The organism is Bacillus sp. FSL K6-3458 (assembly GCF_038005045.1).
GTDB classification, from domain to species: domain Bacteria; phylum Bacillota; class Bacilli; order Bacillales; family Bacillaceae; genus Bacillus; species Bacillus altitudinis.
On record NZ_JBBOSI010000001.1, the window covers coordinates 574767 to 632299 of the forward strand.

The window sequence follows — 57533 nt, forward strand, 5'->3', positions numbered from 1 at the left end:
ACCTCCGTCTGCTGTGACGACACTTCCAGTCATATAGCTGGATAGATCAGAGGCGAGAAAGAGCATCACGCCAGCAATTTCTTCAGGTTTTCCAAGCCGCAGCATAGGATTCACCTTTGCTTTTTCCTTTTTGACGATCTCGAGACTTTCTGTGTGGTTGTCTAAAAAGGACTTCTCGTTTAATGGTGTATCAATGATGCCAGGGGCAATACAATTCACCCTGATTTGATGAGCGGCATAGTCAATGGCCATTGATTTGGTGAGCTGAATGACACCGCCTTTTGTTGCATTGTATGCCGGAATGTCAGGCCAGCCCACAAGACCTCCGACAGATCCGGTATTGATAATACTTCCACTCTTCTTTTCAAGCATATGCGGCAAAGTATGCTTACTCATGAGAAAGACGCCGGTCAGGTTGACCTGAAGAATACGATGCCAATCCTCCAGTGCCATCTCATGAATAGGTGAGACAATTTCGATGCCTGCATTGTTAATGAGGACATCAATGGCACCGAATCGGCTCAGCACGCTCTGAACGGTTTGGTGACAGTCAGACTCCTTCGTAATATCTGTTTTAAAAAATGAAAGGTGCTCATGCGGCAATGATTCAATTAGTTGGTTGCCGCTGCTTTCATTGATGTCAGCGACAGCTACTTTTGCTCCATGCTCGAGGAAGAGCTTGACAGCAGCAAGCCCAATCCCCGACGCACCCCCTGTAATGAGGACAACTTTTCCATCCAGCTTCATTTCTTCACCTTAGATGCCTTTGGTTTTAAGCGATTATAGCGAGGAGGGAAGAAGAGATTAATAGACTTTGATGCTTCTGGCTTTGGGTTGATGGCCCCATGATCTTCCCGTGGATCACAGAAATAGGTGGTGCCAAATTCCATCTTTTCTGTAAAGCCTTCGATTGTCATATCATACCCTCCACTGATGCAAATGCCGATTTGTTCATTTCTATGTTTATGAAAAGGCATTTCTCCACCGTTTCCAGGGATATTGGCAATCATCAGCTCCATCCAATCCTCCACAAAAAAAGTCACTTCCATGCCAGGGAGTAAATCCCGTGTTTTGAAAATGTCTAAGAAATAAGTGGGGGGAGCTGTATATTCTTCGTCATCCTTTAATCTCTTAATATCAATGGCGATCACTTCTTCATCTGTCAGATTTGAAGCGCCGTGAGGGACAAACGGTGGTGCGATATAGGCTGATTCTAATGGGGTGAGCAGTTGAGTCGATTGGCCGACAGTCATTTGAAGCTCGCCCTTTAACACAATACCGATTTGTGCTTCGGGATGTTCGTGAGGTTCAATAATCGTGCGGGGAGGGACGTATGAAATTAACACTTCCGTACCGCCTCTTACAGTGGAATATTGGATAACGCCATTATCCCATTCTAATTTTTTCGCTTGAGGAAAATACCGTTCTTGCGTCTTTTGTTCAGTTTGCATCTTATATCTCTCCTTTTCCGAATATGGACCAGCTCATGGGTATACTTTTAAACGTTCGAATGAAGATGAGGCCATATGTGGCTCTTGCCACCTCATTCGTTAAAGCAAAATCAAATTCGCCGTCCCTTACTTTCTGCGCGGCAGTACTTGTAGAATTAACAAGTTCAAATTCAGCATTTTGGTGAATGAAATATTGAATTAAATTGACAGGTGCAGGATGTGAGACAATTTTTAAATGGTGGAGCATTTGTTCATTGAATGGGAAATCAGGTCTGACAGCCAAACCATACATGGGCGTGTCACATCTGAAAATTTGTAAAAGCTGTAGATCTGGTCTCATGTAGAAGTGTTTGATGCCTTCATATGCGTGTGGGACGAGAGTAAATTGAAGTGGTTGAGAGAGAGTATGTTCAATGCAAGTTTCGAATGTGTCATAAAGGGATAGTTTCGTATGAGTACCGAGTGTAGTGGTGGATTGAGAGATGAAATGTTTTGCTGCGTATTCACTGCTTGTCCCCTTAGGGCCTAGAGTGTTGACTGTAAACATCTTAGGTGAAGGGCTTGGCTCTTCTTTGAAATGAAACACATCATCATTCTTTAGGATCATGTTTACCATCCAATCTTTTTCAAAATTTTACTAGATTATAAAATTTAAAATTGGTAATTGTCAACAAATTTTATAAAAAATGTAATATATGATGATATCAAAAATTGATCTAAAAAACTGCACATATCGAGATGTGCAGTGAAATGTGCTTACGTTTCAAGTGTAGTTGGCTGTTTTTTCTGTAAGGTGCGTTCTCGTTTATAGCTGACGAAGCTGATGATAAAACCAACAAGTGTGATCAATGCACAGACAAGACCTACCGTATGATATCCGAAATGGACATAAACGGGTCCCATCAGTGCGGAACCGAGCATAACAGCAAAGTTGGAGGCCAGGCTGTAAAAAGCCATCACTTTCCCGCGATGGGTTTGAGAGCAGTCGCTTAGAACGGTGCTTAGAAGCGTGACAGATAAGCTTTGCATAGCACCCCAAATAAATAGGGCGAAAATCAGCAACATCCACGAGAATGGCGCATAAGGAAGCAAGGCTAGAACAAGCGCAATTCCACCCAGCACGAGGACAAGGGAACGGGTTTTACCGAACCAGTCTGCTAATTTTCCAGTAAACATACTCATAGAAAAGCCGACGCCATAAGCCATAATAAGAAGTCCAGCTGTTGATTGTCCGCCATCAAACAGACTTTGCAGATAAGCACCTAAAAACGAGTACATGCCGTAAAATCCAAGCATATTGCAAAACGTCACAGTCAAATAGGCAGGCACACGATCAATTTTCAAAGCTCCCCATAAAGCGCCTGTTTTCTCTCTAGCTTGAGGTGCCTTCGAATCAGCTGCTCTGACTTGTTTTCTTGATTCAAGGATGACGAGCAGCAGGACAATGAGACTCATCATAGCGAAGATCCAAAACGTCCAGCGCCAGTTTAAACTCTGGCCGATAAAGGCGCCAATGGGCACACCAAGGACAAGAGAAAGAGACCAGCTCGATACAATGAGTCCCATCACTTTGCCGCGATATTCGTATGGAACCCGGTCGCCCACAAGAGCATAGGCTGTTGGCACAAATACACCAGTTGCCAGCCCAGAAATAGCACGACCTGCAAAAAACACGGCCAAATTTGGGGCAGCAGCACACATCACTGTTCCAATCAAAAAGAAAGACAGCCCAATCATCAAACACAGCTCTCTTGAATATCGGTCCCCTAAAGGAACGAGCAGCGGAGCTCCAACCAACACAGCTAACCCATAAATGCTGATGGAAAGAGCGAGAACATCAAGAGAGTGCTGAAAGGAGTTTGATAAATCAGGCAGCAGTGGTGAAATCACCAGTTCCTCCGATCCCGCCGCAAAAACGCCAAGTGTGAGTGCAATGGCAAGTGTGATGGGAAATGTTTTAGAAGCCTGGCTGTCTAAAGATTCTTTCATCAAGTGATCCCTCCATACTTGCTTTTTCATTCAATTCCGTTAAAATAAATTCTACCATTATTTAGTGTTATTTTACATTTCGTATCATAAGTATCATCATAAAATACTTTTCAAATGGAACGATTTTGGGATAGGAGCGTAACGAATGAAAATCACCGATGTGGATGTGCATATTTTAAACGAATTGAGAGAAGATGCCCGCTTATCAATGAGGGAATTGTCCAAACGAGTGAATTTATCAGCACCTGCGGTAGCAGAAAGAGTGCGAAAACTAGAGGATGCAGGGATTATCGAAGGGTATTCTGTTCAAGTCAATTATAAAAAGCTGGGTCTGATGATAGACTGTTTACTGGAAGTCACCGTATTAAATGGGGAGTATCAGCGTTTTGTGACATTTATGAACCAGCATCCACGTGCGTTCTTTGCTTATCGAGTGGCAGGACAGTCCTGTTTTTTCATTAAACTGTCTGTTTCTTCTCTTGAAGAAATTGAAGCGTTTATTCAAGATGTGTCTGGCTTTACAAAAACGGTCTCTCATATTGTTTTATCAGAGCATTCCTTTACCCATCCGGTACAGGAACGTGTGAAACAAATAGAAGAGCCAGAAATGACCGTGGTGAAATAGAAAAAGGACCTGCCCTCAGGTCCTTTTGATTCGTTTATCTGACTGATAGCTCATGATCGTAATGATCAATCCAATGAATGTTACACCTGCCGCAAAGAGCGGGACAAGCTGTAAATGTGTGATTTCGATAGCAAGACCGCCAAGCGCTGCACCGCCGGCATTTCCAATATTAAAGGCAGAATGACTGAGCGTTGATGCGAGTGTCGGGGCTTCATGTGCCATGTTCATCGTGCGGTATTGCAAGGTAGGAACGAGAATAAATGAAATAATTCCCCAAACAAAAATCGTCAGCACGGCAGGCACTTTAAAGGCAGATGTATATGTGAATAACAACAGGACAACCATCAGCAAGATCAATGTGACGATAATACTCGGCATCAGCTTCCAGTCCGCAAGTTTTCCACCGACTAAATTCCCAATGGTGACCCCAAGCCCAAAGAGGACAAGAATGAGGGTGACCCCGTTTTCCTGAAAGCCAGTCACTTGCAGCAGGATCGGGCTGATATACGTAAAGGCGGTAAACACACCCGCAAAACCGAATATCGTCATCGCAAAGGAGACGAGAACCTGCGGCTTTTTCAACACCGATATTTCATTTCGAATATCTAATACTTCTTCTTTCGATTGATTGGGTACTAAACTGATAATACCGATTAAGGAAATGAGACCAATGACGGCAATGACGAGAAATGACATGCGCCAGCCGAATTGATTTCCGATAAAGGTGCCAAATGGCACACCCAGTACATTGGCTACTGTCAGTCCTGTAAACATGAAGCTGATCGCACTTGCGCTTCGCTCCTTAGGAACAAGCCGTGCAGCCATAATGGCGCCGACACCAAAGAAGGTACCATGAGCAAATGACGTTAAAATACGTGCAGCCATCAAGAGACCATAAGAAGACGATACAGCTGCGACAGCATTTCCTGCTACGAAAAGAATCATTAATAGAATGAGGAGACGTTTTCTCGACATTTTTCCAGTTGATAACGTTAAAATAGGGCCGCCAACTGCGACACCGAGTGCATATCCGGTAATCAGCTGACCTGAAGCCGAAATAGATACATGAAGATCATTTGCGACATTTGGCAAAAGTCCCATGATCACAAATTCAGTCATGCCAATCGAAAACGCACCGAGCGTTAACGCAAAAATAGCGATGGGGAAGTTTTTCATGATGAGATCACCTTTCTAAACAAATACATAAAAAGGCTCCGGAGAGATCCGAAGCCTTAAGAGTTTATCATACATGGAAATAAGACGCTAGCTGCTCGTTTGCTAATCGGTTTCCAACAAAGAAGGAACCAAATTCGCCGTAACGTGCACTCACTTCATCAAATCGCATTTCGTAAACCAATTTTTTAAATTGAAGCACATCATCAGAGAAAAGAGTGACGCCCCACTCATAATCATCAAAGCCAACAGAACCTGTAATGATCTGTTTTACTTTCCCAGCATAGCTTCTGCCAATTAAGCCATGGCTTCTCATAAGGGATTTGCGCTCATCCATTGAAAGCATGTACCAGTTGTCATTGCCAGAACGCCTTTTATCCATTGGATAGAAACAGACATATTGAGAAGAAGGAAGCTCTGGATAGAGGCGCGCACGTACATGCGGGTTCTCGTAAGGGTCTCCGCCATCTCCGCCTCCTGCCAAGTAGTTGCTGAGTTCAACAACTGACACGTAAGAATAAGCTGGAATCGTAAACTCTGCTAGTCGTGTCTTGTTGAATTCAAGTTCAATTTCACCCAGTTCTTCCATGGTCGGACGTAAAATCATGAGCATAATATCTGCTTTTTGGCCGACAATACTATAGATTGTTTGGCTTCCAGCCTGATTGTGCTCGGCTGTTTTCCATTTTTCTAATAGACCTGTGAACTCATGAATGATGGCTTGACGCTCATCGCTTGTCAGCAGCTTCCAAGCTGTCCAGTCGATCGTTCTAAAATCATGCAGTGCATACCAGCCATCTAGTGTTTGAGCTGCTTCATTGGTTGTATGTTGTTCGCTCATTTCTTTCACTCCTATTTACAGTTTTCCATCTGTTCCAACTATAACATAGTTTGTCCAAATGAAGATGTGATCAAAACTTGAACGACGAAAACGCTTTTCTAGAAATTGATTTAATTAGTTTGAAAAATAAGAATTTAAATTGTAAGCGCTATAATGTAAGTTGGTAGTTTGAATTTATGTAGAAGAAGAGTATGCTTAAAAGAGAACGCTTTTTTTGTAAAATCAAGGAGGGTATTGAAGTGGCAGATATTTTTTCAACAGTTCAGGAAAAGGTTGCAGGTAAAGGAGTTAAGATCGTTTTTCCTGAGGGAATGGACGAACGCATTCTAACAGCCGTTCAAAAACTAGCAGATGGCAAAGTATTGCAGCCAATTGTTGTAGGTAAGAAAGAAGAAGTAGAAGCAAAAGCAAAAGAATTAGGTCTTACACTTGATGGTGTTGACGTGTATGATCCTCATACATATGAAGGTTTTGAAGATCTTGTACAAGCTTTCGTCGAAAGACGTAAAGGCAAAGCGACAGAAGAGCAAGCGAGAAAAGCATTACTGGATGAAAACTACTTCGGTACAATGCTTGTGTATAAAGGTCTTGCAGACGGCCTTGTAAGCGGAGCAGCACACTCAACTGCTGATACAGTGCGCCCAGCACTTCAAATCATTAAAACAAAAGAAGGCGTAAAGAAAACTTCTGGCGTCTTCATTATGGCTCGCGGCGAAGAGCAATATGTGTTTGCTGATTGTGCGATCAATATTGCACCAGACAGCCAAGATCTTGCTGAAATTGCGATCGAAAGTGCAAACACAGCAAAAATGTTTGACATCGAACCACGTGTAGCAATGCTTAGCTTCTCTACAAAAGGTTCAGCAAAATCAGACGAAACAGACAAAGTATCTGAAGCGGTTCGCATTGCAAAAGAAAAAGCACCTGAGCTTGTTCTTGATGGAGAGTTCCAATTCGATGCAGCTTTCGTTCCTTCAGTGGCAGCGAAAAAAGCACCAGATTCCGTCATCAAAGGCGATGCTAGCGTATTTGTTTTCCCTAGCCTTGAAGCTGGAAACATTGGCTACAAAATTGCCCAGCGCTTAGGTAACTTTGAAGCTGTAGGTCCAATCCTACAAGGTCTAAATCAGCCAGTAAACGATCTTTCAAGAGGCTGTAATGCCGAAGACGTTTACAATCTTGCGCTTATCACAGCAGCTCAAGCACTATAATATAATCATCCAAGAAGCTAGCTTCGTGTCAAAACGAAGCTAGCTTTTTTTATGTGAATTAGGTATAAAAACCCAATACATACGATTCATTTTTAAGTGAATTCGTTTTCAATCATATGCCTCTTGTGCTAGTAAATGGTAACATAACGGAGGACTATTTGAGGAATAGAGGTGTTTGACGATGTCTGGAGCTATCATCGGTTATACAACAGCCTTGTATTCGTTAAAGGCAGACATATCCATAAAAAAAGAACAAATCATAGAACTGAACATGTGTCGAAAAGAAATCAAAGAAGCAAAGTCTGCTCTGGCAGATGCTAACAAGAAAATGACTCATCCAGATCTGACATCACATACATGGTTTGGCCATCTCGCAGATACGTTTGATGACATTCGAGACGAGATGGAATCCGCCAGTCAAGAGATAAAAAGTGTACAGCTGACCAATCTAGTGAATCGAATCGATGAGAAAATCAGCGACTTAAAATCAGAGATCCATTCATTAGAACATGAAATTCATTCGGTTGAAAGAAAAATAGAGAAAGAAAAGCAGAAACAACTGGAAGAAAAAAGAGGGTAGTCACATGAGCAGAGAAATTAAAATAGATGCCAGTCAGGTCAAACGAGTATTACAGCATGCAAAACAATCAGGCGCTCAAATGAATGCAACACTTCCAACAACCATCAAAGGAAGAAATCAGCTCCTGACGGCAGACACATTAGAAAAAATCAATCAGCAGCTGAACGAATTGAGTACATCCTACATAGACATTCTTCAGAAACAACTTGTACAAACAGAACAAGCGGTGAACACCATGATCGAAACGGACAAGGCGCTTGCTTCCAGCAGTAAAAGAAAATAAAGGAGAACGCAATGAAAACCCTTGATGCTTTTGCGCTAATAAACGGAATTGACCAAACGCTGAATACATTAAAGCAGCAATCACAACAGATTAGCTCCATAGAAAAACAAATCCAACAGATCATCTCACTTGATGGCGCACTAAAGGGAGAGGCGGGACAAGCCATCCGCTCCTTTTATACAGAATGCCATATTCCCTTCCTGCAATTTTTTCAGGTTGTCATTGAGGAATACAGCTCTGCGCTCAAACAAACAAAGCAGGCGCTTCATACCCTTGAATCAAATCAGCACGGCTTTATATCACAAGCATTTATTGAACACGAACTTGATCAAGGCTTAAAAAAAGCGGAGCGAGCGATTTCTGAAATCGTATCAGAGGTGAACCACGCCATTGGCAGAGTTGGTCATATTGTTCACTTGCCAAGTGTAGACGAATCAGCTTTTCAGCAAAACTATCAAAAGGCATGGCTTGAGACCTCAAGAACCATTGGTCTGCTTCATGCATTTGACAGGGAGCAGACAAGTGCTTTACATGAAACCAATAGCTCCCTTCAAACAATGAAGCAATACATAGATACCTTAAGTACCATATTCACCGGCCCAAAAATCGACATCACGAGCTATCAAAAGGGATCTATTTTCAAAGATGGAAAAGAAGAAAAAATAAGCAGCACCATTAGTGGATTGAATGACAAAATAGACAACATAAAAGAAAACCCAATGATGATCATGCTGAAGAAACTGAAAGAGAAACAACAGGCGAATGTGGAGACGGTTGTTCGGGACGAATCTCATAAAAACATTAATCAACAAGTCACAGCAAACGATCCATCACTTACGACATTGCAAAGGGAAGCTGTGAACGGGAAAAACAAGATTCATAGAGACATCAGGGTCGTAAATGGTAAACTATATAACGTAAAAGGCATCAAAAAGCTAAAAGAATTCGACATCGCTGATGAAGTCGTCACAGATCCGTCGAACATTGATTTTATAGGCGGGAGATACACCGTTTACGCCAATAAACAAATCATTCGAACGTATATCGCAAACGGCGAAGTAAGAATAGAAGAAGTCGACAACATCCCAGAAAGCCGCAGCCGCGGAAATGCCAAACGCATACTAGACGGTGAGGTCGTCTCAACCGCCGAAAACATCATTTTAGAATACAGCGGCATCTACGACGGCTACCGAGCCGTTACTGGCAAAGACCCAGAAACCAGCAAAAATATTAGCAGCACCGACCAAGCCCTATCCGCAGCCTCTATTATCCCATTTATGAAAATCATTAAAGGCGGGAAATATGTCTTTAAGATTGATCAAGGGAAGAATGTGGTGAAGAGGGTTGAGAAGCCGGGTAAAGGTGCGGGTGAACTTAATAAAGATTTAGCAAAAGCTTATCTTAGGGATATAGAGGCTAAAACTGGACGTAAGGTTAATAAAGATCAAATTCATCTGATTAAAGAAGCCTTAAGAAACAAAAGCTATGAAAAATTGACACCAAAAGAGACTGCTAAGCATAGAAGTAAATTTACATCAAGCTTGAAAGATAAATTAATTGCAGAGTGGGAAGAAAAAACCAAACAAAAGTGGCCAAGATATACAGAAGAAGTACTTGATAAGAATGGAGAGGTTGCTCGGAGGGTTGGTCAACCGTATGATGCTCATCATATCATAGAGAATAACTTTGGTGGCGCTCATGAGTGGTGGAATATTCATCCGGCTAAATATCCTAACGAACATCAATCAGGGATACATGGAAAGGGAGCTCCATCAGGTAAACTATTTCCAAGGAGGTAAAATAGAATATGACTAATTTTAAATTTATTAATGAACTAGAAAATAAAACTTATAAGGTATCTGAAGATGATATTTTAAAAGCTGAACAAAGAATGGATATAAGTTTTCCAAATGATTTAAGACAGTTATATTTAGAAATTGGCTATGGTTTTATTAAAGGTCAAAGTGCTAACTCAATAAATAGAATTATGGGACCAGGGACAGTAGCAGATATTAGATTAAGAGAAGGTGTTTTTGAATTTGATCCAGATTTAGATGAACTTTTTGATGATGAAAATAAACTTATTTTTTTTGAAGTAAACGAAGGTGTTTATATTTCATTAGATTTAAAATTAGTTAATAACCCAGTATATTATTTTGATACTCAAATAGCTGAATCGTTAGAGGATTTTTTCAAAAAGTTTCTCAATAATAATGAATATTATCTAGATTTAATTGAGGATTAGACTTAATCGGAATAAATAATGAAAATCAATAGACCTTGAATGGCTATGACTTGCTTTTCAAGGTTTTTTACTTTATTTTAATCAACTACTTTATGCGAAATAATATCACTTTGTTTGCCAATAAATAAAGAACTGTTCCCATAGATAGAACTGCTGCCTATTGTTCTAGAAAATGGTAAAATAGGTTTGATATCTAGAGGAATAAGGAAATATCAAGTTTTGTAGTAGGTAGTCAAACAGGGAAAGGAATTCATATGGAACATAAACAACACAAAAACAAAAAAACAGTCAATTGGCTATTAAGCATAAGTATTCTTCTCGTCATTGGGACAGCTTTTATGAGAGGGGTTTATGTCCCACATGCCGGTTCGGTTTATCGGGGTTTTCCCATTGATTGGCTAGTCCTGCATTCAAATTATGGTGTTGAATTTCTATTTTTTGGTTTTATAATCGATGTCATCATTTTCTATGTTCTATTAAAAGTGCTCCTGCGGGTGTATAAAAGAATTATGCCAAAATCAGCTGAATAAACGCTTGTACATCCTTTTAGGGGGCTTTCAAAATGATTCATTTTTCTCAGATTCCCAACCTGGTCATAAACAAACCAGCAAGAGATATACATATCAAAGAGACAGAATCCCAGCTAAACATGCTGCTGCCCCATGCTTATAAGACATTACTAAAACAGACAAATGGATGTTCCGTCGAAGGCGGTGTTCTACTATACGGAACTGAGGACATAGTGGAACGCAATAAAACATGGGAAATCCATCATTATGCCAACGGCTATGTAGCCATTGGTGACGATGGCGGTGGGCGAGTACTTCTCATGCGGCAGGCAGAAGAGGAGAAAAAAGTGTGGATTGTCGATGCTGGTGTGATGGACCCTCAGCATGCGGAATTGGTGGCTGAAGACTTGTTAAGCTGGGTAAGTCACGGCTGTTTCATAGAAGTTTAGTCTATTAAGGAGATGATCGATTTGCCGTGGAACACATTGATCGCTGCGGGCCTCGTGGTTGGGGTTCCTGTCGTTTTGATTGCAGCTGTTTATTTCATCTCGAAAAGGAAGAACAAGAAAACCAAAGCATCCAGTTGAAAAGCTCTGTGACGTTCCTTGTCATAGAGCTTTTTTCTCTCTCATTCTCCCTCCATGTTATAATAAACACAGTTTATGAACGAGAGGATATGCAGGACATGAAAAATGAACCTATTGAGTTATTGACACAGCCGACATGGCGAATCATAGATCAATCGAGCCTTGGTCTCTATGTAGATCCAAAGCAATCTTTTGCGATGGATGATACGCTTTGTGCGTCGGTCGGGAAAGGACTCTCACCAGCGACAGCGCGTTCTTGGGTGCACCACAATACGATCGTTCTTGGGATTCAGGATACAAGACTTCCATTTCTCCAAGATGGTGTAAAGCTTCTTGAGGAAGAGGGATATCGCGTCATTGTGCGCAATTCAGGCGGTCTTGCTGTTGTGCTGGATGAAGGCGTACTAAATGTGTCTTTAATCTTTGCGGAACAAAAGAAGGGCATTGATATTGACCGTGGATATGATGCGATGGTGGAATTGATCCGCCGGATGCTGTCGATGTATGAGGTGGACATTGAAGCCTATGAAATTGTCGGCTCTTACTGTCCAGGTAGCTACGATTTGAGCATTAATGGAAAGAAATTTGCCGGCATTTCTCAGCGTAGATTACGCGGAGGGGTCGCTGTGCAAATCTATTTGTGTGCAGATGGAAGCGGGCGGGAACGTGCTGACTTGATCCGCCGTTTTTATGACGCCGCCTTAAAAGACAAACGGCAAGAAGTGAAGGCAGTATTTCCTGATATACAGCCAGATACGATGGCGTCTTTATCAGAATTAACTGGAGAATCCATTGATTGTGCACTTCTCATGCGTCTTTTACTAGAAGAACTTCAAAAGCTGAGCGAGCAACTGACTGCTTCAGGGTTGACCACCGAGGAACAACTGGAGTTTGAGAAGAACATGACACGGATGATTGAGCGGAATGAGAAAGTGTTCTCGTAAACATATCGTCCCATCTTAAAAATAGGGGTGATGTAATGGAAACGAAACTTCTGAAAGCTATTGAACTTCGAGAAAGTGGACATCTTCAAGAATCCAATGACATGCTCATCCGTCTTGTAGAAGAGTATCCAGATCATGCCTCCATTCACTATCAATGTGCTTGGAGCTATGATGTGTTAGGGAAGGAAAAACAAGCTGTCTTTTTTTATGAGAGGGCCCTTGAACTAGGTTTGTCTTCAGAAGAAAGAGAAGATGCTTTCTTAGGATTAGGAAGTACATACAGAACCTTAGGGGAATATGAAAAGTCAAAACAAATATTCCTCCATGCGATGGAAGCTTATCCGCATAATAAAGCCATTCAAACGTTTTATGCCATGACTTTGTATAATTTAAATGAACATAGCAAAGCAATGGAAATATTACTGAACTGTTTAACTGAGACGACAAATGATCCTGCTATTTTGAGTTATCGAAAGGCCATTGATTTTTATTCAAATCAGTTAGATCGATTGTGGAAATGATTTATATAGAAATGGAGGGGCAATCTAATGGAAGAATCCCCTCCTTTGTTATGACATTTTATATGTGATAGTCCTTTATGACATAAGAAAGAAGGAAAATGTATTGTCATTCATCACCACGTATTACCCGCTGTTTATGCTTTGTATGTTGTCTCTGTTGTATATGATATATCGTATCCAGCCAATGGCCTCTACTGTGAAAAAAATCATCATTGTGCTATGTGTGTTAACAAATGCTGCCTATATTTGCTGGCGTCTCTTCTTTACATTGCCGCATGAAGGTACTTTTAATATTGTCATGGGTATTTTGCTTGTTGCCTGTGAATGCATTGGGTTTATCCAGTTGCTTGTGTTTTATACGCTGGTTTGGAAGCCTTCAAATCGGAAACAAGTCATGATCAGTGATCTTGAAAGGCTGCCAACAGTTGATATTTTCATAGCTACATATAATGAACCAATTGAGGTGCTGAAACGCACTGTTGCAGGTTGTTTGAATCTCTCTTATCCGAAGGAAAGCGTTCAAATTTATTTATGTGATGATGGCAATAGGGAAGCTATAGCGCAGCTTGCTTCTGCGTTTGGTGTTCATTACCTGACAAGAACAGATAACAGATTTGCTAAGGCAGGTAATTTAAATCATGCGATGTCTCAAACGGATGGAGAGCTGATTCTGACACTTGATGCAGATATGGTCCCTCTTCCTTCCTTTTTAGAAAAAACAGTGCCCTATTTTCATGATGGAGCAACTGCGTTTGTTCAAGTTCCACAGGCGTTTTATAACGAAGATCCTTTCCAATATAATATGTTCTCGAAAGATCGAATTCCAAATGAGCAGGACTTTTTCATGCAAACTCTCCAAGCTGGTAAGGATCGGTTTAATGCCGTTATGTATGTTGGGAGTAATACGGTATTTAGAAGAACGGCATTAGATGAAATTGGCGGATTTGCTACTGGAGTGATTACAGAAGACATGGCAACAGGAATGCTTCTCCAAGGGAAATTCAAATCTGTGTCTGTCGGAGAAGTATTAGCCGTCGGTCTGGCACCTGAAAGCTGGCTTGATCTGTTAAAGCAAAGAGATCGCTGGTCGAGAGGGAATATTCAGTGTGCCCGTAAGTTTAATCCTTTGAAGGTGCGCGGCTTAACGCTTATGCAGCGTGTTCTTTATTTAGATGGCATTGTATATTGGTTTAACGGTTTGTTTAAAATGATTTATATTCTCACACCGATTTTGTTTTTATTGTTTGGTATTCAAAGTTTCTGGGCAGATTTCCAGTCCGTTTTCATGTTTTGGCTGCCGGCGTTCTTTAGTTCCTATTTAGCATTTAAACTTGTGTCGAATCAAAAGAGAAGCATGTTCTGGAGTCACATTTATGAAAGCTCTATGGCGTTCCACCTAGCTGGTGTTGCTTTAAGTGAGCTGTTTTTCAAAAAGAGAGTTGAATTTCTTGTCACACCGAAGGGAATTCAAACGGACAAAAGACATTTTCATTTGAAAACGATGATTCCCCATCTGATCTTCTTGCTGATCTCATTGCTTGCCCTTGTGAAAATAGGTTACGATGTGAAGGTAAATGGGACGATGAACGCTGATCTCATGTTGATTAATATTTTTTGGGTGCTTTATAACGGTGCAGGCTTATTCATGGCACTGCTTGTGGCGTTTGATCGACCGCGTTATCGGAAATCAGAGCGGTTTGTCATTGAAAAAGAGGGGCATCTTCGTTCTGATCATCAAGATCAGTCTATTGCTTGTTTTCTACTAGATATGAGTGATTCAGGTGCGCGTCTGTCCATTCCATTGGACCAAGCGTCTTCTCTTTATCAAGAACAAACGCAATTGTTTTTTTCAGAGAATGAAAGCGTGTCGTGTGACGTGGTTTGGAGCTATCCAGAGGGAGACCAGCTGATGGTTGGTGTTACTTTTACTGACACAAAAAAATCAGAGTATTTATCACTGATCCGTTTCTTATTCACACGAGAGCATGTAGCGATGACGGATCGTGAGAAAAAATCGTATGCCGTTCGGACGTTTCTCCGCTTTTTAAGAGAAACGGAGAAGGTACCAAAGGCTCTACGTCGCAAATGGATGAGAAGGCCTTTGCAAGGTGTGACAGGTACGATCGCCTATGAGGACCGACTAGAAGAGAAGGTGCCGGTGATCATACATGATATCAGTTTATCTGGGTGCAAAATTGAGTTTGAAGATTCAATTGAATTAAATGGGAAAGTGCTGATCACCATTGACACAGAGTCTCTAACGGATCAGCCGGCGATTGCGGTTTGGACATCACAAAAACGCAGACGTACAATGGCCGGACTCAAATTTGTTCAGCCTGAAATCAAGCAGATAGAAGAAAGAGAGGGAGTGGTTTCTTGAAATCTAAAAATGGCGGTTACCTCTATTTACTATGGCTTCCTGTCATCATAGGAGCCGGTTACGGCATTTCGCTTTTCGTGCCGTTTCTTCAGCCTGTACTGACGCTTGGTATCGCAGGGCTTTATATTTTTATGTTTGGTGATTTTCAGGTGAGGCAAGTCAGGTATATTTTTATGTTCGTCTTCTTGATCAATGTCCTTTTTAGTGTGATGCTATTTTTGGATATTTAAAAAAGTGCTTCCCGCAGGTGGGGAGCACTTTTTGGTTATTCAGCCATTTTTTCAAGGTTGCCGTTACGATCCATTTTAAAGGTTGGTGCGGCACTGTCGTCCTCTTCAAACAAAACTAGTTTTCTTGCACGGTTCATGATTTTGACGAGTGTTTCATAATCTTCTTGAATCGTGAGCTGATCCTTTTCAAGCTTTTTCACTTCAGCTTCTAGCTGCGACACTTTATGTGAAAGTTCATTGTTTTCTTGTTTTAACCGGCTGTTTTCCATGCGTAAGGCAGAAGATTGCTGACCATCGCCTTCATAGCGGCGTAAGAAATCAATGATATCCTCAATGGTTAACTCTTGGCGCTGCCCAAATGGATTTGCTTCTGGCTTTTTCTCTGTCACTTGAGAAGCCTGTGACAATAAATGTGATAAACTAGCTAACTCTTCATTGTAGCTTTGATCCACAAATTGAAGCTGTTCGGCTGTTTCGGCTGCAGGTGCAAACGTTTCTTCTTGCGCAGGTTCCAGTTCTTGAGAGAACTCTTCCTGTGTGATCGTTTGTTCAACTTGCGGCTGATAGAGCAAACGTTTTTTCGCAGGCTGCCCATTGCCGAGTGCACGCATGCGTTGTTTACGCTGTTTTTTGGCAAGTGCCAATGCTTTTTCATATTGATGCCTCACGACAGCATTCCATCTAAATCCGCATGCCGCTGAGGTACGGTTTAGCTTGTCTCCCACTTCTTCAAATGCGTTCAGCTGTGTACTGCCCTCTCTGACGTGACGTAAGACGGTTTCTGCCAGAAGGAGATCATTTTCCTCTGACCAAGCATCTTGTCTTTGTTTTGACATGTGTTTAAACCCCCATAAGATTTGATGGTATTAGATTAGCCAAGTTGAAGAAGGTTTATACAAGTTTGCTAAAAGGATAGTGGAAAATACTAGCTTTTATGTGAATACGTCTCTGTGCTGACAAAGCTTCTTGCAACTCCAGTCGCTTCGATGTACAATGTTGGGTGGTATATTATTCACTCTTAGTTGTCCAACTGTTTCATATAGAATGAAGTTTCATCATTGAAAGGAAGCGTAAGAACATGGCTAATGAGTTTCGCGTATGTGACGATTGTGATGCGACGAACCTAAAAACGTTATTGCCTCGACTTAAATCGGTTGACCCTGATGCAAAAATAGAGATTGGCTGTCAATCGTATTGCGGTCCAGGACGAAAAAAGGCTTTTGCGTTTGTGAACAATCGCCCATTATCCGCACCAACAGAAGATGAGTTACTCGAAAAGGTTCAAAAAAAAGTCAAATAAATGTCACTGAATGTGTTCAGTCGACCTAAAAAGAGGTCCGTCCCTGTCAGGTCGGGCTTTTTACGTCCGTTCAATCTATGAGAACACATTCGCCAGCAAATTCAAGGATGTTTTCGGGAAAAGTTACCCGATATAATAGAAACACGTCTTAAAAAAAGAGGGACGAAACGATGGCGTATCCAAAAGGGAAATTATCCGAAGAAAAGGTATTTAAAGATCCTGTGCACCGCTATGTTCACGTACGGGATGCATTGATATGGGATTTAATCGGAACGAGAGAGTTCCAGCGCCTTAGACGAATTAAACAGCTAGGCACCACTTATTTAACGTTTCATGGGGCAGAACACAGCCGATTTAATCATTCACTCGGTGTATACGAGATTGTCAGACGAATTGTGGATGATGTGTTTAAAGGAAGACCCGAATGGGATGAAGGGGAGCGTGAGCTTGTACTGAGTGCCGCCCTGCTTCATGACCTTGGACATGGTCCGTTTTCTCATTCCTTTGAAAAGGTCTTTCATTTAGATCATGAATCGTTTACAAGAGATATCATTTTAGGGCAGACGGAAGTAAATGAAGTGCTGCGCCGGGTCAGTGACGATTTTCCAAAGCATGTAGCAGAAGTCATTGCCAAAACGTATCAAAACAAACAGGTGGTCAGTTTGATTTCAAGTCAAATTGATGCCGACCGAATGGATTACTTGCAGCGTGATGCTTACTATACAGGCGTCAGCTATGGTCACTTTGATATGGAACGTATTTTACGCGTGATGCGTCCAAGAGAAGATCAGATTGTGATGAAACAGAGCGGGATGCATGCCGTAGAGGATTATATTATGAGCCGCTATCAAATGTACTGGCAAGTCTATTTCCACCCAGTGACACGCAGTGCGGAAGTCATTTTAACAAAAATTCTCCATCGTGCAAAAGAGCTGCATGAAACGGGATATATTTTCACACATGCTCCTGTGCATTTTTATTCAATTTTTGAAGGAAATGTCACCACAGAGGACTATATTAAGCTAGATGAATCCATTGTCTTATTTTATTTTCAGGCGTGGGAAGATGAAGAAGATCACGTGCTGGCTGATTTGTGCCGCCGTTTTATGAACCGCCGTTTATTCCAATATACAGAGTTTAATCCAAACGAAGAAATGACGAAATATTTCAAGCTGACGGCTTTGTTCAAAGAAGCAGGAATTGATCCTGACTATTATTTAGTGGTCGACTCTTCCTCTGATTTGCCTTATGACTTCTATAGACCGGGCGAAGAAGAAGAACGGCTGCCGATCCATCTCTTGACGCAAAGTGGTCATATTAAAGAACTGTCGAGACAGTCAGATATTGTTGACGCCATTTCCGGTAAACGAAGAACCGATCATAAACTTTATTTCCCGATGGACTTAATTGTAGATATGTCGGAAAAAGCTGAAGAAAAGAAGGCGATCATGAAGCTGCTTGGATTGGGATAAGGAAGTACTGAAAAAGGAGATGTCGGGAATTTGTTGAAAGAGCATGCAAAGTTGATGAAGGTGTTCTCTGAATCTGGGGAAATCGTTGGACGGAAGAAGCTGCAAAAAATGATTTACATAGCAAAAAAGCTAGATTTGCCTTTTTACGAGAAATACGATTTTCATTTTTATGGCCCTTATTCAGAGGAGTTGACGCTCAGAATTGAAGAGCTGTGCAACCTTGGATTCTTGGACGAAATGAAGGAAAAAAAGGGCGGATACTTTCAATATCGCTATTCGCTGACGGACAATGGGAAAGAGTTTCTCGATCAGTGTGAAGTGGACATGCCTGACCTCAAAGTGCTGACGCAGCAGATGAATGAGCAATCGTCTCGTTTTCTAGAGCTTGTCTCAACGATTTTATACTTTGATGATCTGCCAAAAGATGAGGTAAAGGAAAAGGTCTTCACCATTAAAAGCAAGCAGCGCTATACGGACGAAGAATTTGAGGCAGCCCTTGCGTATATTGATCAGTTGAAGGAATTGAACTAACGATAAGAACCAGTATGTAATAGCCAATGGCTAGAACAGACTGGTTTTTATTTTGCACGCATATAGAAACAGAAACAAGTCGACCTCATGGATCGACTTGTTTTTTAGGAATGATGATAAGAAAATCTCGCTAAAAATTGTTTTGTCCGTTCTTCCTTCGTCTGTTCAAAGACTTCTACTGGGGTGCCTGATTCAACAATGACCCCATCCTCCATGAAAATGACCCTGTCGGCAATATCATAGGCAAAGCTCATCTCGTGGGTGACGATGATCATGGTGACCCCGGTTTGTGCCACTTGTTTAATGACGTCAAGTGTTTCACCTACAAGCTCGGGATCTAAAGCGGAGGTCGGCTCATCAAACAAAATGACTTCCGGATTCAATGCAAGTGCTCTTGCAATGCCTACTCGCTGCTGCTGTCCGCCAGATAATTGATGCGGATAGGCATCTTTTTTCTCTAGTAACCCTACTTTTTTGAGCAATTGGAGTGCTGTGTCATAGGCATGGTCTTTCGGTTGTTTACGGGCAATGACTAAGCCTTCCATGACATTCTCAAGTGCTGTCTTATGAATAAACAGGTCGTATTGCTGAAAGACCATGGCTGTTTTTCGGCGAATTGCCAGAATGTCTTTCGGTTTTGCTTGATTGAATGTGACACTGGTGTGATCAATGCTGATCTCGCCTTGATCCGCACGCTCAAGAAAATTTAAGCATCTGAGAAATGTTGATTTCCCAGAGCCGCTCGGACCTAAAATGATAACGACTTCGCCTTTTTCTACCGTTAAATCAATTCCCTTTAGAATCTGGTTTTGACCGAATGCTTTATGCACTTGTTTGATGTGAATCATGCCAATCGCCTCCTTTTGTTTTTGTGTCCATATTTCTCATATCCGGCTGTAATGGCTTCAATAGAGGCACACAGCGCCCAGTAAATAAGGGCAACAGCAATGTAGGCTTCAAGATAACGATAGTTCACATTGGCTTTGATTAAAGCGCCGTTTAAAATATCGACCACAGATACCATAGAGACGAGAGAAGAGGCTTTGATTAAACTGATGAGCATGTTGTTCAGTAAAGGAAGAGAGATGGGAAAGACTTGTGGAATGATCACTCTTCGCAACACCTGTCTGCCTGTGAAACCAACGGATAGAGCGGCATCAAATTGGCCCTTTGGGATGGACGCAAGAGAGCTTCGAAATATCTCTGATAACCCGCTGACGGCATATAAAGAAAGGGCGAAAATGGCAATCCATCGTCTATCTAAATCGCTAAAACGGATGGGCAGCGAAAGAGATGCAGCCAATTGATCGAGCGAATCGGAAAAAATAAGATAAGATACGAGCAAGATTAATACAACAGGAATGGCTTTAAAAATCGCCACAAACCATTTGAACAATGGAGACAATATAGGCACTTGATAAAAACGAATAAGGGCAATGCCAAAGCCGAAGATGGAGCCGAATAATAGCGGGAGAAAACCTAATAGCAGCGTCGTTGGCAAATAATGAAGTGCGGCTAGAAAGGCCTGAAACATAAAAGCAACGTCAAAATCCACTCAGATCGCTCCTTTCTTATGATGTAGTAAAGTCTCCGCCCAATATTTTTTTAGACAATTCAGCGAGCTTCCCGTTATCGATCAGTTTTTGCAGGGCTTGATCAATGTCTTTTTGAAGTTTTGTATTGTTTTTTTGATATAGATAATACGTTTTAGATACGTTTACAGGCTTTCCGGATGTCACAAGATTGGCATTGAACTGTTTGTTTAGCTTATTGACGTCATACTTTGTGAGTAAGGCAGCATCGACCGTGCCATTCTGCAGGTTTTTGACTAAAATTTCGTTCCCGCCATCCCCGTAGACAATGTCAATTTTCCGATCATGCTTTGCGTTATATTGCTCTAGAAGATAAGCGAAATTACTTCCTGTAGAGGTGTGCACTTTGTGTCCAGCTAAATCGTCCAGGCTTTGAAAGTCATGACCGGATGCTTTATTCACCACCACATAGCTTGTATAATCTGTGTAGCCAACTTTTCCAAATAGATATTTCTTCTGACGCTCGTCATTGATTTCATATTGGTGGGCAGCGAGATCAACTTTACCGGCATCTAAAGCAGGCAGAATATTTTTAAACTCAAAGGATTCATATTTAAACTTATATTGTGGAAACAGCTGATCCACTTCATCTAATACAGCCTTCTCGTAGCCTGTTAATTTGCCGTTTTCATCTAAGTAAACGAAAGGCTGATAGGCGTTCCCTGTCCCAATGACGATTTCTTTTGCATCTGGGTCATTATTGTTTGCTTCTGCTTTGACTTCATCCGATTGCTCGTTATTATTTCCGCAGGCGGCAAGGAGCAATGAACCAAGTAGAAGCAGACCGATGATGTAATGATTTTTGAATATTCTGTTATTTTTCATGTAAATTCCTCCCCAGTTTATTTTGCACGTTTTTCTACAGTGAAGGCCGCTTCGGCTCTTTTTAAGGGAAGCAATGCCGTCTGTCGCTGTTTTTTTGTTTTCGGTGTATTGATCCGTTTTTCCAATAGGTCAAATGATTTTTCTAACACCATACTTAAAATGATAAATATAACGGCAGCAATAAAGTATCCTTCTAATACGCGATAGTATAAAGCCCCTAATGTTTGAACCTTTCCGATCATGTCCATCACACCTAATGTAAAGGCGAGGGAGGTATTTTGTAATAAGTTGACAATGGCCACGCCGATATTAGGAAGGGCGATTCTCCCTGCTTGAGGAATAAGCGTTCTTCTATAAATCTGCCATTTCGTCAGTCCAATCGAGGCGGCCGCTTCATATTGAGATGCTGGGACACTCGATAGGGCAGATCGGAATATTTCTGAAAAATACCCAGCTGTATTGAGTCCATATGTAATATACAGAAAGATCAATTTGTTCCACATGGAGATATCAAGCCCAATTGTTGCAAGCACACCAGGCAGGCCATAAAACACAATAAACATTTGCACAAGGATAGGTGTTCCACGAATAAATGAGACATAAATTGCACTGAGCTGATGCAGGATGGGAATACGCTCAATTCGGAAATAAGCAAGAATGAATCCAAGAAAACTGCCAATCAAAGTGGCAAATAAAACGATCAGTAAGGTTGTTGGAAGGGCTGACAATACTTTAGGGAAGAGTGTGACGACATACTCCCATTTGAAAAACTCCCCCATGTTGAATCACCTCCTATGTTGAACTCGTTTAGACTTTTTCTTCTGAGGGCGGTGCGCCTAATATGGCGGCATCAAACCGTTCAGGGATGAGGACTTTATACATTAATACACCTAAGTCGCCATTATCGGCTTCACGTTCAATATATGCTGTATAGCCTTTTCGTTCGTACATCTCTAGAAGCCAGGGGTGCTTTCGGCCAGAAGTGCCCAGTGTGTATGCTGGTGCTTTAAATGTCTGCCGGAGCAAGGTGTTTTCTACATAATCGAGCAGCTTATTTCCGATCCCTTGACCGGCTAAATCAGGAGCTGTGGCAAACCACCAAACAAATGGGTAGCCTGAGACCGGTTGAGTACTCTCCCACGGAAAACGTATGGTGATGGTTGATATGAGCCGCCCGTCTCGCTCTAACACAACAGCAACGGATTGTTTGATGTTTTCTGTGACCATTTCAAGTGTGGCGTTCGTGGATGGCCAATCAATGCCCATTTCTCCAAGCGGTTTAAATGCACTGGACAGCAATTCTAGATAAGCCGGTGCATCTTCTTCGGTAGCGATGCGAAAAATATCTCGACTCATGACAAACCTCCAATCAAAAGGGTAGTGTGTAATGTCAGCTCAACGCTTTTCGTAAAGTATCGATATCTGGATTCAGCAATGCTTGATACACGTGGGGATCACGGCTGATTTCTACTACTGGCACATAACGGACGCCGTATTTTTCTTCTAAAATATTTCTGTAATGATCATGCTCTGTTACATCAATGGTTGAATAAGTAATGTGCTGTTCGTTGAAATAGGACTGAATGTCCTGACAATAGCTGCATCCATTTTTGCTCCATAAAATGATTTTTTGATTATTTGACATTAGACGCTCACCTCTTGGTTTATTTGGTTTTTGGCTGTTAGTTCATGATCAAATGCTTCTTTTAATAATGTGATAGACGCTATTCTTGCCTCAATGTCTACAATCGGAGATAGCACAATGAACTCGTTGATATCATATGTCTCGGCTAGTTCAGTCAGCCGGCGATGAACGGTTTCTTTTGTGCCAGCGGTATAACCGGTTTTTTGAACGTGAATGTTGTAGTGTTCTTTTTTTGTTCCTTTCACCAGCTTTTCTGCATCTTCTAGTGACGTCACATTCAGCTTTCTTCCATCGGAAAAGGAGACCTTTACTGTTTCCTTTTGCTTGATGTACGAGAGGGCTTGTTTGTGGTCTTCCGCTACAGATACGGTGATGGCGAGAAGAAATTGCTGGTGCGTGTTCCCTGTCCGGAATTTTTGAAAAGTCTCTCTTGCTTCTTTTAATAATGCGTCATCCCCGTTAATAAAATAGGCAAACACAAAGGATATCCCAAGTTTCGCTGCAAATTCCGCGCTCTCAATACTGCCGCCTAGAAGGAACATGTCGGGTGATACGCTAGGAATTGGCTGAGCATTTAATTCATTTGCTTGTTCAGTAAGATACGTTTTGAGATCCACTAATTTTTGAGAAAAGTCTTTCCGTGACGCTTGATAATCTTCCTGAAGCGCTTGTGTTGAGAGGTTCAACCCTCCCGGTGCTTTCCCAACGCCTAAATCGACTCTGCCAGGCGCTAGAGATGCCAGTACATGAAATGTTTCAGCCACCTTAAACGGGCTGTAATGCTGAAGCATGACACCGCCAGACCCAATTCGCAAATGGTTCGTTTTTGCTAAAAGATAACCAGCGAGGGCTTCAGGGGATGATCCTGCCACTTGAGAATTATTGTGATGTTCAGACACCCAAAACCTGTGATAACCAAGCTGATCTGCTGCTTCAGCCAATCTGACAGTATGCTGAATACCCGTCTCTGCTTTCTCGTTTTCACTGACGAGGCTTTGATCAAGAATACTAAGGATGAGCGACATTGGCTGTTCCTCCTATTAGACTTTGATATTGAGATAGTGCGAGGTTTAATCTGTCTGTGGCATCTGGATCAAGCACATAGCTATTTGAATCCTGCTTTGTGACCTGTTGATCCACAACATACACGCCAGATTGAACGACAGTTGCACCGAGTTGATGAATGATCGGTTTAAGTGCATATTCAATGACGAGCAAATGCCCGTATGTTCCTCCTAAAACACAAGGAAGGACGGGTTTATCTTGTAATGCTTTCTGGGGAAGTAGATCTAAAAAAGTTTTTAAAATTCCGGAAAAAGACGCTTTGTAGACAGGTGTTAACACAATGACACCGTCGCTCTCATTCACAAGCTCAATGGCTTTGACAATGTCTTCGTTTGAAAAATCTGCTCCTATTAAGGCGCCGCTAGGAAGCTGGTGGACTTGAATGACATGAACATCAATCCCATGGAACGCCAAACGATGATGGATCTGCTGCAGGACACCGGTTAACCGAGATTGGACAGAATGCCCGCCTGCTATAATCGTTACTTTTGCCAATTCGTCTCCTCCATTTCTGATAATTCCTTCTAAACAACTTGGAATAGTTGATAATATAAATTATAATAAGGCAAACCAATAGAAAAGTATAATTAGTAATCATAAATACACGATTCAGATATTTAAAATACAGGGAGAAGAGGGGTTTTCATGGAGATTCGAGCGATACGCACCTTTGCCACGATCGTGAAATACGGAAATTTTTTAAAAGCAGCAGAAGCGCTGAATTATTCTCAGCCAACCATCACTTTGCACATCAAACATTTAGAAGAGGAAATTGGAGAGAAGCTTCTAGAAAGAGGGAAGACCTTAAAGTTAACAGCATCAGGACAGCTTTTTTATGAAAGAGCCAATTCTTTACTCAATGAATATGAGAAATTGACGAAAACACTCCAAGATTTAGAAGTGGGCATTGCGGGGTTCATTCGCATCGGTGTTTCTGAGCCCACTGCCAGCTTAGAATTTCCTGCCCTTATTGCAGAATTCAAGGAAAGGTTTCCGAATGTAGAATTTTCTGTGCAAGTAGCGGATGCGAATACGTTGAGTTCCTTACTTTCTCATGATGAGATTGATTTTGCGATTTGCGGAGCACCAGAAGCTTCGATGGAGAATAGCTATAAGCCTCTTTTTCAAGATGATATCGTGCTGCTCGTCCCGTCTTCCCATCGATTAGCGGAAAAAGGGGTAGTGGAGGTGACAGATTTAAAGGATGAGACCATTTTATTCACGCCACACAATTGCCCCATCCGTATTCAAATCGAACAACAAATCGTCGATGTCATTGGGACCAATTACAATAAGTTAGAGATTACGAGCAGCATGTCCCATAAACATTATGTTCAGGCTGGATTAGGTGTCTCTCTTTTTACACGAACTGCTCATTCCTTTACTCTTCCAGGCACCAAGGTATTAGAAATAAAGGGCATTCATGTTTCCCCGCCAGTTGGTCTATTGAGGAAAACAAATGATTCGCCAGGAAGAGCCGTACTTCAATTCATTGATCTCATCGAAAATCGACTGCATCAACCAACATGAAAAGAGGGGTAGCCTTTGAGCTAACCCCTCTTTCATGTTTATTTCACTGTTTGTTTAAGAAACTGATTCTTCTTGATAGGCAGACCCAAATTTTCACGAAGGGTATGAGCTGGATAATTCGGGTCGTAATATCCTCTTTCTACTAATATCGGGATGACATGCTCCGTCCATTCAGATAAACCGCTTGCTAGAATAGGCGCGCCAAAAATAAATCCATCTGCGGCATCTTCTTCGATCCATTGGATCAGCTGGTCTGCCACTTGTTCATAAGTTCCGAAAAAAGCACTTTTGGGAGTGGTTACTCGTAGAGCGACTTCTCTTAAGGTCAAGCTTTGTTCTTTCGCCATTTTTTTAATCGATTCAGTTGTGGATTGAAAGCTGTTTGAACCGGCATCACCGATATCAGGAAATGGCTCATCAAGTGGAAATTGACTGAAGTCCAAGTGATCAAAGAACCTGCCCAGGTAATGAAGGGCTTCTTCAATAGAGACCAGATGTTGAATGGCTTCATATTTTTCTTCTGCTTCTTCGACTGTTCTCCCTGTAATCGGGTGGATACCGGGGAAAATTTTGATGTCAGATGGATTTCTGCCCAGCGCTGCGGCTCTATTTTTCACGTCGCGGTAATATGCTTTCGCTTTCTCAAGTGAGTCTGCATTCGTAAATACTGCGTCCGCTTCTTTTGCGGCTAGATCCTTTCCTGCCTCTGACGCACCTGCCTGGAAAATCACCGGTTGCCCTTGTTCAGATCGTTCGATATTCAAAGGACCTTTGACAGAAAAGTGTTTGCCATGATGGTTTAATGTGTGCAGTTTATCCCGATCGAAGAAAACCCCTGTTGATCGATCCCTTAAAAAAGCATCTTCTTCCCATGAGCTCCAAAGGCCGTTCACTACTTTTAGGTATTCTTCTGCAATTTCATACCGAAGTGAATGGCTAGGATGCGGACGAATGATGTGGTTTTCAGCAGAGCCTTCAAGTGGAGAAGTCACAACATTCCATCCGGCCCGCCCTTTACTTAATTTATCTAGGGATGCAAATTGCCGTGCAATGGTAAAGGGCTCACTGTAGGAAGTAGATACAGTGCCCACAAGTCCAATCTTTTTGGTGACCGCAGCAAGAGCGGATAAGATGGTTAATGGTTCAAATCGGTTCAAGAAATGAGGAATTGAATGTTCATGAATATATAAGCCATCTGCGACAAAGACAAAACGGAAACCCGCTGCTTCTGCCTTTTTTGTCATTGCTTGATAATAATCAATGTTCACACTTGCATCTGCTGGAACGGATTCATCCTTCCATGCATTCATATGACCTCCTGGACCATGTAACATCAATCCAAATTGTATGTGCTTGTTTTCAGACATGTGGATCGTCCCTTCTGTTTTGAAATAGCATTGTTTTTATGTTCTTCATCATAAGGGAGAATCACAAAGAAGTATAATTCGTATCAGTAAAGTCTGAATTTATCTTTTCTAATATCAATTTTTGCTTCTTTATATGGTGTGGCTGGGTCTATAACAGCACTTTAGAAAAAGATGGATGTTTACTAAGCGAATGTCCCGGATCAAAAGTTCTGTTTTTTGATAAAATGTGTGTCAAAATATCCGAAAAATTAGTGAAAATGACATGTTTCGACTTTCTTCCTGTATATCGAATTCCCTGTTTTTGACTGAATAGAAGGAAAATGGTGAATTTTCAGTGAATATATAACCTTGTGAAAAACAAAGGAGGGATAGGAATGAAAAAGCGTTCAGTCTTTTTGTCATTTTTATTGGTAGGTAGTTTGTTACCGGGGGTAAGTTCAGCTTCTGCACCAGTTGCAAGTGCAGGTCATGGGCATGATCATGGTCATGCGCCGTTTGAAACACATATTAGTGAAGGGTTGCCAAAGGCAAACGATTTTAAAGATTTGACGAAGGCACCTCCTATTGAAAGAGATGTGACAACAAAGATTTTAGATGAGTCTGGTAAACAGGTAGGGTCTAGAACCTTTAAAGCAAATACAGGAGATTCGATTTCAACAAAAGCTAGTACAGGCAGTCAGAAAGTGACCGTCTATGCAGTAGCTGATGCGCAGTATCGTGCGAAATATAGTGATTGGCAGACGCGCATTGTCAGCATCATTGAGCAAGCGGATGTGACATTTAACCGTGATCATGATGTGGACTTTGTCGTACAAGCCGTAGGGTCTTGGACGTCTTCAGGATCAAATGCATCACAAATTTTGTCTAACCTTCAGCGCAGCTTTGATGGCAGAGGATACGATTTTGTCACAGGATTTACAGCAAATCCAAACTTTGATGCTGGCGGAATCGCTTATGTCTACAATAGTGCACCAAGCGGAAGTGCATTCGCCGTTAACCTTGACCAAGGAACAGCGAATACAGCAAAAGCGGCTACGCATGAATACGGCCATAACTTTGGCTTACCGCATGATCCTCAAGGAAGCGGAATTGTCTGCTTAATGAATTATGATTATTCTTACACTGTCGATTTCTTCGATGCGGCTCATAAAAATCAAGTGAACCGTAATAAAGCTTGGTACAGATAAGGTAAGAGAAAAAAGGACAAACACCGAAAAAGTGTTTGTCCTTTTTATATGCTTACAGGTCGCTCATTCGCTTTCCTGCTACAGCATAATGTTCTTTTTTCATCTCTTCAATAATGACAGAGACTTTCTCTGCACCTGCGCCTGTTGTTTCAACAACGGCATCTGTGACTTTCTCCACAAGAGCTCTTTTCTGCTCATCTGTTCTTCCTTCAAGCATTTGAACGGTGATAATCGGCATGATGGCAACCTCCTTTTTCCTGTAGTGCTACGCTTCCCTTTAGTTTAAGGGACTTCTTATAGTATACTGAATGAAGTAAATCATTGTATAGAAAGAAAGAGGGATTCATGCCTTTGGACCAATTTCTTGTTTATCCATTAGAACTGATTCCATATGTCGTCATTACGCTTGTTGTGGCTTTTACGATGCACGAGCTGGCGCATGCCTATGTTGCGTATCGTTTTGGAGATCCGACAGCTAAAAATCAAGGCAGACTGACGCTCAATCCATTGAAGCACCTTGATATTTTCGGGACGATCTTGATCTTTGTGGCTGGGTTTGGCTGGGCGAGGCCTGTACCTGTGAATCGGTACCATTTCAAAAACCCACGTCTCGCAGGGATATGTGTGTCGATCGCAGGACCTTTAAGCAATTTGGTTTTGGCATTTTTGGGCTTTTGTGTGTATGCGCTTCTTCAGAAATTTGGCGGGGAGTCGCTCATGCGCTTTGAGCCGGGGGTCGATTATTTCTTCCAAATCTTTATTAACTTGAACGTGATTTTGTTCCTATTTAACTTATTACCGATTCCGCCACTGGACGGATATCGTATTATTGAGGATGTTGTCAGTCCCGGCATCCGTGCAAAGATGACGCAATTTGAACAGTATGGGATCATCATTTTCCTCATCTTCGTCATCACACCGCTAGGTCAGTTTGTTTTTGTTCCATTGATCGGAATGCGGGATCAAATCATATACTGGTTTAATCTTATTTTGAAGCCGCTGCTTTAGGAGGTCTAATGAATGGAAGGTAAAAAGAAGAAACCAATTGGTTTTAATATCATTAAAAAAACAGATGCAACGGATGGGCATGGAGGCTTTGGTGCAGGTGCCCTCAGCCTTGATAATATCTCGCCGGTGATCATTGATGTGGAGGAAAAGGAAGCCGTCATTGATATTGGTGCGATGCATGCAAGAAGTGCCGTCGAAAAAGGAATTAAATTTTTAAAAACCAAAGAAGAGGTACCTAACGGAAAACCGTATTGGCTCGTATGGGTGACGATTGACCGAAGAGAAGAGGGGCCATATTATGCAGGAGTCACAGCTTGTGAAATGACAGTTGACCGCTCGATCCGCAGAGGATATAAGTCACTTCCTGAGCATGTGAATTTAATGGATAAATCCATGAAGCGTAAAATCGTTGTCAGTCATATGGATGATGGTTCGAAAAAGGTGCTCGCTGATTTCTTGAAGAGTCACAATGAAGCGTTATGGGAAGCATCCACAGATGAATTAAAAGAAGGATTGGCTGTTCCTGAGTAATTGTGAAATTTTTGTGAAGAATGATGAATGGATACCAATTCCAAGCGTTTTTTCAGTAAACTGGTGTTAAAGCTAGGACATGGAGAATCCCGAGATGCAGATCTCGGGGTTTTTCATGTCCATTTTTAACGTTTCAGCCACTTTTCCCACCATTTCTTAGGCTGTTGATCTTGAGCTTTGTCTTGCTCAGAAGCTTTGTTCTCGGCACCATAGCAGACACCGGTCGGCTCCGTTCCTTCTATAAAATAGGTAAATACCTTTGATTCGCATCCTGGGCCTGCGAGATCACCGGTTTTTGGATTGATATATACGCCTTTTACACCGTCTGGCGGCATGAAGGAGGAGGCTGGCTGATTCGAGAGGGCTGATTCCATAAAGGAAGCCCATATCTTTTTCGCATAGGCGGTTTCTTTGACCGAGTCAATGGTGCGTCCTTTATCGTAGCCGGTCCACACACCTGTGACGAGCTGGGGAGAGAAGCCGATCATCCAGCTGTCAGCACCTGTCGTCCCCGATTTCCCTCCATACGTTCTGGTAAGATCTTTTGAAATGGTACGACCTGTGACACTTGTATAGCCATTTAATTGATGATTGAACATCCCTGACATCATGTCAGTGGTGACAAATGCTGCTTTTTCATCTAGTACTTGCTCTCGTTTTTGTTTCTCCTCAAAGAGTACGTTGCCCTTTGCGTCCGTTACTTTCGTAATAAAAGTCGGCTTGACGCGTTTTCCTCCATTGACAAGCATCGCGTAAGCATTGGTCATTTCGATTGGTTTGACAGGTGAAGTACCTAGTGCAAGTGAAGGCACTTGATCTAGTTTTTCGTGAATCCCGAACGTTTTACCTGCACGTACAAGCTGTTCCATTCCTAAAAATAGATGGGTTTTGACCGCATAAATGTTATCAGATAGAGCCAAAGCCTGAAGCATCGTAATACCGTCATTGGCGTAATAGCCGTGATAGTTGCTTGGTGAATAAGCAGCGCCGCTTCCTTGTTCATCCAGTTCAAAAACAGTTTCTTCACTGCGCATCACGGTTGCTGGTGTAAACCCGTTTTGCAAAGCCATGTAATAGAGAAGTGGTTTCATTGTTGAACCGGGCTGTCTTTTCGCTTGTGTGACCCGATTGAATGGGCTTTTCTCGTAATCTCTTCCCCCGATGAGGGCAAGCACATGACCTGTCTGGGGATGAATGGCGGTAAAGCCAATTTGGATACCTGATTCAGAATCCATGATGTTGGTTAAAGTCTTTTCAGCGATTTTTTGTAATTCAGGTTGTAAGGTCGTTTCGATATGAAGACCATACGTTTCAATTTGTTCCTCGGTTAAGCCCAGCGTTTGTTTCAGTTCGCGAATCACATCATCATAAAAATACGGGGCCTGCTTTGCTTGCAGCTGCTTTTGTTTGAGCGGGCGATAGGACAGCTTTTCCTTGCTGGCATCAGCAGCCGCTTTTTTCGTAATCATGCCATCCTCTTGCATTTGCCTCAGAATCATATTCTTTCTTGCGCTGGCTTTCTCCTCATTCACATAAGGGGAGTAGAGAGAAGGACCCTTTGGAATACCGGCAAGCAAGGCAGACTCAGCTAAAGTTAAGTTCTTCGCTTTTTTCCCAAAGTAAAGGCGGGATGCCGCTTCCACACCGTATGCGCCGTGGCCATAATAAATGGTGTTCAAGTATCCTTCCAATATCTCATCTTTTGTATAGTTTTGTTCTAAGCGGATGGTGTAAAAGGCTTCATTCCACTTCCGCTTCCATGTTTTATCATGATCTAAATATAAATTTCGTGCGTATTGCTGGGTGATCGTGCTGGCGCCTTGTACTTTTGCCATTGCACGAATATCTGCCACCGCAGCACCTGCCATTCGTTTCACATCAAAGCCGTGATGCTGATAAAAGGTTTTATCCTCAACCGCGACCACTGCCTGCTGTATATGAGGGGACATGTCCTTTAACGGAACCCAGTATCTCTTTTCTCCAAAGCTCGATTCGCCAAGTTTAGACCCATCGGCTGCATAAATGGTCGTGGATTGGGGAACTTGAACAGAGGGAGCGCCTTGCCACTTAGCTAGTAAAAGAATCGTCAAAAAGACTGTGACAGCAAATAGAAAAGCGAGCAAGCCGATAAAAAAACAGGCCCGAATCGTTTTCACGGTCATGCGGATTTTTTTATTACTCATGATTGTGTCCATGCAAAGCCCCCATTTTGACGGTTTTTTATCAGTATGGGACAAAGAAAACCGTTTTAAACAGGCGACTGCAAGGGTGTGCTTTAAAAATGAAGTTATCTCATGCGGTTCTTTACAATTTGATACGAATCCACTATACTTTTTTCTTGGACAATCGATATAGTCATAGCCGATAAAAGGCGCTAACAATAGATGTTTGTTTATTATTGGATGAGAGGAAGATGAACAATGAGCGAACTTTGGTATACAGAGAAGCAAACGAAGAATTTTGGCATTACATTGAAGGTGAACAAAACCCTTCACACAGAACAAACAGATTTTCAGCATTTAGAAATGGTGGAAACAGAAGAGTTTGGCAATATGCTGTTTTTAGACGGTATGGTGATGACATCAGAGAAAGATGAGTTTGTATACCACGAAATGGTGGCACATGTTCCTCTTTTCACTCATCCAAACCCGGAAAATGTTCTTGTCGTAGGCGGAGGAGACGGTGGTGTCATTCGTGAAATCCTGAAGCATCCAAGTGTGAAAAAAGCGACACTTGTTGATATTGATGGCAAGGTCATTGAATACTCGAAAAAGTTCCTTCCTTCAATTGCTGGGAAACTAGACGATCCTCGTGTAGAGGTGAAAGTCGGAGACGGCTTTATGCACATTGCGGAAGCCGACAACGAATATGACGTGATCATGGTTGACTCAACTGAGCCAGTTGGACCAGCTGTAAACCTGTTCTCTAAAGGTTTCTATGCAGGAATCTCAAAAGCACTCAAAGAAGACGGTATTTTCGTTGCACAAACGGACAACCCTTGGTTCACACCTGAGTTAATTACAAATGTACAGCGTGATGTAAAAGAAATTTTCCCGATTACCAAGCTATACACAGCGAATATCCCAACATATCCAAGCGGTCTTTGGACATTTACTATCGGTTCTAAGAAGTATGATCCACTTGCTGTAGAAGACAGCCGCTTCTTTGATATCGATACGAAATATTACACAAAAGAATTGCACAAAGCGGCATTCGTTCTGCCGAAATTTGTGAGCGACTTAATCAAATAAATCAAGCGAAGTGGAAATGCGCAAATGACCGTTTGCGCATTTTTTGAAGCGTAAAAGGAGGAATCTTGTATGAGATTCGACGAGGCTTACTCAGGAAAAGTGTTTATTGGAAGTCATCCGACATGGGAAGATGCGAAAGTCATTTTATACGGGATGCCGATGGATTGGACCGTCAGTTACCGTCCCGGCTCACGTTTTGGCCCGAACCGTATTCGTGAAGTATCCATTGGATTAGAGGAATACAGTCCTTATTTAGATCGTGAACTGCACGAGGTGCCATTCTTTGATGCTGGCGACATCCCGCTTCCATTTGGCAATGCACAGAAAAGCTTAGATTTAATTGAAGAGTATGTCGACAGCATTTTAGAAAAAGGGAAGTTTCCATTAGGAATGGGCGGCGAGCATCTTGTGTCTTGGCCGGTTTTCCGTGCGATGTATAAGAAATACCCTGATTTGGCAATCATCCATATGGACGCACATACAGATCTTCGTGAGGAATATGAGGGTGAGCCGCTTTCACATTCGACACCGATTCGTAAAGTTGCAGGACTTATTGGACCTGAAAATGTATACTCTTTTGGCATCCGTTCAGGGATGAAAGAAGAATTTGAATGGGCAAAAGAAGCAGGCATGCACATTTCTAAATTTGAAGTGCTCGAGCCATTGAAGCAAGTATTGCCAAAGCTGAAAGGCCGTCCAGTTTATGTGACAATTGACATCGATGTACTCGACCCAGCTCATGCACCTGGTACAGGAACGGTAGATGCTGGCGGTATTACGTCAAAAGAACTGCTGGCATCTATTCATGCCATTGCTGGTTCTGATGTGCATGTCGTCGGTGCAGACCTTGTAGAGGTAGCGCCTGTATATGATCATTCCGATCAAACGGCGAATACAGCAAGCAAACTTTTACGTGAAATGCTGCTTGGTTTTGTGAAATAACATTGATAGAGGAGCTTGTCATCTCATATGGACAAGCTCTTTTTTTACATTGGTGACATGATAAAGGAGGCAGGTCGTGTTTTCTTCTGTATTGATGGTATTACTCGCTTTATGTGTATTAGCGGCAGGCTTTCTTACGCTGAAAAGAGAGCTTGCAACGAGTCCGCCCACGTTCACCTCGAAAAAAGAGGCAAAGGATGAGATGGTTCATCTGTTTTTTCAGGATCGAGGCTTTTTCTATCTCACTGGCATAGCGCTGTTGATGCAGTTTGTTTATAAGCAAGGGCATCTTCTCCCATTTGATTTCTTTCAGGCATTTTTGGCAAGTTCAGGCATCCAAGCACTGTTTTATCTCATCAATCGAAAAAGCGCAGGGCTCAAGACTGGACTCGTGATAGGCGTGAGCTTCATTTTTCTTTTTTTCTAAAGAGACAGGTGAAGATCAAAAAGGGGGTTTCATCCACACGAAGATGAGAAATGATGGGATGATAGGCAATCGGGATTATGGTATACTATTTTAGTTAAACGGGTCTTAGCAAAGGAAGTGCAAAATGACACAAAACCAAATTTCAATTCATGTAAAGTCAGTGATGAAACCAGAGACGGAACCGGCTGAAACGATCGAATTCCGAACAACTGGAACGTATCAAGAGAAGAATGACAAAACGTATCTCACTTACCATGAAGAACATGAAATGGGTCAAGTAAAAACTGTTGTCAAAATAAGTGAAAAAGAAATTTTTGTCATGAGATCAGGTGCAATTCAAATGAAGCAGCGCTTTCTCACTGGAGAAACGACCGTGACACATTACACGATGCCATTTGGCACACTTCAGCTCGATGTGCACACACATGGTATTGATCTTGATGTAGACAATGGGCTTCTACACATTACGTACGATATGCTGACAGGTGAAGATCAAAAGCATTTACATACATTATCGATTTCATATAAGGAGGATTTACGTTCATGAATATCGCAGAACAGGTCAAAGATGCGTTAAAAGAAGAAATCATTGCGGCAGTCGTCAAAGCAGGACTTGCTGATGAAAGCCAGGTGCCGGATGTTCTTTTGGAAGTGCCAAAAGACAAAACTCACGGTGATTATTCCACCAATATGGCGATGCAGCTTGCACGCATTGCGAAAAAAGCACCTCGTCAAATCGCCGAGGACATCGTCAATGCGTTTGATAAAGGGAAAGCTTCTATTGAAAAACTGGATATTGCAGGTCCAGGATTCATCAACTTTTATATGAACAATCAATATTTAACAAAGCTTATTCCAGCTGTTCTTGAGGCAAAAGAGGCATATGGAGAAACAAATACAGGCGGCGGTCAAAAAGTGCAAGTCGAATTCGTCTCAGCCAATCCAACAGGTGACCTTCACCTTGGACATGCCCGCGGCGCAGCTGTAGGAGATTCTCTTTGCAACATCCTTGATAAAGCAGGCTTCGACGTGAGCCGTGAATACTATATCAACGATGCAGGCAATCAGATCAATAACCTTGCTCTATCTGTAGAAGTACGCTACTTTGAGGCGCTCGGTCTTGAAAAAGAAATGCCAGAGGACGGGTACAGAGGAGAAGACATCAAAGGCATCGGGCAGAAACTTGCGGATGAATTTGGTGACCGTTTCGTGCATGAATCAGAAGAAGAGCGTATGAAATTTTTCCGTGAGTACGGTTTAAAATATGAACTAGAAAAACTACGTGTCGACCTAGAAAATTTCCGTGTCCCATTTGATGTGTGGTATTCTGAAACGTCTTTATATGAAAACGGAAAAATCGAACCAGCGCTAGAAACACTTCGCGCTAAAGGCTATGTCTTTGAAGAGGACGGCGCAACATGGTTACGTTCAACTGATTTTGGTGATGACAAGGACCGTGTCCTGATTAAAAAAGACGGCAGCTTCACGTACTTGCTTCCAGATATCGCATATCACAAGGACAAATTGGACAGAGGTTTTGACCAGCTCATCAACATTTGGGGAGCGGACCATCACGGCTACATTCCTCGAATGAAAGCGGCGATCCAAGCACTCGGATATCCAGCGGACAAACTGGAAGTCGAAATCATTCAGCTCGTTCACCTTTACAAAAACGGTGAAAAAATGAAGATGAGTAAACGTACAGGTAAAGCCGTCACAATGCGTGACTTGATTGAAGAAGTGGGCTTAGATGCCACTCGCTATTTCTTTGCAATGAGAAGTGCGGCGACACATATGGACTTTGACCTAGACTTAGCGATTTCTACGTCTAACGAAAACCCTGTGTACTATGCACAATATGCACATGCGAGAATTTGCAGCATGCTGCGTCAAGGGGAAGAAAAAGGCTACGAGCCAAACCTTGAAAAAGCAGATTTCTCTCACATTCAGTCGGATAAAGAATACGATCTTCTGAAAATCATCGGCAGCTTCCCAGAAGTTGTAGCAGAAGCAGCAGAAAAACGTATTCCGCACCGCGTTACAAACTATATCTATGATCTAGCATCAGCCCTTCACAGCTTCTACAATGCCGAAAAGGTCATTGATGTTGAAAATGAAACAAAAACAACAGCACGTCTATCGCTCATGAAAGCAACACAAATCACGCTTGCGAATGCATTAAAACTCATTGGCGTATCTGCGCCAGAGAAGATGTAGTGGAATGAAGGAAAGCCCCGCTCTATTTTATGAGCGGGGCTTCTTTATATAAAAAACCCGCTATTCTCGAGAGATAGCGGGTTTTGAACATTAACCAAGCGTATTAATGATGTTAGAAATAGAATCAAATAATTGGCTAAGTACATCAGAGAACATAGAGCGTATCCTCCCTTCAGAAAGCATGTAGTATGTGCGTGTCATAGGAATTACCCAAGTGTGTTAATGATGTTAGAAATAGAATCAAATAATTGGCTAAGTACATCAGAGAACATGTTTTTGCCTCCTCTCTTTTCTTTTTACATCTACTTAACGAAGGGGATGAAGGGTTGGATCACTTTTTCTAAAAAAATTTTTAAAAAAGAATCGTTGGCATAGAAAAAGCACCCCCATATGTGGGTGCTTTTTAGGTTTTATTTATGCATGAACACGCCATTGTATTTGTCCGCCGTCGCAGGAGAGCTCGGCACTCCCGCCAATCGGCAAGGTGAAGACCGGCTGTGTATGTCCGATATCGACATCGTAAATCACCGGAATGTGTTGAAGCATTGGGTGCTTATCTAGAATGAACCTCAAATGTTCCTCTGTCATCTTGGATTTCTTTTGAAAACGTCCGATGATTAACCCTTTAATGGATTCGGCATGCTGCAAAAGCGAGGCAAGGTCTCTGGCGAATGTTTCAGGAAAGACCAAGTCATCATCTTCTACAAATAAGATGGCATCCTTGATGCGAGGCATAAAGGGTGTCCCTTGCAGTAAGTTCAGTGTACAAAGATTTCCGCCATACAAGGTGCCTTCAGCTGTTCCTTCCTGATAAATCCCCCATGTTGTGGGATGAAACTGCCTATTTGCTTGATCAAGATACCACGCATCATCACTCCACTTTGTAGAAGGGATGACATCAAATGGCTCGCTGCTCATCACGCACGCTTGAAACATGGCTGTCTGCTCCTCTTGTCCTTGTTCCATTTGGAAACTGGAGAAATGAGGGCCTGAGTACGTCACCATGTCACATTTGGCGGTAATGGCGTTTGCAAGTGCGGTAATATCACTGTAGCCGCAAAGAACTTTTGGGTGTTGACGAATCAAATCATAATCTATATAAGGCAAGAGCTCATTGCAGTTAAAGCCGCCGATTGCTGTCAAAATGCCGTCGACTTCATCATTTGAGAATGCCTCATGTAGATCAGATAAACGGTGTTCAATAGAAGAAGAGGAATGCAGATCACATTCAAACACGTGTTGTCCAAAAGAAACAGTGAACCCTAATGCCTCTAAACGTTTTTTCGCCTGAGCCATTCCTTCTTTTGATAAAATGCTGGCACTTCGACTTGGAGCAATTACCCGAATGTGGCTTCCCTTTTTTAAAGCAGATGGTGTACGCATAAGTCATTCATCCTTTCCTTCACATATTTTCCATTATATCGGATCAAAACGCTCCAGTCTGTAAAAGCTAAAAGAAAGCAGCAGACCGTGCGTTTCAGACGAGCTGTGCAAAGGGTATGGAAAAGAAAAAGACAGAATGAGGGCGGAGAATGTGAAAAAGAGGAGACTGGAATTTCTATTTTTATATTTCATGATATTTGGGGCATATGTGGTGTTTTGGTGGCCAGTGCCGGCGTGGGGTTTTCAGCTATACGCAGCTAGTTACATCGCCATCATTTTATTTAGTATTATTTCGCTCATGCTAGAGAACCGGACATCACAGCACACGCTGTTATGGATGTATGTACTGATCTTTTTCCCGATCATCGGCTATATGTTTTATTTGTTCTCAGGACAGCTTTATGTCAAAGGACATTTGTTTAAATCAAAGAGAATGTATAACCGAGAAAAATTACGCAGAATATCAGAGCTTGAGAGTAAACCGGATGAGACGCGTTTAACCGATAATCAGCGTGCTTTTTTTCATTACACAGAAAAAGCAACAGGGATGCATGTAAATACAAATAGTGATATGGAGATTTTAAAGAATGGAGAGGAAACCTTTCCTCGTATTTTTGAAGAATTAAAAAAGGCAAAAACGTTCATCCATATAGAATATTACATGTTCAAATCTGATTTCCTCGGTCACCGGATGATGGAGATCCTGATTGAAAAAGTGAAAGAAGGAGTAGAGGTTCGATTCATCTATGATGCGGCTGGCAGCATTCGCTTCTCACGAAAAGATATTAAACGATTGAAGCAGGCAGGGATAAAGGTCGCTCCTTTTCTACCATTAAAATACGGATTCTTTAATCAAAAATTCAATTTCCGAAATCACCGGAAAATCGTGATTATTGATGGAGAAACAGGATTTGTTGGCGGGCTCAATGTCGGGAAGGAATATGTAGGACGCGATGAAAACATCGGCTTTTGGCGTGACACGCATACGATGTTAAAGGGTGAAGCCGTTCAGACACTTCACTCCATATTTATGCTGGACTGGGAGTATGTATCAGATGAAGTGTTAATTGATGATCCGAAGTATCACACCCCGCATCCTGTGACAGGAGAAGATGTCATTCAGGTCGTGCCGACTGGACCTGATATGAAGGAAAGTATGAGTGATTTATATGACGCACTCATTTCGAATGCACAGCAATTTGTCTGGATTGCGACGCCTTATTTTGTCCCAAATGAATCCATTCGCACAGCGTTAAAAATTGCGGCGACAAGAGGGGTGGATGTGCGTGTGATGGTGCCTGAGATTAATGATGGATTTCTCACGCAATACGCCACACGATCTTATTTTTCTGAGCTTTTGAAAGAGGGCATCAAGGTGTATCACTATCAAAAAGGGTTCATGCATCAAAAGGTCATGATTGCAGATGGAGAACTTGCCTCTGTCGGAACGGCCAATGTTGATATGAGAAGCTTCCAACTCAATTTTGAGGTCAATGTCTTTACAGCGGCAAAGAAACCGATCGAGCAATTGATGGCTCATTATGAGGAAGATATGAAAGAATGTGAGCAAATGGGGCCAGTTCATTTTTATAAAAGGGGCTTAAAGGAACGTTTAAAGGAATCGTTTGCGCGATTGTTTTCAGGTGTATTGTGAGGGTTTCCAGGGGAAGAAATCATTTCCTGATCTAGTAATTCGATAATGATTCCTCTATAATTGAAAATGATTATCAATTATAGGGGAAGTGAGGTTCTTTTACATATGCTAAAACGCTTTTTTGCCTATTACAGGCCCTATCGCGGTCTGTTCTTTTTAGATTTCTTTTGCGCTGTTGCCGTTGGGCTCATGGAACTAGGTTTCCCGCTCATCGTGAACTACTTCATTGATACATTATTACCAACAGGGAACTGGACGGTCATTGCCTGGACCGCACTTGCGCTGTTTGTCATTTACGCACTCAGCTCAGTGATGCAATTTATCGTGTCGTATTGGGGACACATGCTTGGCATTAACATTGAGACCGATATGAGAAAAAAGCTATTTGATCATTTTCAGCGTCTCTCATTTAAGTTCTTTGATAACAACAAAACGGGTAAGCTTATGTCTCGAATGACCAATGACCTCATGTACATTGGTGAGGTGGCTCATCACGGACCTGAGGATTTGTTTATTGCGATTATGACCATTCTTGGCGCCTTTGCCGTCATGCTCATGATTAACTGGCAGCTTGCCATTTTAACCTTCTTGATTATGCCAGTTATCATCTGGTTAGCCCTTCATTTTAATAAAAAAATGACACAGGCGATTACACAACTCAACAATGACATTGGAGATTTTCATGCAAGGGTTGAAAATAATATTGGCGGTATTCGTCTTGTTCAAGCCTTTGCAAATGAACATTTTGAGAAAAAGCGCTTTGCTGAAAATAACAACCGCTTTCGAAAAGCGAAACTTCTTTCCTATAAAATTATGTCAGTTAACGGATCAATCAGCTATATTCTCACAAGGCTTGTGACGCTGTTTGTCCTTCTGGCAGGTACATGGTTTGTCCTTCAAGGTCAATTAACGGCAGGCGGATTTATCGCCTTTGTCTTGATCACAAATGTGCTATTCAGACCAATTGATAAGATCAACACGGTGATTGAAATGTATCCAAAAGGCATTGCCGGTTTTAAAAGCTATGTCGATTTGCTTGAAACAGAGCCAGATGTGAAGGATACAGAAGGAGCACGTGATCTTTACGGCTTGAAAGGTGAAATTGAGTATCGAAACGTGACATTTGGCTACGATGAGCACAGTCATGTATTGAAGGATATCAACTTGAAGATTAAACAAGGGGAAACTGTTGCGTTTGTCGGGCCATCAGGAGCGGGGAAATCGACCATTTGTAGTCTGCTGCCTCGTTTTTATGATGTGGACGAAGGAGACATCACCATTGATGGTGTGAGCACAAAATCGATGACCTTGTCCTCTTTAAGACAGCAGATTGGCATTGTGCAGCAGGATGTCTTTTTATTCTCAGGCACCATTCGTGAAAACATTGCGTACGGCAACCTGGAAGCGAGTGATGCAGACATTTGGGAGGCGGTGCGACGTGCCCATTTAGAGGAGCTCGTTCAGCGTTTCCCAGAAGGGTTGAATACGGTCATTGGTGAACGCGGCGTTAAGCTATCCGGCGGTCAAAAGCAACGCCTGTCAATTGCACGGATGTTTTTGAAAAACCCGTCTATTCTTATTTTGGATGAAGCGACGTCAGCACTTGATACAGAAACAGAAAAAGCGATCCAAGACGCACTAAGCGAACTGGCAGTCGGCAGGACGACACTCGTCATTGCTCACCGCCTTGCGACAATTAAACATGCAGACCGAATCATCGTCGTGACAGAGGAAGGCATTGAAGAACAAGGCCGCCATCAAGACTTAATCCAAATGGGCGGCGTCTATAGCAGACTGCATGAAGCGCAGTTTGGTCATTGAAGAGAAGTGATTGAGTGAGTCCAGTTATTAAGCTGGGCTCTTTTTGATAGGATAAAATCTTCTTTTCCATTTAAATGGAATGTTGATATACTATAAGGCAATTGGATTCAAAAGGAGAGGATGGCTTGAGTGAAACGGCAAAAACAGTCATGATCAAAAGCATTCACTATGTGACGCTCGTTGGCTTATTTATCTTAATCATTCCCGCTGGACTCAATCCAGTCTTTTTTTATGTGGGAATGATTTTGTTTGGCATCAATACTGGAGTGAACGTCATAGGTAGTTCTCTGAGCAGAAAAAAGATATTTGCGATGCTGGCCATCAGTTTTGCTGTCATATTGTTTGGGCTGTTTAAGCTCTTATATTAAATCTGAGCCCTTTTGAAAAAGGGCTTTTTTTGCTAGGATAGTAAAAACTCGTGTAGGAAGGATCTGATGGAATGAAGGGGCTTCGGCATTTACAGAAGGGCGATAAAATTGGTATTTATTCTCCCTCAAGTCCGGCATCTGCCACCTCGCCTCTTAGGTATGAGCGGGCGAAGGAATGGCTTGAACAAAAAGGATTCATTGTGGTACCAGGATCATTAACAGGGAAAGAGGATCACTATCGTTCGGGAACGATTCAAGAACGAGCAGCTGAGCTGAATGAGCTGATGGCGAGAGAAGATTTGTCCTGTATCATGTCGATGATTGGGGGGACGAACTCGAATAGTTTGCTGCCTTATCTTGATTTTGAGCTGCTGAAGAAGCATCCGAAAATCATGATTGGTTATTCAGATGCGACGGCGATTCTTTTAGCGGCTTATGAAAAAACGGGTCTGCCTGTTTTTTACGGGCCTGCACTTGTGCCGTCTTTTGGAGAGTTTGAACCATTTGTTAATCATACATATCAATCTTTCGAGGACATTCTCATTCATCCGCAGCCCATCCCATATCAGGTGAAAAAGCCGCCCTTCTGGACGGACGAACGGATCAACTGGGAAGAGAAAATACGAGAAAAAGAAACACGTCCAAACGATTGGATGTGCGTCATTGAAGGGCAGGCAGAAGGCAGACTGATCGGCGGGAACCTAAATGCCATGTATGGCATATGGGGAAGTGAATTCATTCCTCAAATCCAAAAAGGCGATATCCTTCTCATTGAAGATTGTATGAAAACCGCCTCCACCGTCGAAAAGAACTTCTCTCTGTTAAAGATAAATGGTGTGTTTGAACAGGTATCTGGTATCCTCTTAGGGAAACATGAGCTGTTTGATGATGAAGGAACGGGCAAAAGGCCGCACGATCTTTTACTTGAAGTACTGGGAGATACAAAGAGGCCGCTCATCGCGGAATTTGACAGTGCCCATACGCATCCGATGCTCACGATGCCAATCGGTACACAAGTAAAAATGAATGCAACGTCACGCGAGGTTTGGCTGACAGAAGCATGGATATAAGAAAAAGAAGTGCTCACGAATGCGCAATTCGCTCCGCTCCTCGTCCTTCCTAGACGTCAAAGGTTTTCTATCACACTGAAAAGAAGATAAAGGGCTAAAATAAATTTTATTTTAGCCCTTTATCAACAATCTAGAGCAGCCTTAAGACTGCCTTTACGAAGCATTCTCTTTTTCAAACGGCTGAAGAAGGTCTTGTGCCTCTTTTCCTTCTACCACGATTAAATAGTCTGATTCTAAATGAGTAAGCCTAAAGGTTTCTAGCTCTACGATGTTCTTAATGTTGCACATTGTTTTTTTAGAATATACATATAAACGATGCTGAGCGTGCTGGCACTTTTCGTATAGAGAAATAAGCTTATGTAAATTCAATGCTTTCGCAGCAATTCGGATTGAATAGATTTGTGACATCTTCATATCCTCCTGTTAAATACTTTCTCACAATAGCTTTGTTACCCCCGTTGTGATAGAGGTAAACCTTTCTCTACGATTTCCTCTCAATGGTGCCTCCGCCCGTCCGCCGATTGCCTCTGATCGCTGACAGTTCTTCAACAAGACGGAGCAAAGCATGATCCTTTTTCTTTGCCTCAATCATAAAATCCACATCACGACCATACGACTTTAAAGCTTGAAAAAGTGGCAATACAAAGGACATCTCCACTCCATCCGCATGGCTTCGTATCGCCTTTTCTGATTTTGGTGAGGATAAGTGGATTTTAGGCGGTATGCCAGTGTTTGCCCACGTGTCAAACACTCTTGGCAAAATGTCATCAAGTGCCGCATCATCATCTTTGTTTGCAATGTGATGGTGGTAATCAAATACAAACGGGATGCCATGCTTTTCACAAACATCAAGCGTTTCTAATGACGTATAGGTTTTGTCATCATTTTCAAGCGTCATTCTCGCCTTGATATGTGCAGGAAGCTGCTTTATATTTTCATCAAAACGCTGTAAAGCAGATGCCTTGTCGCCATATGCACCTCCGACATGAATGTTCATATAGCCTTCCTTTTCAAGCTCCATGGCCTCAAGCATTTCATAATGATAGGTCATATCAATGACGGCGTTTTCTGTAATGGAAGGTTTTGGACTTGTGAACAAAGTAAATTGATTGGGGTGAAAGCTCACTCGTAATCCGTGCCGCTTTACGAGTTGACCAATCTCTAGAAATTCTTTGCGAAAGGGTGTCACAAAGTCCCACCGCACCTCAGGATGGGTGGCGAGCGGGACAATCGAGCTTGAAAAACGGTAAAGCGGAATATCATGGGCAATCGCAAAATAAAGCGTTCTTAATGTATTGACGAGGTTGGCTTTCGTCGTTCGCAATAGAGCCTCTGTCCTCTCTTCCTTTGAGAGCTTACTGTATCTTGCAAAGGTCAGCGACTTGGCAGGTGAAGCTTCCCATAAAGTGACAGCGTTGGATACATAACCAAATCGATAACGCATAGGTCAACTCCTTTATAAAAAATACGAGAACAGGGCGCCTATCCACTCAATTGGACGCGTGAGAAGTGGGCGTTGTTTGTATTTTTCTTCAGTCATCAGTTCTGACACTTCCATGTGTTCACGAATCTTTTCCTCTACATGTGCGGTGAAGGCGGGATCATCAATGGCCACATCCACTTCTTCGTTGAAAAACAAACTTCGTTTATCAAAGTTCGCTGTACTGATCATACAACGGCTATGATCGATGAGAATGGCTTTCGCATGATAAAACCCTTTATAAAAACGATACACAAGACATCCAGCAGCGATCAGATCTTTCAAATAATGAAATCCAGCTTCTTTCACAAGCGGGTGATCTGCCTTCATTGGGATGATGATGTCGACAGTCACGCCTCGCTTCCGTGCGTCAAGAAGGGCGCTTAGAAGAGGGGCGGATGGAATAAAATAGGGCGTGCAGATGGTGATTTGCTTTTTCGCCTGTTGAATATCGTGAAGAAATAAGGCTTCTAAAGAAAAACCTGCCGTCGCACGTGTAGTGCACTGTAATGTTCCCGGTTCCAGTGTAGGAAAAACCTCGTATTGCAGCTGGTGAATACCAGATGACCGGTACAAATCATTCAGAAACACATGCTGGAGGTCTGCGACAACCTGTCCTGTCATGCGCAGGTGATAGTCTTTCCAAATGCCAAACCTGCCGTTTTTCCCTACATATTCATCGCCGATATTAAACCCGCCAATGTAGCCGATCTTCCCATCGATCACCGTGATCTTCCGGTGATTTCTCATGTTCAAGCGATAAATGAAAAAAGGAAAACGTGGTTTGTTTAAAAAGTAAATTTGAATGCCACTTTTTTCGAGCATCTGAATGGATGTTTGATCAAATGGATAGGAGCCTAACCGATCAGTGAGCAAAAAAACCGAAACACCTTGCTCTGCTTTCGCTTTAAGTGCTTGCAGAATCCTTTGCCCAATCTTGTCGTTCTTTACAATAAAGAACATCATATGAATAGAAGAAGAGGCTTGCTGTATATCCGTAAGCAGCTGATCAAACAGTGGTTCGCCATCATGATAAAAAACTGCATCGCCGCTTGTTTGGTCAAAAGACCGTTCAAAAGCATGGGTAGAAAAATATTTTCTCCCTATATAAAGATCTAGCCTGACGAGTAGAACAATGACGAAGACGACGAGTAGAATGATCCATGCGATCATGAAGGTTCCTCCTTTTTTACATATGACGATAGTGTACCCAAATGGGCAAAAAATATTGACTGAATACTCATTCATTATTTATGATAGAGGTACAACATGGAAACGGAACAAAGTGGGTCTTGGGGAATGAAAGGGGGAGCAAGATGAATAGCCTTTTAATTGTTAACTTGATTGCATTTGCGGCAGTGACCGCTTACGCTGTGTATTTGTTTATTTATCTCATTCGAACACGAGCCGCGTATATTCGTCTTGGCAAAAAAGAAGAATTTCAGAAAGACATGAAAAAACGCTTAGAACGTGTTTGGGTGAATGTGTTTGGTCAAAAGAAACTGCTGAAGGACAAGAAGAGCGGCATCATTCATGTGCTGTTTTTCTATGGATTTATTTTAGTGCAGTTCGGAGCCCTTGATTTTATTATGAAGGGACTTGTTCCAGACAGCGGGCTACCATTAGGTCCGCTTTACGGTGTCTTTACATTCTTCCAAGAGGTAGTCACACTTCTCATTTTAGTGGCGGTGGTTTGGGCATTCCATAGAAGATATGTCGAGAAGTTAGTCCGTTTAAAAAGGGGCTTTAAGTCAGGGCTTGTCCTTTTGTTTATTGGCGGATTGATGCTGACCGTATTACTAGGAAACGGAATGAACATCATTTGGCATGGGCACTCACTATCAGCAACTGAGCCAATTGCTTCCGGCATTGCTTTCTTGCTGGGCTGGCTGTCACCACTTGCGGCAACAATTGTGTTCTATGTCGCATGGTGGGTGCATCTTCTTATTTTACTGACGTTCTTAGTGTACGTCCCGCAGTCTAAGCATGCCCATCTCATCGCTGGTCCGGTCAACGTATTTGTCAGCAGATTGGACCCGCCAGGCAAACTGCAAAAAATTGATTTTGAAGATGAGACACAAGAAACGTTCGGCGTTGGGAAAATTGAAGATTTCCGTCAATCTCAGCTGATCGATCTTTACGCTTGTGTGGAATGTGGGCGCTGTACGAATATGTGCCCGGCGACAGGGACGGGAAAAATGCTGTCTCCAATGGATTTGATTTTACGATTAAGAGATCATTTAACAAATAAAGGGGCTGCCATTACTTCAAAGACACCGTGGGTTCCGCAGCTTGCTTTCAAACAGACGACAGGAAATCAGCTGGCATTACAGGCAAGGGGAGCTGGAGCGGAAGAATCTGCGGCGAGCGCAATGTACCATCCTTCTCTCATTGGTGAGGTCATTACAGAAGAAGAAATCTGGGCATGCACGACATGCCGAAACTGTGAAGATCAGTGTCCTGTCATGAACGAACACGTCGACAAAATCATTGATATGCGCAGATACTTAGTGCTGACAGAAGGAAAAATGGATGCAGATGCACAGCGTGCGATGACAAGCATCGAGCGCCAAGGGAACCCATGGGGATTGAATCGAAAAGAAAGAGAAAACTGGTGTGATCTAAGAGAAGATGTGCACGTACCGACAGTGAAAGAACTGAAAAAAGCAGATCAGACCTTCGACTATTTATTCTGGGTTGGATCGATGGGTGCATATGACAATAGGAGCCAAAAGATTGCTCTTGCCTTTGCAAAACTGCTCAATGAAGCAGGGGTTTCTTTTGCCATCCTAGGCAATAAAGAGAAAAACTCAGGTGATACACCGAGAAGACTTGGGAATGAATTTTTGTTCCAAGAGCTTGCTGCAAAAAACATCGAAGAATTTCAAAAAAATGACGTAACCAAAATCGTCACGATCGATCCGCATGCTTACAATTTATTTAAAAATGAATACCCAGACTTTGGACTTGAGGCAGAGGTGTATCATCATACAGAATTGCTGGCAGAGCTAGTAAAAGAGGGGAAATTAACGCCTATTCATGAAGTGAACGAAGTCATTACTTTCCACGATTCTTGCTACCTAGGCAGATATAACGAGGTCTATGATCCGCCAAGAGATATTTTAAAAGCCATTCCTGGTGTGACACTGAAAGAAATGGAACGGAATCGTGAATCGGGGATGTGCTGTGGTGCCGGCGGTGGCTTAATGTGGATGGAAGAAGAGACAGGTACTCGAATTAACACAGCGAGGACGGAGCAGGCCTTACAGGTACAGCCGTCCATCATCAGCTCAGGGTGCCCATATTGTTTAACCATGCTTGGGGATGGGACGAAAGCGAAGGAAGTAGAAGAGCAGGTCGGCACATTTGATGTCGCAGAACTTCTTGAAAAATCAGTGTTTGGCGAAACGAGAACGCAGGCTTCATAAAGGTGTCAGGCCGATGGATCGACTGTTCATCGGCCAGTGGACATCGATATTTTATGAACTGTCTAGTATTTATGTAAGCGGTAACAAATAGGAGGGGAAGAAATGAGCACGACGGTCATTGTATCTGGAGCGAGAACACCATTTGGAAAACTAGGTGGAACTTTCAGTCGTTTGACTGCTGCAGAATTAGGCGGGATGACGATAAAAGCTGCGCTGGAAAGAGCCTCAAATGTCCATGAAGTGGATGAAGTCATCATGGGCAGTGTCCTTCAAGGAGGACAAGGTCAAATTCCTTCAAGACAGGCAGCTAGACATGCAGATCTCCCTTGGTCGGTTCCGACGCAAACCATCAACAAAGTCTGTGCTTCAGGAATGCGCAGTGTCACGACAGCCGATCAAATCATTCGAGCGGGAGATGCTAAGGTGATCGTGGCAGGCGGCATGGAATCCATGTCCCATGCTCCTTATCTTCTGAAAAAAGCACGATGGGGTTACAAAATGGGAGATGGTGCAGTACAAGATGCCATGATTTTAGATGGATTAACCTGTTCGTTTACAGGTGTTCATATGGGTGAGTATGGAAGCATGGTGGCGAAAGAGCTTGGCATTACACGAGAAGAACAAGACCTTTGGGCGTTAAGAAGTCATGAACGAGCCATTGAGGCGCAAAAAAGCGGCTTTTTTAAAAATGAGATCATCCCCGTTACCGTCAAGAATAAAAAAGGAGATCTGCTGATTTCAGAAGATGAAGCCCCGCGGCGTGATACGTCATATGAACGTTTGTCAAAGCTGATGCCCGTTTTCGATCAGGCAGGTACGATCACCGCTGGTAATGCACCTGGTGTCAATGATGGTGCAAGTGCGCTTCTATTAATGAAAGACACATACGCCATGCAGCAAGGTGAAAAACCTCTGGCAGTTGTGCTTGGGCATGCGCAAGTAGCAGTAGAGGCAAAGGATTTTCCGAAAACACCAGCCTATGCCATCGAAAAAGTGTTAAAGAAAACAGGGAAGCGAGTAGAGGATATTGATTTGTTTGAAATCAATGAGGCTTTTTCAGCGGTTGCATTGGCATGCGAAAAAATTCTTGGACTGGATCGGCGGAAAATGAATGTGAACGGAGGGGCAGTCGCGATTGGTCACCCGATTGGAGCAAGCGGAACACGTATTATATTGACCTTGATCCATGCACTCAGACAAAGAGGCGGCGGGATCGGCATTGCGGCAATTTGCAGCGGCGGGGGTCAAGGTGATGCGATCATGATCAAGGTGGATTAAAAGGGAGGCGTTCATTGTCATGAGTATAGAAGAGACCGTCATGGTCGTTGGGGCTGGGCAAATGGGCTCGGGTATTGCCCAAGTATTTGCACAGTCAGGTTATACCGTCCTGCTCCATGATACGGAAGAGGAGCAGATTCATCGAGCCATTTCCTCTATGACCAAACAACTGACGAAACGAGCAGAAAAAGGAAAGCTGGCACATCAGGCAGTCCGTGATATTACACAGCGACTGGCTGTTTCAACAGAATTAAAGGATGTACAGCAGACGCATTTAGTGATTGAAGCCGCATCTGAACAAATGAAGATCAAAAAACAAATCTTTGAAACCCTTGATCAATTTGCACCTGATGACACGATATTTGCGACAAATACGTCTTCCTTGTCGATCACAGAATTAGCAGCCGTGACGAAACGGCCTGAGAAAGTGATTGGCATGCATTTTATGAATCCAGTTCCCGTGATGAAACTTGTGGAAGTAATCCGTGCGCTACAAACGGATGATGCCACGTACCAATTTGTTTTTGACACCGCGAAGACATTAGACAAAACGCCAATTGAAGTGGAAGACTTCCCTGGGTTTGTGTCAAATCGCATTTTGATGCCGATGATCAATGAAGCCATTTATACCCTTTATGAAGGCGTGGCAGATGTAGAAAGTATTGACGGCATCATGACGCTTGGAATGAACCATCCAATGGGCCCGCTTCGTCTCGCCGACCTCATCGGGCTCGATACTTGTTTATTTATTATGAATACCCTTCACGAGGGTCTTGGAGATAGCAAATATCGACCTTGTCCTCTTTTGAAAAAATACGTGAACGCAGGCTGGCTGGGCAAAAAGACAAAGAGAGGTTTTTACACTTACCACGACCACTCATAGGGGGAGTCAAGATGGATGTGTTGCTGACAGAAAAACAACGTCTTTGGAGAAAACGAGTAGCAGAATTTGCACGCCAGCATGTATTCCCTGAAATAGAAGCGATGGAACAGGGCGTGTTCCCGAAAACGCTTTTAGCTGAAATGGGTCGGCAAGGCTTTTTAGGCATTCCGATCCCAGATCAGTATCACGGATTAGGAGCAGATTTCACAACCTATATCATGGCGATTCATGAATTATCCAAAGTAAGTGCAACCATCGGTGTCATTGTATCCGTTCATACATCCGTTGTGACGATGCCGATTTTGGCGTTTGGAACGACTGAACAAAAAGAATCCTACGTCCCCAAGCTTGCGTCCGGGCAGAAGCTGGGCGCCTTTTGTCTAACTGAACCGAAGGCAGGATCAGATGCCTCTAGTATTCAGTTGAAAGCAGAGCGGGCAGACGATCACTATGTGTTAAATGGAACGAAAATTTTTATCACAAGCGGCGGTGAAGCGGAAGTCTATCTTGTATTTGCGGTGACAGACCCTGCTTCTGCAAAGAAAAATATATCAGCATTCATTGTGGAGAAGGGGACACCAGGATTTACGATCGGAAAAGATGAGAAGAAGATGGGCCTGCATGGATCAAAAACAGTCACACTTCATTTTGACGGTGTTCGAATTCCAAAAAAACAGCTGCTCGGTGCAGAAGGAGAAGGCTTTCGGATTGCCATGTCTAGCTTAAATGCGGGGAGAATTGGCATTGCGGCTCAAAGCCTTGGTATTGCAGAAGCCGCATTAGCTGAGGCGGTCACGTATTTAAAGCAGCATCCAGCTGGCCTTGAAACGACCATTCGGTTGGGCGATCTGGGCACCAAGCTGGAAGCGGCAAAACTTCTTGTCTATCAAGCGGCTTCTTATAAAGAGGCCAATCGCCCTGTCACGAAGGAAGCGTCGATGGCGAAGTTATTTGCATCTAAAACAGCGGTTGATATTAGTACTGAAGTCATCCATTTGCTTGGTCTAGCCGGTTACACGAAGCAATACCGAGCAGAGCAGTACTTTCGTGATGCGAAAATTTGTGAGATTTATGAAGGAACAAGTGAAATACAAAGGCTGGTTATTTGTAAACAGCTAATATGAAGTGAGGTGGCTCATGATGCAGTTCCAATTAAGTGACGAACACGAAATGATACAAAAAATGGTGAGAGATTTTGCGAAAAATGAAGTGGAGCCAACAGCAGCAGAGCGAGATGAAACAGAATCGTATGATCCCGCTATTTTTCGTCAAATGGCGGAGCTTGGTTTAACGGGAATCCCTTGGCCAGAAGAAAATGGGGGGATTGGTAGTGATTATTTGGCCTATGTCATAGCGGTTGAAGAGCTCTCACGGGTGTGCGCCTCAACAGGCGTCACCCTATCTGCTCACACATCACTCGCCTCATGGCCAATCTATACATTCGGAACAGATGAGCAAAAGGAGACGTATTTAAAGCCGCTTGCAGAAGGACAGAAGATCGGCGCATACGCACTGACCGAGAGCGGCTCGGGTTCAGATGCCGGCGGAATGAAAACAACAGCAGTAAAAGCAGGGAATGAATACGTCTTGAACGGCGCAAAGATCTTTATTACCAATGGAGGCATTGCGGATTATTATATTGTGTTTGCTGTTACTGACCGGGATGCTTCATCGCGCAATACAACCGCTTTTATTGTAGAAAAAGAGACGCAAGGCTTCTCAATCGGCAAAAAAGAAAGCAAACTGGGCATCCGCTCATCGCCAACGACAGAAATCATCTTTGAAGACTGTCGTATACCCGAAAGGAACCGGCTTGGTCAAGAAGGCGAAGGTTTTAAGATAGCGATGATGACACTTGACGGCGGCAGAAACGGTATTGCCGCACAAGCTGTTGGCATTGCTCAAGGTGCTCTGGATGCAGCAGTCAATTACGCAAAGGAGCGCAAACAATTTGGTAAACCAATCATTCAGCAGCAAGGCATTGCATTTAAGTTAGCGGATATGGCAACGGCAATTGAGGCCTCAAGACTGCTCACCTATCAGGCAGCATGGCTTGAAACGAAAGGGCTTCCGTATGGGAAAGAATCAGCTATGTCCAAGCTCTTTGCCGGTGATACAGCTATGAAGGTGACGACAGAAGCCGTACAAATCTTCGGCGGATACGGCTATACAAAGGATTACCCAGTTGAACGATACATGCGTGATGCGAAAATCACTCAAATCTATGAAGGTACACAAGAAATCCAGCGGCTGGTCATCTCACGGAAACTGCTAGATATGTAGAAACCAAGTAAAGACCACCTGATATGAGGTGGTCTGTTTTTGTATCAAATGTGAAATCTCTCCAATATGATCTCATATCACCTGATCACTATGGTAAAATTGGGAAAAGAACCAAAATGGAGGTTATCATGATGAACACAACATTTATTGGCATTTTAGGAATCGTCACGATGATCATATGGATTATGGTCTCCACAGAGCTTTCAAAGTCTCCAAAAAGGAAGGAAGAAAAAGAAAACAGCCGCAGAAAACTCATTGTACTCGTGTCTGCGGGCACTTTATTCACCGTACCTTTGGTTTTTTCACTCATTCAGAATATCCAGCTGTAACATATCCATTCGACTAAACCGCTGCTGTCTGTTTTAATTTCACCCATTTGAAAAAAACAAAACGGACAAGCGGTCCCATAATCAACATCTGCAAAGGGAACGCCAACATGACATTATGACCGAAAATCGTTAAGTAATCAGATAGAATCGATTGTGTTTGAAATCCTGTGCTGATGCTTTGAACGACATATCCGCATAAAGACATGAGAGACACCATCCCAAACACGATAAAGATAGAAAGAGTGAGAATAAAATAGATTTTCTTGCCTTTTGGGGCAAAACGGTTGGCTGCTTTTTTTGCTGAAGGCCCAACAATACACATCTCAATCAACAACGTGATGGCAAAACCGATCACATAGGTGAGTACACCTTCTAACCATGTCATATGTCCAAGCCGTCCATTTAGAAATAGGTTATAAAAGAACATCACTGAAAACATACAAAAACACATCAAGACACCAAATTGTATATCTTCTTTTTTTGTCATTGGCAATTCGATCAACCTCTCAAAATTAGTCTATTTATTATAGATTTCTGTTTCAATTCGTCGTAAGTGAACATTTTGTGAAGGAATAAATCCCCTTTTTTAAGAAGAGTAAATGGCTTTGTATTCATCAAAAGAGAAGACAAAAAAGCATGCAAAACGTGTGCTCCACACATGAATTATGCCAATTCGGCGCAAATGATTGACCGCTAGAGGCTCCTCTTGTGAAAAAATCAAAAATTAACATCAATAAAGGTGGCATAAACTCCCCTAATTTGTTTATAATGAGAGGTATGGTTTGTCGTAAGAATAAGGTATAAATACTTATTATTTCACTGATAAATGGATACATACATGTAATAGAAAGGGAGTGTCTGACCTTGAGTTTGAAAGAATACTCACAGGAACAGCTCAAACAAATGTCTTTAGTTGAACTTGCTTATGAAATTTTCAGAGACAGCAAAACGCCGATTACGTTTTCCGAGTTAATAGATGAAATGGTCCGTTTGCAAGGGATACAAAAATCTGATCTTGATGATCGACTTGCTCAATTTTATACAGACTTAAATATAGATGGCCGCTTTATTTCGTTAGGTGATCAGAGATGGGGACTTCGCAGCTGGTATCCAGTTGATCAAATCGAAGAAGAAGTTCAACCAGCTGTGAAAACAAAAGCGAAAAAGAAAAAAACAAAAGCTGCTGTCGTTGAAGAAGACTTCGATGATATTGAAGAGGAAGAAGAAATCGACGAGCTTGAAGAAGATCTTGATCTTGTTGAAGACGACGAGGACCTTGACCTAGATGATGAAGAAATCGATGAAGAGATAGAAGAGTTCGACGAAGATGATGATGAAGATGATGACGGCTTAACGGAAATTGATGAAGACGATTTAGACGATGATGAGGAAGACAAATAACCCTCACAAACCGGTCCTGAAAACAGGACAAAACCGTCTTGACTTTCCAGAGCGAACTATGTAGTATGTATTTTGGGCTCTCTAAAAAAGAGTACGTAAAGATACGTTCATTTACGCTCCCTTTCATTTATTTGAAAGGGAGCTTTCTTATTTTTCAAGAGATTTAGGGATACACTCTAAAAGGATGAAGCTGTGCATGTCTAGTCATGCAAGGGTAAAAAAGAGAGGAGCATACGAAATGACAAAGTATATTTTTGTAACAGGAGGAGTTGTTTCCTCACTTGGAAAAGGGATCACGGCTGCATCGTTAGGCCGCCTTCTGAAAAATAGAGGGATGGATGTCACCATTCAAAAATTTGATCCATATATCAACGTAGACCCAGGGACAATGAGTCCATATCAGCACGGTGAGGTATTTGTCACAGACGACGGTGCTGAAACAGATCTTGACTTAGGTCACTACGAGCGCTTCATTGATATTAACTTGAATAAATACAGCAACGTCACAACTGGTAAAATCTATTCTACAGTCCTGAAAAAAGAGCGCCGCGGCGACTATTTAGGTGGAACCGTACAGGTTATTCCCCATATTACAAATGAAATCAAAGACCGTGTGTACCGTGCAGGGAAAGAAACGGGTGCAGATGTGGTCATTACAGAAATCGGTGGAACAGTTGGAGATATTGAATCCCTTCCATTCCTAGAAGCGATTCGTCAAATGAAGAGTGACATTGGCCGTGAAAACGTGATGTACATTCATTGTACCCTTGTTCCTTACATCCGTGCTGCAGGCGAACTGAAAACAAAACCAACACAGCATAGTGTAAAAGAACTTCGTAGTCTAGGTATTCAGCCAAACGTCATTGTGGTCAGAACTGAAATGCCATTGGCACAAGACATGAAGGACAAAATTGCGCTATTCTGTGATATTGATACGAAAGCAGTCATCGAATGTCAGGATGCAGATACCCTTTATTCGATTCCGCTTGATTTACAAAAACAAGGATTAGACAAGCTTGTATGTGAGCACATGAAGCTTGACTGTCAAGATGCGGACATGACGGAGTGGACGGCGCTTGTTGATAAAGTGCAAAACCTTTCAAAACAAGTCACGATTGGTCTTGTAGGGAAATATGTTGAGCTGCAAGATGCATACATTTCTGTCGTTGAATCACTTCGTCATGCGGGCTATGCATTTGATGCGGATGTTCAAATCAAATGGATCAACGCAGAAGAAGTCACAGCGGAAAATATGGCTGATTTCGCTCAAGATGTAGACGGCATTATTGTTCCTGGAGGCTTCGGAGACCGCGGAGTAGAAGGGAAAATCATTGCAACACAATATGCGCGCGAAAACAAAGTGCCATTCTTCGGAATTTGCTTAGGTATGCAAGTCGCATCTATCGAATATGCGAGAAACGTACTAGGTTTAGAGGGAGCACATTCCGCTGAAATTGATCCAGAAACAGCATTCCCAATCATCGACCTTCTTCCAGAACAGAAGGATGTTGATGACTTAGGTGGAACACTTCGCCTCGGCCTATACCCTTGTAAATTAAACGAAGACTCAAAAGCATTTGCTGCATACAATGACGAAGTCGTGTACGAACGCCATCGTCATCGCTATGAGTTTAATAACGAATTCAGACAGCAAATGGAAGCAGCAGGTTTTGTCTTCTCTGGTACAAGCCCAGACGGACGCCTTGTTGAAATCATTGAACTGAAGGATCACCCATGGTTCCTTGCTTCTCAGTTCCACCCAGAATTCATTTCAAGACCGACAAGACCACAGCCGTTATTTAGAGATTTCGTTGGTGCTTCACTACAGGCATCTGAATCAAAATAAAACAAAAAACTGCCGAGAATAGCATCTTCTCGGCAGTTTTTTTATTCATATTCCTCAACGATTTCTTTCACAGTAAACGATAGAGCATGGTAGACATATAAGCAGGTCATCAGTGCAGGATAGCCGAACCTTGTTCCATCTTCAGCAGGCACAAGTGGTTTTTTGAGCTGAAAATCAATGTGGACATCACAATGCTCTTCAATGAATGATGTCTCCTTTTGTGCAGGACCGACCCCGACAATAGGTGTACCTTGTTCGTGAAGCTCTTTGACAAGGGATTGAATCTCTTGATCTTCTGGATCTGAATAAAATAAAAGCACCCTGTCACTTGGATGAAGTAAGCTGCGCTCCTTTTGATCTAGCGGCAGAACCTTCGCACCCGGAAACGGCTCCTTGCTCTCAGATGCCTCTAAGGCTACAGCCGCCAGTTCATTCTTGCCATGAAAATACACGGCATGTCCACTGACAACGGCCTGAGCAAGAAGGCGTGCACCGTCTTCGATCGCTTCGGCCTGCTTATCTCCAATACGTGAAAAAATACCTGATAATTGGGTAGTGAAAATTTTTAACAAGACTCATTTCCTCCTTCTGTCAGATCATTTTATAATAGAATATAAAGAGAATATTAGGAAAAATGCTCAGAAAATGTCGTAAAGTAAACTATTATAATTAAAGGAAATGTGAAAATCAAACAGAATTATTTAACAACAGCTCTTTTTATGGCGAAAAATGAAAGCAATGGGGTGTAACAAATGAATGAGAAAATTTTAATTGTCGATGATCAGTACGGTATTAGAATATTGCTGAATGAAGTGTTTCATAAAGAAGGCTATCAAACCTTTCAAGCCGCTAACGGACTACAGGCATTAGATATTGTGAAAAACCATAGACCAAATCTCGTCCTGCTTGATATGAAGATTCCCGGAATGGATGGCATTGAGATTTTAAAACGCATGAAATTAATTGATGAAGACATCCGCGTGATCATTATGACAGCTTATGGCGAACTAGATATGATTCAAGAGTCTAAAGAGCTCGGTGCATTAACGCATTTTGCTAAACCATTTGATATTGATGAAATCCGTGATGCAGTGAAAGAATACTTGCCGCTCGAAACAAATGGCTAGATGGAAATGATTGAATCAAGTCATTCTGTTGCCGATTTGTCGAATAATTGGTATTCTAGATAAGAAGAAGAAAGCGATCTGACTTTGAAAGTTTACATATGGCGAGAAATTCTGGTCATGCTAGGGTGGAGAGCTTTTTTTAGTAAGCAAATTAGCTACATAGGGAGGATTTTTCATCATGCCTTTAGTTTCAATGACAGAAATGTTGAAAGACGCAAAGGAAAAAGGTTACGCTGTTGGACAGTTTAACTTAAATAACTTAGAATTCACGCAAGCGATTTTACAAGCTGCTGAAGAAGAGAAATCTCCAGTTATTTTAGGAGTATCTGAAGGAGCAGGACGCTACATGGGCGGCTTCAAAACAGTTGTCGCAATGGTAAAAGCGTTAATCGAAGAATATAATGTAACAGTTCCTGTTGCGATTCATTTAGATCACGGTTCAAGTTTTGAATCTTGTGCAAAAGCCATTCATGCAGGATTTACTTCTGTGATGATTGATGCTTCTCACCATCCATTTGATGAGAACGTAGCGACAACTGCAAAAGTAGTTGAGCTTGCACATTTCCACGGTGTATCTGTAGAAGCTGAGCTTGGAACTGTTGGTGGACAAGAAGACGACGTCATCGCTGAGGGCGTTATTTATGCTGATCCAAAAGAGTGCCAAGAGCTTGTAGAACGTACTGGTATTGACTGCCTTGCGCCTGCACTAGGTTCAGTTCATGG

General features: G+C 42.4%; 62 protein-coding genes (2 of these 62 cut by a window edge). 38 read left to right on the forward strand and 24 right to left on the reverse strand.

What is annotated here, in order from left to right:
- The 4 genes from MHH23_RS02990 to MHH23_RS03005 all read right to left on the reverse strand — a co-directional run.
- Window positions 1–747: the 5' portion of an SDR family NAD(P)-dependent oxidoreductase gene (locus MHH23_RS02990; RefSeq protein ID WP_116306415.1), read on the reverse strand. Its footprint begins 15 nt before the window's first position; 747 of the gene's 762 nt are visible here — the first part of the coding sequence; the start codon lies at window positions 745–747; the stop codon falls past the left edge of the window.
- Window positions 744–1451, reverse strand: a complete 708-nt coding sequence (locus tag MHH23_RS02995; RefSeq protein WP_017368257.1) for a cupin domain-containing protein — start codon at window positions 1449–1451, stop codon at window positions 744–746. The genes MHH23_RS02990 and MHH23_RS02995 overlap by 4 nt, the downstream gene beginning before the upstream one ends.
- A 1-nt stretch (window position 1452) precedes the next feature.
- The gene (locus tag MHH23_RS03000; protein WP_024719463.1) at window positions 1453–2058 is read right to left on the reverse strand and encodes a bacilysin biosynthesis protein BacA; all 606 of its coding nucleotides are present in this window, start codon (window positions 2056–2058) and stop codon (window positions 1453–1455) included.
- Window positions 2059–2207: 149 nt separating this feature from the next.
- Window positions 2208–3440 (reverse strand): MFS transporter, encoded by a 1233-nt coding sequence (locus MHH23_RS03005; protein ID WP_116306413.1) that lies wholly within the window; start codon window positions 3438–3440, stop codon window positions 2208–2210.
- A gap of 145 nt (window positions 3441–3585) precedes the next feature.
- Here MHH23_RS03005 and MHH23_RS03010 point away from each other — a divergent pair, with 145 nt between their 5' ends.
- Entirely contained in the window at window positions 3586–4065 is a 480-nt protein-coding gene (locus MHH23_RS03010; protein ID WP_099727986.1) for an Lrp/AsnC family transcriptional regulator, read from the forward strand.
- Between the two features lie 15 nt (window positions 4066–4080).
- Here MHH23_RS03010 and MHH23_RS03015 read toward each other — a convergent pair whose 3' ends face one another.
- Both MHH23_RS03015 and hemQ read right to left on the reverse strand, forming a co-directional pair.
- The gene (locus MHH23_RS03015; protein ID WP_116306411.1) at window positions 4081–5241 is read right to left on the reverse strand and encodes an MFS transporter; all 1161 of its coding nucleotides are present in this window, start codon (window positions 5239–5241) and stop codon (window positions 4081–4083) included.
- Between the two features lie 67 nt (window positions 5242–5308).
- Window positions 5309–6079 carry a hydrogen peroxide-dependent heme synthase gene (hemQ, locus tag MHH23_RS03020; protein ID WP_024719459.1) on the reverse strand — a complete coding sequence of 257 codons (771 nt, stop codon included), beginning with the start codon at window positions 6077–6079 and terminating at the stop codon, window positions 5309–5311.
- Window positions 6080–6318: 239 nt separating this feature from the next.
- Between hemQ and pta the strand changes: the two genes are divergently transcribed.
- The 11 genes from pta (at window position 6319) to MHH23_RS03075 (ending at window position 15569) form a co-directional block, all read left to right on the forward strand.
- Window positions 6319–7290 (forward strand): phosphate acetyltransferase, encoded by a 972-nt coding sequence (gene pta / locus MHH23_RS03025; protein WP_008343597.1) that lies wholly within the window; start codon window positions 6319–6321, stop codon window positions 7288–7290.
- 181 nt (window positions 7291–7471) lie between these two features.
- Window positions 7472–7870: a YwqH-like family protein gene (locus MHH23_RS03030; RefSeq protein WP_217967728.1), complete on the forward strand. Its 399-nt coding sequence runs from the start codon at window positions 7472–7474 to the stop codon at window positions 7868–7870.
- Between the two features lie 4 nt (window positions 7871–7874).
- Window positions 7875–8153 (forward strand): YwqI/YxiC family protein, encoded by a 279-nt coding sequence (locus MHH23_RS03035; protein ID WP_008343583.1) that lies wholly within the window; start codon window positions 7875–7877, stop codon window positions 8151–8153.
- A gap of 11 nt (window positions 8154–8164) precedes the next feature.
- Entirely contained in the window at window positions 8165–9952 is a 1788-nt protein-coding gene (locus tag MHH23_RS03040) for a T7SS effector LXG polymorphic toxin (protein WP_340958867.1), read from the forward strand.
- 8 nt (window positions 9953–9960) lie between these two features.
- On the forward strand, window positions 9961–10398 hold the full coding sequence (locus tag MHH23_RS03045; RefSeq protein ID WP_039165214.1) for an SMI1/KNR4 family protein: 438 nt from the start codon (window positions 9961–9963) through the stop codon (window positions 10396–10398).
- 254 nt (window positions 10399–10652) lie between these two features.
- Window positions 10653–10928, forward strand: coding sequence for a hypothetical protein (locus tag MHH23_RS03050; protein WP_340958869.1), 276 nt, complete (start codon window positions 10653–10655; stop codon window positions 10926–10928).
- Between the two features lie 32 nt (window positions 10929–10960).
- Entirely contained in the window at window positions 10961–11356 is a 396-nt protein-coding gene (locus tag MHH23_RS03055) for an SMI1/KNR4 family protein (protein ID WP_340958870.1), read from the forward strand.
- Between the two features lie 236 nt (window positions 11357–11592).
- A complete protein-coding gene (locus tag MHH23_RS03060; protein WP_340958872.1) occupies window positions 11593–12438 on the forward strand; it encodes a lipoate--protein ligase family protein in 846 nt (281 codons plus the stop codon).
- Window positions 12439–12473: 35 nt separating this feature from the next.
- A complete protein-coding gene (locus MHH23_RS03065; RefSeq protein WP_017368242.1) occupies window positions 12474–12959 on the forward strand; it encodes a tetratricopeptide repeat protein in 486 nt (161 codons plus the stop codon).
- Window positions 12960–13062: 103 nt separating this feature from the next.
- Window positions 13063–15339 (forward strand): glycosyltransferase, encoded by a 2277-nt coding sequence (locus MHH23_RS03070; RefSeq protein ID WP_340958873.1) that lies wholly within the window; start codon window positions 13063–13065, stop codon window positions 15337–15339.
- Window positions 15336–15569, forward strand: a complete 234-nt coding sequence (locus MHH23_RS03075; protein WP_035702387.1) for a DUF5970 family protein — start codon at window positions 15336–15338, stop codon at window positions 15567–15569. The genes MHH23_RS03070 and MHH23_RS03075 overlap by 4 nt, the downstream gene beginning before the upstream one ends.
- 35 nt (window positions 15570–15604) lie before the next feature.
- On the opposite strand, the gene MHH23_RS03080 is transcribed toward MHH23_RS03075, so the two are convergent.
- Window positions 15605–16405 (reverse strand): RsfA family transcriptional regulator, encoded by an 801-nt coding sequence (locus MHH23_RS03080; RefSeq protein ID WP_242731199.1) that lies wholly within the window; start codon window positions 16403–16405, stop codon window positions 15605–15607.
- A gap of 242 nt (window positions 16406–16647) precedes the next feature.
- Between MHH23_RS03080 and MHH23_RS03085 the strand changes: the two genes are divergently transcribed.
- The 3 genes from MHH23_RS03085 (at window position 16648) to MHH23_RS03095 (ending at window position 18872) form a co-directional block, all read left to right on the forward strand.
- Window positions 16648–16869, forward strand: coding sequence for a DUF1450 domain-containing protein (locus MHH23_RS03085; protein ID WP_003215259.1), 222 nt, complete (start codon window positions 16648–16650; stop codon window positions 16867–16869).
- Window positions 16870–17039: 170 nt separating this feature from the next.
- Window positions 17040–18341 (forward strand): HD domain-containing protein, encoded by a 1302-nt coding sequence (locus tag MHH23_RS03090; RefSeq protein ID WP_007497716.1) that lies wholly within the window; start codon window positions 17040–17042, stop codon window positions 18339–18341.
- A gap of 30 nt (window positions 18342–18371) precedes the next feature.
- Window positions 18372–18872, forward strand: coding sequence for a YwgA family protein (locus MHH23_RS03095; RefSeq protein ID WP_024719448.1), 501 nt, complete (start codon window positions 18372–18374; stop codon window positions 18870–18872).
- Between the two features lie 104 nt (window positions 18873–18976).
- Here the strand turns inward: MHH23_RS03095 and MHH23_RS03100 are convergent, their stop codons facing one another.
- From MHH23_RS03100 to ssuE, 8 genes are read right to left on the reverse strand one after another with little or no spacing between them, the layout of a single operon-like run.
- Window positions 18977–19720, reverse strand: a complete 744-nt coding sequence (locus MHH23_RS03100) for an amino acid ABC transporter ATP-binding protein (RefSeq protein ID WP_340958874.1) — start codon at window positions 19718–19720, stop codon at window positions 18977–18979.
- Window positions 19717–20427, reverse strand: coding sequence for an ABC transporter permease subunit (locus MHH23_RS03105; protein ID WP_135009577.1), 711 nt, complete (start codon window positions 20425–20427; stop codon window positions 19717–19719). The genes MHH23_RS03100 and MHH23_RS03105 overlap by 4 nt, the downstream gene beginning before the upstream one ends.
- A gap of 16 nt (window positions 20428–20443) precedes the next feature.
- Window positions 20444–21289 (reverse strand): transporter substrate-binding domain-containing protein, encoded by an 846-nt coding sequence (locus tag MHH23_RS03110; protein WP_338704457.1) that lies wholly within the window; start codon window positions 21287–21289, stop codon window positions 20444–20446.
- A gap of 17 nt (window positions 21290–21306) precedes the next feature.
- Window positions 21307–22068 (reverse strand): amino acid ABC transporter permease, encoded by a 762-nt coding sequence (locus MHH23_RS03115; protein WP_008343545.1) that lies wholly within the window; start codon window positions 22066–22068, stop codon window positions 21307–21309.
- Between the two features lie 28 nt (window positions 22069–22096).
- Window positions 22097–22645: a GNAT family N-acetyltransferase gene (locus MHH23_RS03120; protein ID WP_268430433.1), complete on the reverse strand. Its 549-nt coding sequence runs from the start codon at window positions 22643–22645 to the stop codon at window positions 22097–22099.
- A gap of 34 nt (window positions 22646–22679) precedes the next feature.
- Window positions 22680–22934 carry a glutaredoxin family protein gene (locus MHH23_RS03125; RefSeq protein WP_017360083.1) on the reverse strand — a complete coding sequence of 85 codons (255 nt, stop codon included), beginning with the start codon at window positions 22932–22934 and terminating at the stop codon, window positions 22680–22682.
- Entirely contained in the window at window positions 22934–23959 is a 1026-nt protein-coding gene (locus MHH23_RS03130; RefSeq protein WP_268430435.1) for an LLM class flavin-dependent oxidoreductase, read from the reverse strand. The genes MHH23_RS03125 and MHH23_RS03130 overlap by 1 nt, the downstream gene beginning before the upstream one ends.
- Window positions 23943–24494, reverse strand: coding sequence for an NADPH-dependent FMN reductase (gene ssuE, locus MHH23_RS03135; protein WP_041507919.1), 552 nt, complete (start codon window positions 24492–24494; stop codon window positions 23943–23945). Before ssuE ends, MHH23_RS03130 begins: the two co-directional genes overlap by 17 nt.
- A 150-nt stretch (window positions 24495–24644) precedes the next feature.
- Between ssuE and MHH23_RS03140 the strand changes: the two genes are divergently transcribed.
- The gene (locus MHH23_RS03140) at window positions 24645–25529 is read left to right on the forward strand and encodes a LysR family transcriptional regulator (RefSeq protein WP_008343536.1); all 885 of its coding nucleotides are present in this window, start codon (window positions 24645–24647) and stop codon (window positions 25527–25529) included.
- A gap of 38 nt (window positions 25530–25567) precedes the next feature.
- Here MHH23_RS03140 and MHH23_RS03145 read toward each other — a convergent pair whose 3' ends face one another.
- Window positions 25568–26896, reverse strand: a complete 1329-nt coding sequence (locus MHH23_RS03145; protein ID WP_268430437.1) for an LLM class flavin-dependent oxidoreductase — start codon at window positions 26894–26896, stop codon at window positions 25568–25570.
- Between the two features lie 374 nt (window positions 26897–27270).
- Here MHH23_RS03145 and MHH23_RS03150 point away from each other — a divergent pair, with 374 nt between their 5' ends.
- Window positions 27271–28083 carry a zinc-dependent metalloprotease gene (locus MHH23_RS03150; protein WP_024719439.1) on the forward strand — a complete coding sequence of 271 codons (813 nt, stop codon included), beginning with the start codon at window positions 27271–27273 and terminating at the stop codon, window positions 28081–28083.
- A 52-nt stretch (window positions 28084–28135) separates the two neighbouring features.
- On the opposite strand, the gene MHH23_RS03155 is transcribed toward MHH23_RS03150, so the two are convergent.
- Window positions 28136–28321 carry a 2-hydroxymuconate tautomerase gene (locus MHH23_RS03155; RefSeq protein ID WP_008343530.1) on the reverse strand — a complete coding sequence of 62 codons (186 nt, stop codon included), beginning with the start codon at window positions 28319–28321 and terminating at the stop codon, window positions 28136–28138.
- A gap of 113 nt (window positions 28322–28434) precedes the next feature.
- Between MHH23_RS03155 and MHH23_RS03160 the strand changes: the two genes are divergently transcribed.
- Both MHH23_RS03160 and MHH23_RS03165 read left to right on the forward strand, forming a co-directional pair.
- On the forward strand, window positions 28435–29091 hold the full coding sequence (locus MHH23_RS03160) for a site-2 protease family protein (RefSeq protein ID WP_268430440.1): 657 nt from the start codon (window positions 28435–28437) through the stop codon (window positions 29089–29091).
- A 12-nt stretch (window positions 29092–29103) separates the two neighbouring features.
- Entirely contained in the window at window positions 29104–29622 is a 519-nt protein-coding gene (locus MHH23_RS03165; RefSeq protein ID WP_007497712.1) for a YwhD family protein, read from the forward strand.
- A 125-nt stretch (window positions 29623–29747) separates the two neighbouring features.
- Here the strand turns inward: MHH23_RS03165 and MHH23_RS03170 are convergent, their stop codons facing one another.
- On the reverse strand, window positions 29748–31817 hold the full coding sequence (locus MHH23_RS03170; protein ID WP_268430441.1) for a transglycosylase domain-containing protein: 2070 nt from the start codon (window positions 31815–31817) through the stop codon (window positions 29748–29750).
- A 225-nt stretch (window positions 31818–32042) separates the two neighbouring features.
- On the opposite strand from MHH23_RS03170, the gene speE reads away from it, so the two are divergent.
- The 5 genes from speE (at window position 32043) to argS (ending at window position 36459) form a co-directional block, all read left to right on the forward strand.
- Window positions 32043–32873 (forward strand): spermidine synthase, encoded by an 831-nt coding sequence (gene speE, locus MHH23_RS03175; RefSeq protein WP_017360074.1) that lies wholly within the window; start codon window positions 32043–32045, stop codon window positions 32871–32873.
- A gap of 69 nt (window positions 32874–32942) precedes the next feature.
- Window positions 32943–33815, forward strand: a complete 873-nt coding sequence (speB, locus tag MHH23_RS03180) for an agmatinase (RefSeq protein ID WP_017360073.1) — start codon at window positions 32943–32945, stop codon at window positions 33813–33815.
- A 76-nt stretch (window positions 33816–33891) separates the two neighbouring features.
- Window positions 33892–34242, forward strand: a complete 351-nt coding sequence (locus MHH23_RS03185; RefSeq protein ID WP_268430443.1) for a hypothetical protein — start codon at window positions 33892–33894, stop codon at window positions 34240–34242.
- Window positions 34243–34366: 124 nt separating this feature from the next.
- Entirely contained in the window at window positions 34367–34789 is a 423-nt protein-coding gene (locus MHH23_RS03190) for a DUF1934 domain-containing protein (protein ID WP_008343509.1), read from the forward strand.
- The gene (gene argS, locus MHH23_RS03195; RefSeq protein ID WP_008343507.1) at window positions 34786–36459 is read left to right on the forward strand and encodes an arginine--tRNA ligase; all 1674 of its coding nucleotides are present in this window, start codon (window positions 34786–34788) and stop codon (window positions 36457–36459) included. Before MHH23_RS03190 ends, argS begins: the two co-directional genes overlap by 4 nt.
- A gap of 414 nt (window positions 36460–36873) precedes the next feature.
- Here the strand turns inward: argS and MHH23_RS03200 are convergent, their stop codons facing one another.
- On the reverse strand, window positions 36874–37842 hold the full coding sequence (locus MHH23_RS03200; protein ID WP_340958885.1) for a S66 family peptidase: 969 nt from the start codon (window positions 37840–37842) through the stop codon (window positions 36874–36876).
- 151 nt (window positions 37843–37993) lie between these two features.
- Here MHH23_RS03200 and cls (MHH23_RS03205) point away from each other — a divergent pair, with 151 nt between their 5' ends.
- The 4 genes from cls (MHH23_RS03205) to MHH23_RS03220 all read left to right on the forward strand — a co-directional run bounded on the left by cls (MHH23_RS03205) (window position 37994) and on the right by MHH23_RS03220 (window position 42755).
- Window positions 37994–39496 (forward strand): cardiolipin synthase, encoded by a 1503-nt coding sequence (cls, locus tag MHH23_RS03205; protein ID WP_025208143.1) that lies wholly within the window; start codon window positions 37994–37996, stop codon window positions 39494–39496.
- Window positions 39497–39601: 105 nt separating this feature from the next.
- Window positions 39602–41317 carry an ABC transporter ATP-binding protein gene (locus tag MHH23_RS03210; protein WP_017368229.1) on the forward strand — a complete coding sequence of 572 codons (1716 nt, stop codon included), beginning with the start codon at window positions 39602–39604 and terminating at the stop codon, window positions 41315–41317.
- A 125-nt stretch (window positions 41318–41442) separates the two neighbouring features.
- Complete coding sequence (locus tag MHH23_RS03215; protein WP_061420503.1) at window positions 41443–41685, forward strand: hypothetical protein; 243 nt, start codon at window positions 41443–41445, stop codon at window positions 41683–41685.
- A 71-nt stretch (window positions 41686–41756) separates the two neighbouring features.
- On the forward strand, window positions 41757–42755 hold the full coding sequence (locus tag MHH23_RS03220; RefSeq protein WP_138279109.1) for a S66 family peptidase: 999 nt from the start codon (window positions 41757–41759) through the stop codon (window positions 42753–42755).
- Window positions 42756–42908: 153 nt separating this feature from the next.
- Here MHH23_RS03220 and MHH23_RS03225 read toward each other — a convergent pair whose 3' ends face one another.
- From MHH23_RS03225 to cls (MHH23_RS03235), 3 genes are all read right to left on the reverse strand, one after another.
- Window positions 42909–43163: a hypothetical protein gene (locus MHH23_RS03225; RefSeq protein WP_008343494.1), complete on the reverse strand. Its 255-nt coding sequence runs from the start codon at window positions 43161–43163 to the stop codon at window positions 42909–42911.
- Window positions 43164–43236: 73 nt separating this feature from the next.
- Window positions 43237–44199: a UV DNA damage repair endonuclease UvsE gene (uvsE, locus tag MHH23_RS03230; RefSeq protein WP_163116005.1), complete on the reverse strand. Its 963-nt coding sequence runs from the start codon at window positions 44197–44199 to the stop codon at window positions 43237–43239.
- 12 nt (window positions 44200–44211) lie between these two features.
- Window positions 44212–45408 carry a cardiolipin synthase gene (gene cls, locus MHH23_RS03235; RefSeq protein ID WP_340958892.1) on the reverse strand — a complete coding sequence of 399 codons (1197 nt, stop codon included), beginning with the start codon at window positions 45406–45408 and terminating at the stop codon, window positions 44212–44214.
- 143 nt (window positions 45409–45551) lie between these two features.
- On the opposite strand from cls (MHH23_RS03235), the gene MHH23_RS03240 reads away from it, so the two are divergent.
- From MHH23_RS03240 to MHH23_RS03265, 6 genes are all read left to right on the forward strand, one after another.
- Window positions 45552–47663, forward strand: a complete 2112-nt coding sequence (locus MHH23_RS03240; RefSeq protein WP_340958894.1) for a (Fe-S)-binding protein — start codon at window positions 45552–45554, stop codon at window positions 47661–47663.
- A 102-nt stretch (window positions 47664–47765) separates the two neighbouring features.
- On the forward strand, window positions 47766–48941 hold the full coding sequence (locus MHH23_RS03245; RefSeq protein WP_340958896.1) for an acetyl-CoA C-acetyltransferase: 1176 nt from the start codon (window positions 47766–47768) through the stop codon (window positions 48939–48941).
- 19 nt (window positions 48942–48960) lie between these two features.
- Window positions 48961–49824, forward strand: a complete 864-nt coding sequence (locus MHH23_RS03250) for a 3-hydroxybutyryl-CoA dehydrogenase (RefSeq protein WP_256688777.1) — start codon at window positions 48961–48963, stop codon at window positions 49822–49824.
- A gap of 11 nt (window positions 49825–49835) precedes the next feature.
- A complete protein-coding gene (locus MHH23_RS03255) occupies window positions 49836–50948 on the forward strand; it encodes an acyl-CoA dehydrogenase family protein (RefSeq protein ID WP_256688776.1) in 1113 nt (370 codons plus the stop codon).
- 16 nt (window positions 50949–50964) lie between these two features.
- Window positions 50965–52107, forward strand: coding sequence for an acyl-CoA dehydrogenase (locus MHH23_RS03260; protein WP_050826686.1), 1143 nt, complete (start codon window positions 50965–50967; stop codon window positions 52105–52107).
- 131 nt (window positions 52108–52238) lie between these two features.
- On the forward strand, window positions 52239–52436 hold the full coding sequence (locus MHH23_RS03265) for a hypothetical protein (protein WP_034647437.1): 198 nt from the start codon (window positions 52239–52241) through the stop codon (window positions 52434–52436).
- Window positions 52437–52449: 13 nt separating this feature from the next.
- Here MHH23_RS03265 and MHH23_RS03270 read toward each other — a convergent pair whose 3' ends face one another.
- On the reverse strand, window positions 52450–52923 hold the full coding sequence (locus MHH23_RS03270) for a DUF2798 domain-containing protein (protein ID WP_373870393.1): 474 nt from the start codon (window positions 52921–52923) through the stop codon (window positions 52450–52452).
- A gap of 377 nt (window positions 52924–53300) precedes the next feature.
- Here MHH23_RS03270 and rpoE point away from each other — a divergent pair, with 377 nt between their 5' ends.
- On the forward strand, window positions 53301–53837 hold the full coding sequence (gene rpoE / locus MHH23_RS03275) for a DNA-directed RNA polymerase subunit delta (protein ID WP_017360054.1): 537 nt from the start codon (window positions 53301–53303) through the stop codon (window positions 53835–53837).
- Window positions 53838–54075: 238 nt separating this feature from the next.
- The gene (pyrG, locus tag MHH23_RS03280) at window positions 54076–55683 is read left to right on the forward strand and encodes a glutamine hydrolyzing CTP synthase (RefSeq protein WP_017360053.1); all 1608 of its coding nucleotides are present in this window, start codon (window positions 54076–54078) and stop codon (window positions 55681–55683) included.
- 41 nt (window positions 55684–55724) lie between these two features.
- Here the strand turns inward: pyrG and MHH23_RS03285 are convergent, their stop codons facing one another.
- Window positions 55725–56255: a DUF2529 domain-containing protein gene (locus MHH23_RS03285; RefSeq protein WP_008343445.1), complete on the reverse strand. Its 531-nt coding sequence runs from the start codon at window positions 56253–56255 to the stop codon at window positions 55725–55727.
- A 180-nt stretch (window positions 56256–56435) separates the two neighbouring features.
- Here MHH23_RS03285 and MHH23_RS03290 point away from each other — a divergent pair, with 180 nt between their 5' ends.
- The gene (locus MHH23_RS03290) at window positions 56436–56810 is read left to right on the forward strand and encodes a response regulator (RefSeq protein ID WP_003214681.1); all 375 of its coding nucleotides are present in this window, start codon (window positions 56436–56438) and stop codon (window positions 56808–56810) included.
- A gap of 178 nt (window positions 56811–56988) precedes the next feature.
- Window positions 56989–57533, forward strand: partial view of a class II fructose-bisphosphate aldolase gene (locus MHH23_RS03295; protein WP_007497678.1) — the 5' portion only. Its footprint extends 313 nt past the window's final position; 545 of the gene's 858 nt are visible here — the first part of the coding sequence; its start codon is at window positions 56989–56991; its stop codon lies off the right edge, out of view.

Coding starts and splice junctions, on each gene's coding strand:
- MHH23_RS02995 (WP_017368257.1), bottom strand. CDS start 1,451: ATGCAAACTGAACAAAAGACGCAAGAACGGTATTTTCCTCAAGCGAAA.
- MHH23_RS03000 (WP_024719463.1), bottom strand. CDS start 2,058: ATGATCCTAAAGAATGATGATGTGTTTCATTTCAAAGAAGAGCCAAGC.
- MHH23_RS03005 (WP_116306413.1), bottom strand. CDS start 3,440: ATGAAAGAATCTTTAGACAGCCAGGCTTCTAAAACATTTCCCATCACA.
- MHH23_RS03010 (WP_099727986.1), top strand. CDS start 3,586: ATGAAAATCACCGATGTGGATGTGCATATTTTAAACGAATTGAGAGAA.
- MHH23_RS03015 (WP_116306411.1), bottom strand. CDS start 5,241: ATGAAAAACTTCCCCATCGCTATTTTTGCGTTAACGCTCGGTGCGTTT.
- hemQ (WP_024719459.1), bottom strand. CDS start 6,079: ATGAGCGAACAACATACAACCAATGAAGCAGCTCAAACACTAGATGGC.
- MHH23_RS03030 (WP_217967728.1), top strand. CDS start 7,472: ATGTCTGGAGCTATCATCGGTTATACAACAGCCTTGTATTCGTTAAAG.
- MHH23_RS03035 (WP_008343583.1), top strand. CDS start 7,875: ATGAGCAGAGAAATTAAAATAGATGCCAGTCAGGTCAAACGAGTATTA.
- MHH23_RS03040 (WP_340958867.1), top strand. CDS start 8,165: ATGAAAACCCTTGATGCTTTTGCGCTAATAAACGGAATTGACCAAACG.
- MHH23_RS03045 (WP_039165214.1), top strand. CDS start 9,961: ATGACTAATTTTAAATTTATTAATGAACTAGAAAATAAAACTTATAAG.
- MHH23_RS03050 (WP_340958869.1), top strand. CDS start 10,653: ATGGAACATAAACAACACAAAAACAAAAAAACAGTCAATTGGCTATTA.
- MHH23_RS03055 (WP_340958870.1), top strand. CDS start 10,961: ATGATTCATTTTTCTCAGATTCCCAACCTGGTCATAAACAAACCAGCA.
- MHH23_RS03060 (WP_340958872.1), top strand. CDS start 11,593: ATGAAAAATGAACCTATTGAGTTATTGACACAGCCGACATGGCGAATC.
- MHH23_RS03065 (WP_017368242.1), top strand. CDS start 12,474: ATGGAAACGAAACTTCTGAAAGCTATTGAACTTCGAGAAAGTGGACAT.
- MHH23_RS03080 (WP_242731199.1), bottom strand. CDS start 16,405: ATGTCAAAACAAAGACAAGATGCTTGGTCAGAGGAAAATGATCTCCTT.
- MHH23_RS03085 (WP_003215259.1), top strand. CDS start 16,648: ATGGCTAATGAGTTTCGCGTATGTGACGATTGTGATGCGACGAACCTA.
- MHH23_RS03090 (WP_007497716.1), top strand. CDS start 17,040: ATGGCGTATCCAAAAGGGAAATTATCCGAAGAAAAGGTATTTAAAGAT.
- MHH23_RS03100 (WP_340958874.1), bottom strand. CDS start 19,720: ATGATTCACATCAAACAAGTGCATAAAGCATTCGGTCAAAACCAGATT.
- MHH23_RS03110 (WP_338704457.1), bottom strand. CDS start 21,289: ATGAAAAATAACAGAATATTCAAAAATCATTACATCATCGGTCTGCTT.
- MHH23_RS03115 (WP_008343545.1), bottom strand. CDS start 22,068: ATGGGGGAGTTTTTCAAATGGGAGTATGTCGTCACACTCTTCCCTAAA.
- MHH23_RS03120 (WP_268430433.1), bottom strand. CDS start 22,645: ATGAGTCGAGATATTTTTCGCATCGCTACCGAAGAAGATGCACCGGCT.
- MHH23_RS03125 (WP_017360083.1), bottom strand. CDS start 22,934: ATGTCAAATAATCAAAAAATCATTTTATGGAGCAAAAATGGATGCAGC.
- MHH23_RS03130 (WP_268430435.1), bottom strand. CDS start 23,959: ATGTCGCTCATCCTTAGTATTCTTGATCAAAGCCTCGTCAGTGAAAAC.
- MHH23_RS03140 (WP_008343536.1), top strand. CDS start 24,645: ATGGAGATTCGAGCGATACGCACCTTTGCCACGATCGTGAAATACGGA.
- MHH23_RS03145 (WP_268430437.1), bottom strand. CDS start 26,896: ATGTCTGAAAACAAGCACATACAATTTGGATTGATGTTACATGGTCCA.
- MHH23_RS03150 (WP_024719439.1), top strand. CDS start 27,271: ATGAAAAAGCGTTCAGTCTTTTTGTCATTTTTATTGGTAGGTAGTTTG.
- MHH23_RS03155 (WP_008343530.1), bottom strand. CDS start 28,321: ATGCCGATTATCACCGTTCAAATGCTTGAAGGAAGAACAGATGAGCAG.
- MHH23_RS03165 (WP_007497712.1), top strand. CDS start 29,104: ATGGAAGGTAAAAAGAAGAAACCAATTGGTTTTAATATCATTAAAAAA.
- MHH23_RS03170 (WP_268430441.1), bottom strand. CDS start 31,817: ATGGACACAATCATGAGTAATAAAAAAATCCGCATGACCGTGAAAACG.
- speE (WP_017360074.1), top strand. CDS start 32,043: ATGAGCGAACTTTGGTATACAGAGAAGCAAACGAAGAATTTTGGCATT.
- speB (WP_017360073.1), top strand. CDS start 32,943: ATGAGATTCGACGAGGCTTACTCAGGAAAAGTGTTTATTGGAAGTCAT.
- MHH23_RS03190 (WP_008343509.1), top strand. CDS start 34,367: ATGACACAAAACCAAATTTCAATTCATGTAAAGTCAGTGATGAAACCA.
- argS (WP_008343507.1), top strand. CDS start 34,786: ATGAATATCGCAGAACAGGTCAAAGATGCGTTAAAAGAAGAAATCATT.
- MHH23_RS03200 (WP_340958885.1), bottom strand. CDS start 37,842: ATGCGTACACCATCTGCTTTAAAAAAGGGAAGCCACATTCGGGTAATT.
- MHH23_RS03210 (WP_017368229.1), top strand. CDS start 39,602: ATGCTAAAACGCTTTTTTGCCTATTACAGGCCCTATCGCGGTCTGTTC.
- MHH23_RS03220 (WP_138279109.1), top strand. CDS start 41,757: ATGAAGGGGCTTCGGCATTTACAGAAGGGCGATAAAATTGGTATTTAT.
- MHH23_RS03225 (WP_008343494.1), bottom strand. CDS start 43,163: ATGTCACAAATCTATTCAATCCGAATTGCTGCGAAAGCATTGAATTTA.
- uvsE (WP_163116005.1), bottom strand. CDS start 44,199: ATGCGTTATCGATTTGGTTATGTATCCAACGCTGTCACTTTATGGGAA.
- cls (WP_340958892.1), bottom strand. CDS start 45,408: ATGATCGCATGGATCATTCTACTCGTCGTCTTCGTCATTGTTCTACTC.
- MHH23_RS03240 (WP_340958894.1), top strand. CDS start 45,552: ATGAATAGCCTTTTAATTGTTAACTTGATTGCATTTGCGGCAGTGACC.
- MHH23_RS03245 (WP_340958896.1), top strand. CDS start 47,766: ATGAGCACGACGGTCATTGTATCTGGAGCGAGAACACCATTTGGAAAA.
- MHH23_RS03250 (WP_256688777.1), top strand. CDS start 48,961: ATGAGTATAGAAGAGACCGTCATGGTCGTTGGGGCTGGGCAAATGGGC.
- MHH23_RS03255 (WP_256688776.1), top strand. CDS start 49,836: ATGGATGTGTTGCTGACAGAAAAACAACGTCTTTGGAGAAAACGAGTA.
- MHH23_RS03260 (WP_050826686.1), top strand. CDS start 50,965: ATGCAGTTCCAATTAAGTGACGAACACGAAATGATACAAAAAATGGTG.
- MHH23_RS03265 (WP_034647437.1), top strand. CDS start 52,239: ATGAACACAACATTTATTGGCATTTTAGGAATCGTCACGATGATCATA.
- MHH23_RS03270 (WP_373870393.1), bottom strand. CDS start 52,923: ATGACAAAAAAAGAAGATATACAATTTGGTGTCTTGATGTGTTTTTGT.
- pyrG (WP_017360053.1), top strand. CDS start 54,076: ATGACAAAGTATATTTTTGTAACAGGAGGAGTTGTTTCCTCACTTGGA.
- MHH23_RS03290 (WP_003214681.1), top strand. CDS start 56,436: ATGAATGAGAAAATTTTAATTGTCGATGATCAGTACGGTATTAGAATA.